The organism is Candidatus Binataceae bacterium (assembly GCA_035294265.1).
Classification (GTDB): Bacteria; Desulfobacterota; Binatia; order Binatales; family Binataceae; genus DATGLK01.
Map to the genome: position 1 here is coordinate 1 of DATGLK010000047.1, position 57507 is coordinate 57507.

At 62.0% G+C, this 57507-nt stretch carries 54 protein-coding genes, 2 tRNA genes and 1 other RNA gene (1 of these 57 only partly in view); 26 read left to right on the top strand and 31 right to left on the bottom strand.

Annotated elements, in window-relative coordinates; genetic code table 11:
- Positions 1 to 180: 180 nt before the first annotated feature.
- Positions 181 to 1038: a hypothetical protein gene (locus VKV28_08480; protein HLH76824.1), complete on the top strand. Its 858-nt coding sequence runs from the start codon at positions 181 to 183 to the stop codon at positions 1036 to 1038.
- Here the strand turns inward: VKV28_08480 and VKV28_08485 are convergent.
- The 9 genes from VKV28_08485 to VKV28_08525 all read right to left on the bottom strand — a co-directional run bounded on the left by VKV28_08485 (position 1035) and on the right by VKV28_08525 (position 8348).
- A complete protein-coding gene (locus VKV28_08485) occupies positions 1035 to 1256 on the bottom strand; it encodes a helix-turn-helix domain-containing protein (GenBank protein ID HLH76825.1) in 222 nt (73 codons plus the stop codon). The two genes, VKV28_08480 and VKV28_08485, sit on opposite strands and share 4 nt — an antisense overlap.
- Before the next feature lie 290 nt (positions 1257 to 1546).
- Positions 1547 to 2308 carry an NDP-sugar synthase gene (locus VKV28_08490; protein ID HLH76826.1) on the bottom strand — a complete coding sequence of 254 codons (762 nt, stop codon included), beginning with the start codon at positions 2306 to 2308 and terminating at the stop codon, positions 1547 to 1549.
- On the bottom strand, positions 2305 to 3471 hold the full coding sequence (locus tag VKV28_08495; protein HLH76827.1) for a phosphotransferase: 1167 nt from the start codon (positions 3469 to 3471) through the stop codon (positions 2305 to 2307). The genes VKV28_08490 and VKV28_08495 overlap by 4 nt, the downstream gene beginning before the upstream one ends.
- A gap of 62 nt (positions 3472 to 3533) precedes the next feature.
- On the bottom strand, positions 3534 to 4787 hold the full coding sequence (locus VKV28_08500; GenBank protein ID HLH76828.1) for an MFS transporter: 1254 nt from the start codon (positions 4785 to 4787) through the stop codon (positions 3534 to 3536).
- Between the two features lie 173 nt (positions 4788 to 4960).
- Positions 4961 to 5350 (bottom strand): RidA family protein, encoded by a 390-nt coding sequence (locus VKV28_08505; GenBank protein ID HLH76829.1) that lies wholly within the window; start codon positions 5348 to 5350, stop codon positions 4961 to 4963.
- Positions 5351 to 5396: 46 nt separating this feature from the next.
- Entirely contained in the window at positions 5397 to 6032 is a 636-nt protein-coding gene (locus VKV28_08510) for an isochorismatase family cysteine hydrolase (GenBank protein HLH76830.1), read from the bottom strand.
- 129 nt (positions 6033 to 6161) lie between these two features.
- Entirely contained in the window at positions 6162 to 6872 is a 711-nt protein-coding gene (locus VKV28_08515; protein HLH76831.1) for a molybdopterin-dependent oxidoreductase, read from the bottom strand.
- Complete coding sequence (locus VKV28_08520) at positions 6865 to 7524, bottom strand: cytochrome b/b6 domain-containing protein (GenBank protein HLH76832.1); 660 nt, start codon at positions 7522 to 7524, stop codon at positions 6865 to 6867. Before VKV28_08520 ends, VKV28_08515 begins: the two co-directional genes overlap by 8 nt.
- 83 nt (positions 7525 to 7607) lie before the next feature.
- Positions 7608 to 8348, bottom strand: a complete 741-nt coding sequence (locus VKV28_08525; protein ID HLH76833.1) for a glucose 1-dehydrogenase — start codon at positions 8346 to 8348, stop codon at positions 7608 to 7610.
- A gap of 193 nt (positions 8349 to 8541) precedes the next feature.
- Between VKV28_08525 and VKV28_08530 the strand changes: the two genes are divergently transcribed.
- On the top strand, positions 8542 to 10452 hold the full coding sequence (locus VKV28_08530; protein ID HLH76834.1) for a hypothetical protein: 1911 nt from the start codon (positions 8542 to 8544) through the stop codon (positions 10450 to 10452).
- A 201-nt stretch (positions 10453 to 10653) separates the two neighbouring features.
- Here VKV28_08530 and VKV28_08535 read toward each other — a convergent pair whose 3' ends face one another.
- The 4 genes from VKV28_08535 to VKV28_08550 all read right to left on the bottom strand — a co-directional run bounded on the left by VKV28_08535 (position 10654) and on the right by VKV28_08550 (position 15045).
- The gene (locus VKV28_08535; GenBank protein ID HLH76835.1) at positions 10654 to 11739 is read right to left on the bottom strand and encodes a hypothetical protein; all 1086 of its coding nucleotides are present in this window, start codon (positions 11737 to 11739) and stop codon (positions 10654 to 10656) included.
- A gap of 184 nt (positions 11740 to 11923) precedes the next feature.
- Positions 11924 to 12838 (bottom strand): hypothetical protein, encoded by a 915-nt coding sequence (locus VKV28_08540; GenBank protein HLH76836.1) that lies wholly within the window; start codon positions 12836 to 12838, stop codon positions 11924 to 11926.
- A 33-nt stretch (positions 12839 to 12871) separates the two neighbouring features.
- Entirely contained in the window at positions 12872 to 14101 is a 1230-nt protein-coding gene (locus VKV28_08545) for a hypothetical protein (protein ID HLH76837.1), read from the bottom strand.
- A 182-nt stretch (positions 14102 to 14283) separates the two neighbouring features.
- A complete protein-coding gene (locus tag VKV28_08550; GenBank protein ID HLH76838.1) occupies positions 14284 to 15045 on the bottom strand; it encodes a hypothetical protein in 762 nt (253 codons plus the stop codon).
- A gap of 151 nt (positions 15046 to 15196) precedes the next feature.
- Between VKV28_08550 and argC the strand changes: the two genes are divergently transcribed.
- Positions 15197 to 16252, top strand: a complete 1056-nt coding sequence (argC, locus tag VKV28_08555) for an N-acetyl-gamma-glutamyl-phosphate reductase (GenBank protein ID HLH76839.1) — start codon at positions 15197 to 15199, stop codon at positions 16250 to 16252.
- Between the two features lie 192 nt (positions 16253 to 16444).
- Here argC and VKV28_08560 read toward each other — a convergent pair whose 3' ends face one another.
- Positions 16445 to 17128 (bottom strand): OmpA family protein, encoded by a 684-nt coding sequence (locus VKV28_08560; GenBank protein ID HLH76840.1) that lies wholly within the window; start codon positions 17126 to 17128, stop codon positions 16445 to 16447.
- Between the two features lie 319 nt (positions 17129 to 17447).
- Between VKV28_08560 and VKV28_08565 the strand changes: the two genes are divergently transcribed.
- The 6 genes from VKV28_08565 to VKV28_08590 all read left to right on the top strand — a co-directional run bounded on the left by VKV28_08565 (position 17448) and on the right by VKV28_08590 (position 25257).
- Complete coding sequence (locus VKV28_08565; GenBank protein HLH76841.1) at positions 17448 to 18287, top strand: biotin--[acetyl-CoA-carboxylase] ligase; 840 nt, start codon at positions 17448 to 17450, stop codon at positions 18285 to 18287.
- Positions 18288 to 18412: 125 nt separating this feature from the next.
- Entirely contained in the window at positions 18413 to 20506 is a 2094-nt protein-coding gene (fusA, locus tag VKV28_08570) for an elongation factor G (GenBank protein HLH76842.1), read from the top strand.
- A gap of 232 nt (positions 20507 to 20738) precedes the next feature.
- Entirely contained in the window at positions 20739 to 20942 is a 204-nt protein-coding gene (locus VKV28_08575) for a DUF2905 domain-containing protein (protein ID HLH76843.1), read from the top strand.
- Between the two features lie 28 nt (positions 20943 to 20970).
- The gene (locus VKV28_08580; protein ID HLH76844.1) at positions 20971 to 23181 is read left to right on the top strand and encodes an ATP-binding protein; all 2211 of its coding nucleotides are present in this window, start codon (positions 20971 to 20973) and stop codon (positions 23179 to 23181) included.
- Positions 23182 to 23229: 48 nt separating this feature from the next.
- On the top strand, positions 23230 to 24492 hold the full coding sequence (lpxC, locus tag VKV28_08585; GenBank protein ID HLH76845.1) for a UDP-3-O-acyl-N-acetylglucosamine deacetylase: 1263 nt from the start codon (positions 23230 to 23232) through the stop codon (positions 24490 to 24492).
- Between the two features lie 30 nt (positions 24493 to 24522).
- Positions 24523 to 25257: an SDR family oxidoreductase gene (locus VKV28_08590; GenBank protein ID HLH76846.1), complete on the top strand. Its 735-nt coding sequence runs from the start codon at positions 24523 to 24525 to the stop codon at positions 25255 to 25257.
- On the opposite strand, the gene VKV28_08595 is transcribed toward VKV28_08590, so the two are convergent.
- From VKV28_08595 to VKV28_08625, 7 genes are all read right to left on the bottom strand, one after another.
- A complete protein-coding gene (locus VKV28_08595) occupies positions 25254 to 26051 on the bottom strand; it encodes an NRDE family protein (GenBank protein HLH76847.1) in 798 nt (265 codons plus the stop codon). The two genes, VKV28_08590 and VKV28_08595, sit on opposite strands and share 4 nt — an antisense overlap.
- A gap of 120 nt (positions 26052 to 26171) precedes the next feature.
- Entirely contained in the window at positions 26172 to 27587 is a 1416-nt protein-coding gene (locus tag VKV28_08600) for a hypothetical protein (GenBank protein ID HLH76848.1), read from the bottom strand.
- A gap of 231 nt (positions 27588 to 27818) precedes the next feature.
- Complete coding sequence (locus VKV28_08605) at positions 27819 to 28046, bottom strand: zinc ribbon domain-containing protein (protein HLH76849.1); 228 nt, start codon at positions 28044 to 28046, stop codon at positions 27819 to 27821.
- Between the two features lie 4 nt (positions 28047 to 28050).
- Entirely contained in the window at positions 28051 to 28488 is a 438-nt protein-coding gene (gene mce, locus VKV28_08610) for a methylmalonyl-CoA epimerase (GenBank protein ID HLH76850.1), read from the bottom strand.
- Positions 28485 to 29243, bottom strand: coding sequence for an HAD-IA family hydrolase (locus tag VKV28_08615; protein HLH76851.1), 759 nt, complete (start codon positions 29241 to 29243; stop codon positions 28485 to 28487). Before VKV28_08615 ends, mce begins: the two co-directional genes overlap by 4 nt.
- Positions 29244 to 29249: 6 nt before the next feature.
- A complete protein-coding gene (locus VKV28_08620; GenBank protein HLH76852.1) occupies positions 29250 to 29375 on the bottom strand; it encodes a hypothetical protein in 126 nt (41 codons plus the stop codon).
- Positions 29376 to 29385: 10 nt separating this feature from the next.
- Positions 29386 to 30042, bottom strand: coding sequence for a metallophosphoesterase (locus tag VKV28_08625; GenBank protein ID HLH76853.1), 657 nt, complete (start codon positions 30040 to 30042; stop codon positions 29386 to 29388).
- 74 nt (positions 30043 to 30116) lie between these two features.
- Here VKV28_08625 and VKV28_08630 point away from each other — a divergent pair, with 74 nt between their 5' ends.
- The 3 genes from VKV28_08630 (at position 30117) to VKV28_08640 (ending at position 35143) form a co-directional block, all read left to right on the top strand.
- Positions 30117 to 30881, top strand: coding sequence for an RNA methyltransferase (locus tag VKV28_08630; protein HLH76854.1), 765 nt, complete (start codon positions 30117 to 30119; stop codon positions 30879 to 30881).
- 25 nt (positions 30882 to 30906) lie between these two features.
- Entirely contained in the window at positions 30907 to 31128 is a 222-nt protein-coding gene (locus VKV28_08635; GenBank protein HLH76855.1) for a hypothetical protein, read from the top strand.
- A gap of 472 nt (positions 31129 to 31600) precedes the next feature.
- Entirely contained in the window at positions 31601 to 35143 is a 3543-nt protein-coding gene (locus VKV28_08640; GenBank protein HLH76856.1) for a hypothetical protein, read from the top strand.
- Here VKV28_08640 and VKV28_08645 read toward each other — a convergent pair.
- Together VKV28_08645 and VKV28_08650 are read right to left on the bottom strand one after the other, a co-directional pair.
- The gene (locus VKV28_08645; protein ID HLH76857.1) at positions 35041 to 35697 is read right to left on the bottom strand and encodes a MarR family transcriptional regulator; all 657 of its coding nucleotides are present in this window, start codon (positions 35695 to 35697) and stop codon (positions 35041 to 35043) included. The two genes, VKV28_08640 and VKV28_08645, sit on opposite strands and share 103 nt — an antisense overlap.
- Positions 35698 to 35700: 3 nt before the next feature.
- Positions 35701 to 36753, bottom strand: coding sequence for an LLM class flavin-dependent oxidoreductase (locus VKV28_08650; GenBank protein ID HLH76858.1), 1053 nt, complete (start codon positions 36751 to 36753; stop codon positions 35701 to 35703).
- A gap of 425 nt (positions 36754 to 37178) precedes the next feature.
- Here VKV28_08650 and VKV28_08655 point away from each other — a divergent pair, with 425 nt between their 5' ends.
- Entirely contained in the window at positions 37179 to 38120 is a 942-nt protein-coding gene (locus tag VKV28_08655; GenBank protein HLH76859.1) for a UDP-glucuronic acid decarboxylase family protein, read from the top strand.
- A gap of 7 nt (positions 38121 to 38127) precedes the next feature.
- Here VKV28_08655 and VKV28_08660 read toward each other — a convergent pair whose 3' ends face one another.
- Together VKV28_08660 and VKV28_08665 are read right to left on the bottom strand one after the other, a co-directional pair.
- Positions 38128 to 38379, bottom strand: a complete 252-nt coding sequence (locus tag VKV28_08660; protein HLH76860.1) for an acyl-CoA dehydrogenase family protein — start codon at positions 38377 to 38379, stop codon at positions 38128 to 38130.
- Positions 38333 to 39271, bottom strand: coding sequence for an acyl-CoA dehydrogenase family protein (locus VKV28_08665; GenBank protein ID HLH76861.1), 939 nt, complete (start codon positions 39269 to 39271; stop codon positions 38333 to 38335). Before VKV28_08665 ends, VKV28_08660 begins: the two co-directional genes overlap by 47 nt.
- Positions 39272 to 39928: 657 nt before the next feature.
- Here VKV28_08665 and VKV28_08670 point away from each other — a divergent pair.
- Positions 39929 to 40435 carry a VWA domain-containing protein gene (locus tag VKV28_08670; protein ID HLH76862.1) on the top strand — a complete coding sequence of 169 codons (507 nt, stop codon included), beginning with the start codon at positions 39929 to 39931 and terminating at the stop codon, positions 40433 to 40435.
- A gap of 26 nt (positions 40436 to 40461) precedes the next feature.
- Here the strand turns inward: VKV28_08670 and VKV28_08675 are convergent, their stop codons facing one another.
- From VKV28_08675 to VKV28_08695, 5 genes are all read right to left on the bottom strand, one after another.
- Positions 40462 to 40866, bottom strand: a complete 405-nt coding sequence (locus VKV28_08675) for a DUF1634 domain-containing protein (GenBank protein ID HLH76863.1) — start codon at positions 40864 to 40866, stop codon at positions 40462 to 40464.
- Between the two features lie 2 nt (positions 40867 to 40868).
- The gene (locus VKV28_08680) at positions 40869 to 41693 is read right to left on the bottom strand and encodes a sulfite exporter TauE/SafE family protein (GenBank protein ID HLH76864.1); all 825 of its coding nucleotides are present in this window, start codon (positions 41691 to 41693) and stop codon (positions 40869 to 40871) included.
- Positions 41694 to 41835: 142 nt separating this feature from the next.
- Positions 41836 to 42810 (bottom strand): glutathione synthase, encoded by a 975-nt coding sequence (gene gshB / locus VKV28_08685; protein ID HLH76865.1) that lies wholly within the window; start codon positions 42808 to 42810, stop codon positions 41836 to 41838.
- Positions 42807 to 43547, bottom strand: coding sequence for a 16S rRNA (uracil(1498)-N(3))-methyltransferase (locus VKV28_08690; protein ID HLH76866.1), 741 nt, complete (start codon positions 43545 to 43547; stop codon positions 42807 to 42809). Before VKV28_08690 ends, gshB begins: the two co-directional genes overlap by 4 nt.
- 21 nt (positions 43548 to 43568) lie before the next feature.
- Positions 43569 to 44534, bottom strand: a complete 966-nt coding sequence (locus tag VKV28_08695; GenBank protein HLH76867.1) for a 50S ribosomal protein L11 methyltransferase — start codon at positions 44532 to 44534, stop codon at positions 43569 to 43571.
- A gap of 212 nt (positions 44535 to 44746) precedes the next feature.
- On the opposite strand from VKV28_08695, the gene VKV28_08700 reads away from it, so the two are divergent.
- From VKV28_08700 to VKV28_08725, 6 genes are all read left to right on the top strand, one after another.
- Entirely contained in the window at positions 44747 to 45457 is a 711-nt protein-coding gene (locus VKV28_08700; protein HLH76868.1) for a glycerophosphodiester phosphodiesterase family protein, read from the top strand.
- The gene (gene dnaG, locus VKV28_08705) at positions 45457 to 47208 is read left to right on the top strand and encodes a DNA primase (GenBank protein HLH76869.1); all 1752 of its coding nucleotides are present in this window, start codon (positions 45457 to 45459) and stop codon (positions 47206 to 47208) included. The genes VKV28_08700 and dnaG overlap by 1 nt, the downstream gene beginning before the upstream one ends.
- Before the next feature lie 62 nt (positions 47209 to 47270).
- Positions 47271 to 47346, top strand: a tRNA-Ile gene (locus tag VKV28_08710).
- Between the two features lie 77 nt (positions 47347 to 47423).
- On the top strand, positions 47424 to 48128 hold the full coding sequence (locus tag VKV28_08715; GenBank protein ID HLH76870.1) for a C4-type zinc ribbon domain-containing protein: 705 nt from the start codon (positions 47424 to 47426) through the stop codon (positions 48126 to 48128).
- Between the two features lie 62 nt (positions 48129 to 48190).
- An RNA gene (gene rnpB, locus VKV28_08720) (RNase P RNA component class A) lies at positions 48191 to 48537 on the top strand.
- 473 nt (positions 48538 to 49010) lie between these two features.
- A complete protein-coding gene (locus VKV28_08725) occupies positions 49011 to 49259 on the top strand; it encodes a hypothetical protein (protein ID HLH76871.1) in 249 nt (82 codons plus the stop codon).
- Positions 49260 to 49802: 543 nt separating this feature from the next.
- On the opposite strand, the gene VKV28_08730 is transcribed toward VKV28_08725, so the two are convergent.
- Positions 49803 to 50966 (bottom strand): GNAT family N-acetyltransferase, encoded by a 1164-nt coding sequence (locus VKV28_08730; GenBank protein HLH76872.1) that lies wholly within the window; start codon positions 50964 to 50966, stop codon positions 49803 to 49805.
- Positions 50967 to 51043: 77 nt separating this feature from the next.
- On the opposite strand from VKV28_08730, the gene clpS reads away from it, so the two are divergent.
- The 6 genes from clpS to VKV28_08760 form a co-directional block, all read left to right on the top strand.
- Positions 51044 to 51382 carry an ATP-dependent Clp protease adapter ClpS gene (clpS, locus tag VKV28_08735; protein ID HLH76873.1) on the top strand — a complete coding sequence of 113 codons (339 nt, stop codon included), beginning with the start codon at positions 51044 to 51046 and terminating at the stop codon, positions 51380 to 51382.
- A gap of 18 nt (positions 51383 to 51400) precedes the next feature.
- Positions 51401 to 53758: an ATP-dependent Clp protease ATP-binding subunit ClpA gene (gene clpA / locus VKV28_08740; protein HLH76874.1), complete on the top strand. Its 2358-nt coding sequence runs from the start codon at positions 51401 to 51403 to the stop codon at positions 53756 to 53758.
- A gap of 126 nt (positions 53759 to 53884) precedes the next feature.
- The gene (gene pgsA / locus VKV28_08745; GenBank protein HLH76875.1) at positions 53885 to 54475 is read left to right on the top strand and encodes a CDP-diacylglycerol--glycerol-3-phosphate 3-phosphatidyltransferase; all 591 of its coding nucleotides are present in this window, start codon (positions 53885 to 53887) and stop codon (positions 54473 to 54475) included.
- Between the two features lie 22 nt (positions 54476 to 54497).
- Positions 54498 to 54573 (top strand) — tRNA-Gly (locus VKV28_08750).
- 640 nt (positions 54574 to 55213) lie between these two features.
- Positions 55214 to 56437: a cobalamin-independent methionine synthase II family protein gene (locus VKV28_08755; GenBank protein ID HLH76876.1), complete on the top strand. Its 1224-nt coding sequence runs from the start codon at positions 55214 to 55216 to the stop codon at positions 56435 to 56437.
- Between the two features lie 44 nt (positions 56438 to 56481).
- A protein-coding gene (locus VKV28_08760) for an MFS transporter (protein HLH76877.1) crosses the window boundary here: on the top strand, positions 56482 to 57507 show its 5' portion. It continues 225 nt past the right edge of the window; only the first 1026 of its 1251 coding nucleotides appear in the window; its start codon is at positions 56482 to 56484; its stop codon lies off the right edge, out of view.

Sequence of the window (57507 nt, forward strand, 5' to 3'; positions counted from 1 at the left end):
GCATGACGCTGTTCGGTGGCACTACCCCGATGATCGCCACGGTTCTGATTGCCCGCAGCACGGTCATGGCGCCCGCGCTTTATCTGATCGTGGCCGCCTTAGTCTCGGCCGGTGCTGTGCTTCGGTTGCCCGAAACCGCCCACGCCTCCCTGGCCTCCTAACAGTGCGGTTCCAGTGGGAATGAATAAGACGCCGGATGGATGCTTGGTCGAGGAAATCAAGCCGCTGCCGCGTGCGGTGTTGGGAATCGACGTTGGTGAGGATTTTTTGGACTTGGCCGTGCTGTCGGGCAGCCGATTGCGACGGGCCCGAATCGTGCTAAGCGATCTCGATGCCGCGCCGATAGCCCGGCTGCGAGGCCGTCTGCGTGAGGCCTGCCCCGACCTTGGACCGGGCTGGCTGGTGGCGGTGGATTCTCCGCGTCTACCGCGCGATCTGAGCTTGGCTCAGCCGTGGCCGGCACGGCGCGCTCAGCTACCCCCAAGTCGGTTACTGGATCAAACCCTACGTAAACTGGTGCGCCGGCTTAACCCGCCGCTGCGGTTGAGTCTGTATCCAACGCCCGTTCTGCACGATTTTGCGCACCAAATGTCGGTTTGCGACAAGCCGCATCTGCGAGCGGCTTTTGCCGCGTTGTTTCCTGGCGTCCCTACCGTCGCTGGCAGCTCGGGCCTCGCGCTTTTCACCCGCTTCATGCTAGCGGGCTTTCTTACCTTTGCTGCCGTGCAAACGGCGGGCGCCTGCGCGCTCGAGGCCTATCCTCATCTGCAATGGCAGCTCTGGAGCCCGCTCGCATTGGCCCCTAAGCGCAACTCGGGGAAGGCCCTCCGTGAGCGAGCCAGCGTGTTGCACGACCTGCGCCGATGGCTGCGAGTACAGGCCGACCTCGAACCGGCGACGCTGGATCAAGCCGATGCCGAAATTCTGGCTGCGAGCACATTCCTTTCGCTTCGCCAAGGCTGGTTAGGGTGCCTCCGCCAGCGCGACGAAGGCTCTTTTCTATTAGCTATCCCAGGCCAGCCTGGCCTGAACGGTTAAATCTCATGAACGTTCCGTTTGCGGCCCATTTGGGGTTCCACCGGCGGCGGATTGGTGTCGCCTAGCCGCCAGCGATCGATGTCCTCGACATTGAATCGCCAGTCACTGCCCACGCGAAAAGCTGGAAGCTGCTTTTTTTTCAGCAGGCGATATATCGTCGAGGTATGGATTCGCAAGTAGTCCGCAGCCTCTTTTACAGTCAGCACTTTGGTGGGCATCGCTAACTTCTCCCTTCCGTCGCGCTGCCCTGTGGTGGCAGCCGTGGATTAGGCTTTGAATGTCGTGCCTTTTCGCAAGATTGATTCGAGTCGGGATTTTATCCTAAGTGAGGCAGCTTTAAGTGTTGGCGATCGCACATTTTGTGTGATCCTATGCTTCCTTACTTGCGGCGAAAGCTATTACTTCCGGTCAAAACCGTTCAACCCGCTAAAGCGGTTAGCCGCTATGGGACGAAATTCGCTGACAAATACGGCGGTCGAGTTATGCATGCATCAGTTTTTTCATACAGTTACAGTGGCGGCGGGCGCTCGGCGAATTGTCGGCGCAGAGCCTCATACCCCGCCAGATCGTCGACCGTGACAAAGAAGCCTCGATGCAGGTAGCCGTACAAGGGTAGGTCGCGCGCCAACATCGGCGCGAACAGATGCTCGATGCTGCTGAAGGGGGCAGCCGGCATCGGGCCTGCTAGCGCTTGGGGCGCACACACGTAGACGCCACAATACATGTATGCGCGCAGCGCGGGCTCGAGCTTAGGATCGATCTTGGCCGGAACGTCCTCCAAAAAACCGCCGCGGCGCAAGAAACGTATGCGGCGCAAGCGCGCGGTGGCGTCTAGCTCCAGGCGACTGTAGGCACCTAGCTTGTCCGAGGCGCGCACGGCGAAAGTGACCAGGGCGCGACGCTCGCGGTGAGCCGCGATCATAGCCGCCAGATCGAGGTCGAGGAGGGTGTCGGCGTTGGCGACTACGAAGCTGTCCTCGCCAAAGAAGGAGCGCAGCCCAAGCAGCGGCCCGCCCGTGCCAAGCAATGTGGTTTCGGGCGCATAGAAAAGTTTCAGTCCCAAGGCAGCCCCGTCCCCCAACGCAAGCTGAATCTGCTGCGCGAGGTGGTGAACATTGACCGCGATCTCGGTGATTCCCGCCCGCCGTAGCATCATTAGCGGATAATGGATCAAGGGGCGTCCGCCCAACTCCAGTAGCGGTTTGGGAATTTGATCGGTAAGCGGGCGCAGTCGCTCGCCCAGTCCGGCTGCCAGCACTAGGGCTCTCATGATTGCTCCAACGCTTGAGCCAGGGCGGGAAAATCAGCCAACACCGCCGAAGCGCGGCGGGCCTGTGCACGCGCGGCGGGCAGCAGGGCGGCATAATCCAATTTGCCCTGGCTGCCCAAATGACTGAACAGGCCGATTACTTTGAGCGCATGCTGCAGCACGCATAGCCAATAGCCGCGCGCGAAGTCGGGTTCGGGTAGCAGCGCCATTGCGAGCTGATGCGCCCGGGCGCGGTAATATGCGAGCAGCTCCTCCTCCAGCGCAGGAGTAATCACGGAGCCGCTGTCGCGCGTGGTGAGCAGTACTGCCAGATCCTGGACCGCTGGCGCCATCAACGCGTCCTGGTAGTCGATCACTCGCAGGCGCGGCCCGTGCGCGCTCTCCTGCACCATCAGGTTGTTGAAATGGTAATCGCGATGGGACAGCACGCGTGGCAGGGAGCCCAATTCCAGCGCGATCCGGTCCAATTCACCGCCCAACTGGGTCGTTTGCGTCAAGTTCTGCGCCAGTCCGTGACGAAGAAATTGCTCCATCTCCCATCGGAACAGCCGGGTGTCGTAGAAAAGCCCGAGCGCGTAGTAGCTGTCGGCCGATGAGATGTCGCGCGCGCCGTGCAGTTTTAGCAGTTCGTCGATCGCCAGGCGGAAAAGTGGGCGGACCTGGTCGGGCTGCCGGGTTACCGTCTGACGCAGTGAGCGATTGCCGAGATCCTCAAGCAGGAGCTTGCGTGCGTGTGGCGCTGCCAGATAGATCGCCGGCACCGCGACCCCCAGCAGACTCATCAGGCGGTGGGCGTTAAGCACCAAGTTTTCGCGCAATGGCTCTGAGAGTAGGTTTAGTTCGCGCGCATAGCGCGGCAAATCGTGCGGACCGAGATCTGCCATCACCACGCTGCGCGGTGCAGCCGCAGTCGCAGATTCAAGGTAGCCGCGCCAGTATCGGCGCATCGAGACGTCGCCCTGCAGCTGCTCTACGCGACTGACCCGAGCGCCGGGCCAGCAGGTTAAAACCGCTTGATGGATCCAATCCTCGGGCGAGATCAGCGGCGCAGACGGCACGCACGGTATCTTACCGGGGGCGGGCCGCAGGGTCCATGCCGTAGCGGGTCGGCGTTGGGGCGGTCCCTTCCGCGGCCGCTTGTCATTGGCAGCGTTGAGCGCCACCTTGGGCCTTCCTTTTCAGCGCGCCGGTGGGGGGAGGCCATTTCGCTCCAGGAAGTCGGCGGCTATGCCACCATCTCTTCGCGATTGCCCTGGGAGGCGACACCTCGCGCGGGGTAAACCATCGCGGTCAGGACCGCGCTAAGCAAGAAGAAAGCCGCGGCCAGCTCGAAGGGTACGGTATAAGTGTGGGTGCGGTCGAACAGGCCCCCGGCGATGAGCGGGCCGAAGCCCTCGCCGAAAAACCAGAACATGGTCACGATTCCCATGAAGGTGGAGAAGCGACGCATACCCAGGCTGTTGGCGACCAGCGGCGCCAGCGCCGACATGTTGCCCATGTTGACACCCCACACAATGATGAAACCGGTAACCGCCCACATCGCCCAGTGCGGATCGCTGGCTCCAATCAACATCATGACCGAGGCTGCGAGCAGAACAAACGTGGTCAGTAGGACTGGCCGAGGTCCGAAATAGTCAGCGAGTATGCCGAAGCCGACCGAGCCGACGGAGACCAGCAGGGCCTGTGCTCCCATGATCATCGAAGCCTGCTCGGGACTGTAACCGATCAACATCAGGTAGGGCACCATGTGATAGAGAATCGAGCCGACGCCGAGCTGGGAAAACAAGCACAAGCCCAGGAGTAGCCAGAACGCCGAGGTTAGCATTCCAACTCCAAGCTCCACGCCGTGATCACCGGTCGCGCCGACATGGCCATGGGCGGAAACCATTGCTCCGGCCGGTGCCTCTGCGGGGCGGGTGCGGACCATGATGAAGGCTGCGGGGGCGCTCAGCAGGACCATCGGCAGTCCTAAGGCAATCATCCCCATGCGCCAGCCGTGAGTTACGATAACGTGCATCACCAGTGGCGGCGCCGCCGCCATCCCCAGCGACAGGCCCAGCAGGGTAATGGCGACCGCGGTACCGCGCCGATGGGGATACCAATTGGCCGCGACCACGGTGGCTGGGGTGACGCCGCCCAAAGCCACGCCTGCGCCCACCAGCACATAGCTGGCAAACAAACCACCCAGCGAGTGGATACTGGCGGCGCAGAACATGCCAACACCGGCGACTACCGCCCCTACCGACATTACCCAACGCGCATCGATGGCTTCCAACAGCCCGCCCGAGATGAGGCATCCGATCCCCAGCATCACGGAATAGGCCACCGCGATCGAGGACACCGCCTCGCGGCTCCAGCCGAAGGTGCGAACCAGCGAGGGGATGAAAACTCCGATGGTGCCGGCGGTAGGCCCGAACATGAAGAGCTGGGTGAACAGCAGGCTGACTAGCAGTACCCAACCTCGGCGATGCGATGCCATCTTGAATTCCTCCAACCGTCGGACCGGGCGGTCCGACCCCCATTGTTCAGATTCTCACCCACCCCTCTGGCAGGTATAGAGACCTGCCGCTGGTCGGACGTTGTGCGTCCCCCGACGCATCGTCGGCCAGGAAAAGGTGCGCCGGGAACAAAATTCTCGGCGCACCAGAAGGCTTACTTCTTAAGCACCGCGGTCACTTCGCACTGGCAAATCATGTTGCCACCCAACTCGCCAAAATTGGTTTTGCGCGCGGGCCGGCTTTCGGCATCGGGAAACATTTCGCTCCACGGGCCGTTGATCAGGTTGCGATCGACCTTTGGGCTCAGATTGACCGTTATTTTGACGATATCCTCCAGCGTGCCCCCCGCCTTGTCCATCATCCGGCGGATATTATTGAACATGTTGTGCACCTGCTCGGTCGGATCAGCCGGGACTTTGCCGTCGGCCCCGTGTCCGTTGATCCCGCCCGACATCAGGATATTGTCCACCACCGAGGCGTAGGGAATCGGATTGGTGCCGTGGGAGAAGCCCTCAAGGTGGATACTCTTGCGTCTGCTGGCCATCGCTAACTCCTAAGTTTTGCTGTCGTTGGATTATCGGGCGCCGCGCTCAGGCCGCGTTACGCCCTCGGTTAAGCGCCCCTATGGCGGCTACCGCTTGCGCGCTGTCCACCACCCAAGCGAACATACGGTCCATGATTCGCAGTGCGGCCTCGTGCTCGGCCTGGTCGATTTCCGCCACCGCATCGGAGACCACAAAGACGCGATAATTGTGCTGGCAGGCGTCGCGCACGTTGCTTTCCACGCACACCGCGGTGGTCACCCCGCATACGATGAGATTCTTGACTTGAAGCGCGCCCAACATCACGCCCAGACCGGCGGAGACAAAGGCGCTGTAGCGCACCTTGTCGATGACATACTCGCCGGCTAGCGGGCGAAGCTCATCGAGCACCTCGTAGTCCCAAGTGCCCTTTACCACGAAGCCCTCGCGGATCTGGCCGGCCAGTCGGGGCTGATCGCGCATCTTGAGGGTGGTATCCGAAAAGTCCGCCTCGTGATAGGCGCGAGTAAAGATTACAGGTATGGCGGCTTGGCGCGCGGCCTGCAGCAGGCGAAGGCATCCCGGGGTGGCGCTATTGAGCCGCGCCGCCGCCATCCCTAGACGTGCGTAGGAGCCTCGGGGATGGCAAAATCCGTTTTGCATATCGACGATCAGCAGCGCGCTGCGTTCGCCCTTGAGATCCATCGCGCACCTCTCGCTATCGACTAATTATCGCTAGGCTCTAACATGGCCGGCGCTGTCGCGTCAAAGTCTGCTCTCCCCTGGAACCGGGAATCTGCCCCGGCTCGAACCCAAAGCCTCGTTGTAAGCGGCTCAGACCCCGGCGAACCAGTCGTAGCCCTGGTCTTCCCAGTAACCACCGCTGGGCGCCGGCATAAAGTTGATCGCGCTCAAATACTTGACCATTTTGTAACCCAGCTTGACCGCCGAGTAGAGCCGCACTGGGGCGCCATGCTCGGCGCTCAGCGGATGACCGTTCATTGCATAGGCCAGGATCGTCTGCGGATGAAAGGCACTGGCGCGGTCCCACGATGACCAGTAGTTGGAGTCAAAACTGCGGAACTCGACATAGCGGGCGCTGGGCTGAGCATCCACCAGCCGCGCGAGGTCGACCATCCGCACTCCGCGCCACGATGCCACCGCCGACCAACCCTCCACGCAGTGATGTTGCACACGCATCTCCACCGCCGTCATCTCCTGCAATTGCGCCAGCGTCAGCACCATCGGGCGGCGGACCAGGCCGCCGATACTCAAAGTCCAGTTGGGAGGAGGCTGGGGCAGGAAATCGGAGATGTAGTAGACCGGGATCGCGGCTTCGGGAGTCTGCGCCGTGGCGGGAAGCTGGGGTGCCAGGCGATTTGCCGAGTAGAGCCAAGCCTGGAAGCCGCCATTCCAGCTCTGCATCGCTCTAAGAAAGGCGCTTACCGGCCGGCTTTGGCATCCGCCCAGCAGCGCACCCGCGCTGGCACCTAGGATAAATCTGCGCCGGCTCACCCCCGCAACGCTCGCCCTGGCGCTACTCATGCTGTCCTCCCGTGATCATCTTGACCAATTTGCGGGGATGACACAGGACCAGCACCAGGTGGAGTGCGGCGAATAGCGCAATCATCCCCAAGCCGGCCAGATGAACCGCGCGTGCGCCGTCGTAGCCGCCAAAGAGAGTGGTGAGAAGGTGAAGTTGAACCGGCTCATAGATCGCCAAGCCCGACAGCACCATGACGGCGGCCACGCCGATTACGCCGCTGTAGGCTAGCCGCTGCAGGCCATCGTAAAAATCGGAGGGCGGCGGCGATTTGATGAGATGCAGGTAGAAGGCCACCTGGCGAAATGCCGCGCGCCCGTCGCGCCGGGGCAGAAACAGGCGCCGATACCATTCCCCGCTGCCCCAACAGTAGGCTAGGTAGACCACGCCGTTCATCACGAACAGCCAAGCGATAGCGAAATGCCAATGCCGTCCGCCCGCCAGCCATCCACCCAATTGTAGCGCCGGCGGTGGCGCGACGCCCTGAAAAGGATACCAACGATAAAGCGCGCCACGCGGTCCCAATGCCGGATAAGCGGCCAGGATTTGCAAGCCGCTTCCTGCCATCAAGACGACAAACAGGACGTTGCACCAATGGGTTAGGCGAATCGGCCAGGGCTGCGGGCGACGCTTGCGTACAGGGGGGCAGGGCATAACTTCCGTATGTTTTACGTGTGCCTATTAACCCATGGACCAAGGGTTAAGGTCCACCGCCGGATGTGCCGTTCGCAGGCACCTCAGTCGGCGCCGCCGGTGGCGCGGATATGTTGGCCCGTAATCCAGCGCCCGCCCTCGCTCGCCAAAAAAACCACCACCTCGGCGATATCTTCGGGTTGCCCCAGGCGCCCCAATGGCGAGAGGCTGACCGCCTGTGCGCGGTTTTCGGGCGCCACCGCTTGGTAGAACATATCGGTTTCGGTGAAGCCCGCCGAAACGGTATTGACGGTGATTTGCCGTCTGCCCAATTCCTTGGCCGCGGCTTTGGTGAATTCTTCCACCGCGCCCTTGCTGCCGCCGTATACACTGCCTCCCGCGCTCCCGTGGATCGTAATTCCCGAGGAGAGGTTGATAATCCGCCCACCGTCGCTAAGCCGGCGCGCGGCCTCCTGCATCGCGAAGAAGACCCCCTTGACGTTGACCGCGAAAATCTGGTCGAAGGTGCCTTCGCTCACCTCGGCCAGCGGCTGGAAGCAAGCTACCGCGGCGTTGTTGACCACGATATCGAGACGGCCGAAATGGTCGAGCGTGGCTTCGAACAACCCGCGCACCTCGTCCAGTCTGGCCAAGTCGGCTTGGATCGCCAGGGCGCGCCCGCCGCAGGCTTCGATCTCTCTGACCACGCCGCGCGCGCGCTCGCCGTCGTTGCGATAATTAATCGCCACGGCCGCGCCCGCGCGGGCCAGCCGTAGGGCGATCGCACGGCCAATCCCGCGCGAGGCGCCGGTTACCAACCCAACCCTACCCTGCAACGTTTCCATCGATCTGAGTCACACAATACCTAACTTGAGACGACCTCTGCCATCGCTCCGATAGCGGTTCGAAAACGCTATTTTTGGAGCGTTCAATTGAACGAGCATTAGCCGCTCTGTTTAACAACGTCCGGTCATAAAAACTTATCAGACTTGCGCTAAGCCTAAAACTGATGACAAGCTTCTCAGACAGAAGAAAAACTTGCTGGCTGCCAGCTGGCGTGGCGATAGTTGCTGGGCGTTTGTGCTCAACTACCTGATAGCTGTTATATGCGCGGCGTTGACCGCAATCGTGATCACCCCGATCGTGAGCCAACTGGCTCGTCGCTGGGGGGTCATCGATCTACCCGGCGGGCGCAAGGTGCACGAGGTCGCTACGCCACGGTTGGGCGGGGTGGCGGTTTATTTGGCCACAATCACGGGAGTGGCGGCTTCGATCGTGACCCATTGGGTGTCAGCTGCCGTGCCGGCCCCTTTTCATGGCCCCGGTGGGTTGCCCAGTTGGCGCCATTTGCTGGTGGCCGGCGCCGCCACGTCGTTGGCGGCCCTGGGCGCCGCCGACGACGCCTGGGACCTGCGGCCGCGCATCAAGCTTGGAGTGGAGATCGTCGCGGCGCTGGCGGTCATCGCGTCGGGCTACCAGATCAGGGAACTGTTCGGTTTTTCGTTGGGCTGGATAAGCCTACCGGCCACGCTGATCTGGATCGTGCTGGTGGTCAACGCCATCAACCTGATCGACGGGTTGGACGGATTGGCGGCGGGAGTAGGTTTAATCAGTGCGGCCACGATGCTGGCAATCTTCATTCATTTGAAAAGCGCCTCTGAGGCGACTGTGACCGCGGGACTGTGCGGCGCCCTGCTGGGCTTCCTATCCTACAATTTTTATCCGGCAACGATTTTTCTAGGGGATTCCGGCAGTCTGCTGCTGGGCTTTCTGCTCGCGGTGTTCAGCCTGGCCACTACCACCAAAGCCGCCACCTTGTCTGCCATCGCCGCGCCCTTGGCGGTGCTCGGATTGCCGCTGGCCGAGGTCGCCTTGACCACCATCCGGCGGGCACTGCGTGGTTTGGGCGTAATTCGGCTTGACGGCCAGCGCGAGCGCTACGGTTTCGTCAAGAAAAATCCCTCGGCGTTCTTTACCGCCGATCGCGAGCATATTCACCATCGTCTGCTTGCCCTGGGGATGACCCAGCGGCGCGCGGTCCTGGTTATGTGGGCGGTGACCGCGCTGTGTGGCATGGCCGGTTTCGCCCTGGCCGTGCTGGATAATCGCCAACAGGCGCTGCTGCTGGCGCTGGCGATCGCGATGGGGATTGTCGCCCTGCGCGCGATGCATTATCCGGAGCTCCATCCGCTGGGCGGCGGTCTGTTTCTTCCGCTATTCGATCTGCCTTTCGTGCGCCATCGCGCCTTTTCGATCGTGGCCGATGCTGCCCTGGCGGTGTTGGCATTGGGATTGGCCGTGCTCCTTGCGGGTGAGCGCCTCGACAGCCGGCCGGCGAGCTGGATGGTCGCGCTGCTGGGGGTGCAGATAGTGGGGCTGTGGTGGGGTGGGCTGTATGCCCGCGATTTTCGCTATCCCAGCTTGGAGGATGGGCTGGCCACGGTGCGCGCCGCGTTTATGGCACTGGGATTGGGCTGGGCCACGGCTTATTTGCTGGATGCCCCGCTGCAAGGGCTGCTTCTGCCCATCACCGACGGTTATCTGCTGATCAGCTTGATCCTTTCCTCGCGCCTGACCTATTGCCTCTTCGACCGCTTCTTCAAGATTCAGCAGCCGCGCTCTCGACGGGTGATCATTTTTGGCGCTGGATTGGGCGGGATCGCGGCCCTGCGTGAAATCGAGCTTAACCCCCATCTGGGTTTGCGGTTCCTCGCCTTTGCCGACGACGACATCTACAAATGGCGACGGTTAGTGCGCGGCTTTCCGGTGCTGGACCTAAGCGAATTCCAGCGCCGGGTAGCAGCGAGGGAGTTCGAAGAGCTGATTATCTCCACGGTTAAGCTCCCCCGCCACCGAGTCGAGGAGATCGTAGCAATGTGCCACAGCGCGGATATCGCGGTCTCCCGCTTCCATGTCGGCTTTGAAGAATTGCTTCCCCGGTCGGTCTAAAGACTCAGGTCCGCTTCGCGCCTGCTTGGCCTGGGCATGTGTATGAAACTTTCCGCCCAATATCGCCTGTTCTTGCGATGACGAAGCAGACTCACCAGTGTCACACCCGCCGCTCAATATTCTCCCTGCCCGGCGAGAAGATCGAGACGTGAGGGCGTACAGCCGAGGAGCCGAGCGTTGAGTTGAAATCGCCGCTGCGCGCTAAGCGGCCTGGACCAGGGGACGATAATGGGCGCCCTTGGAAATCGGCGCTAGCCCTTGCGCGATCAGCCGCCAGCTCTCGCCGCTGTCCTGACTCGCATAGACCTCGCCGGCGGTGGTGGCCGCGTACAGCGCGATCGCCTTGCCGCACTCCTCCAGGCACATCGCTTCGATCGAGGCTTGCCATTTATCGGGTGCGGGCAAGCCGTTGGTCAAAATCTCCCAGTTGTGGCCGCCGTCGCGAGTGCGCAGGATGCGCGCTCCGGCGAAGCGCTCCTTGAGCCACCGGCTGGGTTTGGTCTTAGTCCCCGACAGGAACATAAGCTCGGGTCGCGTGGGGGAGAAGACCAGTTGGTCAGGGTAATCGCCCACTGCCGAAGAGCTGCCATCGCGCGTGCGCTGCTGCCAACTCTCGCCGCGGTCTTCGCTGATGAAAATCCCGAATCCGGTTACCATCATCAGACGATTGGGATGATAGGGATGAATCAACATCCGATGGACGTCGTCGTGAAAGCCGCTAAGTACGCTCCAACTCTCTCCACCATCTTGGCTGCGTGCCATTCCGCCCTGTTCCACGCAAGCGTACACGGTGGCGGGATCGTCGGGTGCCACCGAGATGAATTTGACATGGGCGATATGAGGTGGTGCTGGAAAGGTCCATTTCTCGGTCCCAGGCACTTGGCGCAGAGCCGGTGCCTCGCGCCAGTTCTGTCCGAGATCATCGCTGATGAAGAAGGCCGCCGGCTCAGTCCCGGCGTAAAGCCGCAAGTGCCCGCCCAGGCGGGTGGCGGCCAAACTGTACACGTCGTTTAGCGACAGTCCGTGATCGCGCCGCTCCCAGGTACGGCCGTCGTCGCGGCTAGCCACGATCCCACCCTTGAAAATTCCGGCCAGCATCAGGTCCGGTTCGGGCATGATAAGGGAGCTTACGTGCGCACCCTCAAGTGCGCGCTGTGCGATGCTCCAGGCGCCGGCGCGATCGCGCTTCAAACGCACCAATCCGTCGAGGGTCGCGACCAGGACCTCATCGGCGGGGGTGGGGTTGGTAAAGATCGTGGAACCACCATGCGACAATCCAAGCACCATGGAACTCTACCTCCTTGGTAGCTCACCCACCATCGTAGGCGGCTCCGTGAGCCCCGTTCGCCAGTCCCGGCTGCCTCAATATAGTCCGCTGACGGTCAATTTGAAAAGCGTCGCCTGGCGCTTAAGTGCAACCTGCCACCGAGGGCCGGCGCGGGGTTACTCGTCCGCGCCGGCCAGCTCAGTCTCAGTCTTGCTTGGGAGTGAAGAAGTCGGGGACCAGGAAACCGAAGGTCGCGTTGTGCACCGCGTCGGTTACGTACACCTCGCCATCCTTCGGATCGATGGCGATTCCCGAGAGGGCGGCAAACTGCGAGGCCGGCCCGTGGATAACATAGTGAGGCCCGACGTCGCCATTCTGAGTATCGTCCCAGACCCCAATGAAGACATTTTGGCTACCCAGGCCCAGCGGATCGGGCGGCGGCCCAGTGCAATCCTTGCGTGGCGCATAACCACCCAGGTCATAGGCCGAGTGGTAATATACCGCATTCGGGGTATTCATGAAAATTAACCCCTTGTACATCTGGATATTGCCCGGTCCCTGAATCCCCGTATGAGGTCCCATGATGACCCGGAAGGGCGCCACATTACCATTGTCGGTACGATGGAAGATCAGGATCCCGCCATGGCGTTTGGCTTGAAAATCGGCCGGAAAAGCCGCTTTCTGCGCCGCATTGAGCGGTATCTGCTGGGAGACCGCGATCAGCAGGTCTCGCTGGTCGTCGACACCCACGCCGTAGGTTTGGAACAGCAAGGTCTTGGGACCATGAATCACCCGCTTGGGCGCCACGTCACCATTGGCGTCGATCGGATAGGTCAACACCGAACCTTGCACATTGTCTCCCACTACCAGCTCATGGTGGGCATCATCGGGGAAGACATACCAGGGCCGAAACAGCCGGGTATGCGGTCCCTGGATCACGCGGATCGGCGTGGCATCGCCGTTGGCGCCGCCTTTGAGCACGACAATGGCGCCCGCTAGCGCCTCGCTAGAAAAGATCTCGTCGCGCACCGCGTCATAAGCGATGCCATGACCCGTACGGGTCAGCTTGGTGTGCTGGCCGTGAATGATTCTGACCGGAGCGCTTGCTCCACTCGCCATCCTGGCGAAGACCCCGATGCGGGGGTCAGTGTTTCAATTGCGGACCAGGAGCTCGTCGCGCCTGGAATCGTACGCCATTGTGAAGGGATTGCTGATTCCTACCGTGGCGGCGCCAGCCGGGGCCGAGCGGATTACCCGCACGGGCGCGGCGTCGCCCTGCGCGCCGCGATCGTAAATCAGCGCTTCGTGGCCGTAATTGACCACCCATAATTGATTATGGACGGTATCGTAGGCGACCCCGATCGGATACATCAGCCCGGTATGAGGTCCCTTGATTACCCGCACCGGGGCCACGTTGCCCTGCGCGGTGCGCTTGAAGACCAGCACCGAATTGCCGCCTAGATTGGCTACCGCAATCTCGTTGTGGACTGGGTCCAACGCAATCTGGAAGGGCCAGTTGAGCTGAGTGCGCGAACCCTGAATCACGCGCAGAGGCTTGACATCGCCCTTGCCGCTGTCGGCAAAGGCCTCCAGCGAGGGCGGCTGATAATGGCCGCCGCCATTCCAATCGCGATCCCAATAGCCGCGATTCCACGCCCCTTGATTGGCGATTAGGATCTCGTGATTGGTATCGTCCCATACCAGCCCGCGCGGGTCCGCCATCTGGGTGTGGGGCCCGCGGATCTCGCGCAAGGGATGCTCGGCACCGCTGGCGCCAATCCGGAAGAACATGATCAGCGGCTGATCTTCCTCGCTGACCGCGAACTGATGGTAAGTCTGACTGAGCCCGATCCCGTAGGCGCCCACCGGCACCGCCACCGACTGCGCCGGATAATTGCCGCGCGCACCGTAGGGGAAGTTGCCGATACTCTCGCCGATATCGTTATCAGCAACGTAGAAGCGCTTGGCGACCGGATCCACCGCTACTCCGGCGGGCGAGGCAATATGAGTAGCGAAGCCGCGAATCTGATACAGGTAGGGCGTAATCGCCGTTTTACTGAAGCTCTCGCCCGCGTTGATATCGTAGATAAGCGCGCTCTTGAGCGCGTTGTCGCTTATCACCGCAATGTGGTTCTTGGGATCCAAGGCCACGCTGTTGAAGGCCGGATACGGATCGGCAATCGAGCGGCAGGGCGAAATCGGGCCGCCGCCCGCGGCCGCAAATACCGAGGCGAAATCCAGCCCCGGCCGCATATCGTCCGTCGCCGCGGCCTCGTTGTCGGTGGCCGCTAGCACGCTGGCGCGATGTCCGTGGACAGCTAACCAGAAAAGGGCAGCAACCACTCCCAGGATTGAGGGAATTATCCATCGCCTATGCTTCATGAGCTTTACCTTTCTTCCGCATCGTTCAGCCCGCGATCGCGAAAGCCGTCAAGGGAGCATCGGCGCAAAATAGCGCCTGCTCCAGACCTACCCCACCTTGGCGATACTTCGATCAAACTCGGCTATCATGTCACCTTGTAATCGGCAACCTTGGATTAAGTTTAAGCTTTTCATCCGCTTCCTCAACTCCGGCCACCCCACAGCAAGGGGAGCAGGTACTGCAGGGTCTGCAGGATAGAGCCGATCAGAACTAGGAAAGCGCCGTAAGCGCCCAAGCGACGGGGCGGCAGTTGCTGGGCCCACCATTCGACGCTGGGGCCCAGGGTCCCGGCCAGTGCACTGACGACCGCCACCACGATTCCGACCCGGATTCCCAAGGCGACCGCGCGTGGCTCCTTGAGCAAGGTCGCGCTGAGCGTCGCGGCGAGCCCCAACGCCAGGCCGCGCGAGCTGCCGCTGAAGATTACCCGGCCGCTGAGCTTGGGACGCAAAAAGATCCGCACCTGCTCGCCCGCTGCGCCGCTTATCTGGTAAGCGCCGAACAGCAACAGGGTGCCTAAACAAGCGAAGCCTAAGCCGAAGCGCAGATTCAGGCTGAGCCAGCCAGCGACGCCCAAACTGCAAGCCCGGCACGCCGCATAAATGATCTTTTCCCAGGCCGGTTCCGGTTGGCCGCTTTGGTGGCGCCAATGTTCGGTGGCAAGAGCGGGACCCGAGACCACCAACCCCATCAATCCAAACCAGCCGCCCAGCAGTAGGCCGTAACCGGCCAGGAAGACCACGCCATAGGTGATGCAGGTCGTGAGAAAGCGTAGCAGGCCGCGCTCGGCCCCGAACAGATCGTAGGCCAGATAAAGTCCGCCCAAGCCGTCGAGCACTACCCCGCTCAGGCTGACCAAGTAAATCAAGCGCGCGCCAACCATCACCTTATTACCCGCGGCCAACCCTATATAGCTCGGTGGGCTGGATCATCAAGGCGTCGAGGCGCCAGAGGGGATTGAACCTCTGCTCTGCGGCTGCCGGGCTGGCTGGTTTAAGCCGCGATTTCATGGTGTAATCCGCCCAGCTTACTTGGGTGGGTCACGAACTAAACGCATGGCTATGCAGGGTAAAGCCAATGTCGCGATCCTAGGTGCCAGCGGATACTCGGGTATCGAGACCGTGCGGCTACTGGCCAGCCATCCTGGGGTCGAGCTGACCCTGCTCACTTCGGAACATTACGCCGGCCGTGCCGTTGCTCAGGTCCATCGCCATCTTGCCGGCCTGGAGCTGCCAGCCTTCGAGCCGATGCAGCTGGAAATCGTCGCGGAGCGGGCGCAAATCGTGCTTTCCTGTCTGCCCGAACGGGTCGGGGCCAAGCTGATAGGGGAGCTTTTGCGGCGTGGCCTGCGCGTGATCGATCTTTCCGCCGACTACCGGCTCACGCAGCCGGCCAGCTACGCCGCCACCTACGGAGTTGAGCATCCGGCTCCCGCGCTGCTTACCGAGGCAGTTTACGGCCTGACCGAATTCCATCGCGCCGAGATCGCACGGGCCCGCCTGATTGCCAACCCCGGATGCTATCCCACCGGCGCGCTGTTGGGCGCGCTGCCGCTGCTCCAGCAGGGGCTGGTTGATCCCGCGTCGCTTCTGATCGACGCCAAATCGGGTACAACTGGCGCCCGTCGCGCCGCCGCTCTGGATCAACTATTTGCCGAGGTTAACGAGAGCTTGCGTCCCTACCGGGTGGGCAACCATCGCCACGTCCCCGAGATGGAGCAGGAGATGGCGCGTACCGTAGGTGGCGAGGTAGCGCTGCTGTTCGTGCCTCATCTGTTGCCTGTCAATCGCGGTATCCTGACCTCCATTTTTATGCGCCCTCGGCTTGGAGTGACGGCGGCGGATATTGGGGCCGCCTTCGAGGGTTGTTACTCCGGCTCGCCCTTCGTCCGCCTGTTGGACGAGGGCGAGTTGCCCGAGTTGCGCAATGTGCGGGCCACCAACAAGTGCGAAATCGCTTTCGTGCTGGCGCCGCGCGCGCAGGCCCTGGTAGTGATCACGGCGATCGACAACCTTGGCAAGGGCGCTGCCGGGCAGGCGATTCAGAATCTCAACACGATGCTGGGAATTGACGAAGCCACCGGCCTGCGCAGCTACGCCCCTGTGCCTTGACCCTGCTATCCAGTGCTCATCACGGCCTCCATGTCTAGGGCGACAGGTCGCGTGGCGGTGCGGGTTATTTGAGCAATATCGGCATTCGCTCAGACCGGGAGCGCCTCGCCTTGGGCTAAGACGAGGCACTCCCGGTTGAGGGGCGTCGCCGCGCCTGGCTATGGGGGCGACGCCGCACTGTGGCCCGAGCGTTTACTGATTGCTCGGCACCAACTCCACGCGCCGGTTCTGGGCGCGTCCTTCGGCCGTGTTGTTGGGCGCGACAAAATCGGTCTTGCCAAAGCCCTGCGCGGTTACCCGGCTGGCCTGGATGCCGTGGCTTTCTAGGTAGTCGGCGACCGCGTTGGCGCGCCGCTGCGACAGGCGCAGATTGTAAGCCGCCGAACCGATCGCGTCGCAATAGCCGTTGACCTGGACATCGACATTGGGATGCTGCTTCAGGATGTCGATCGCTTCATCCAGGATCGGAACTGCATCTGGACGAATATTGGCGCGATTGAAGTCGAAGTGCACTCCGCGAAGGATGATCCGCTCATGAACCGGGGCCGGTGCAGGAGGCGGCGGTGGTGGTGGGGGTGGGACCGGTGCAGCGGGGGGAGCCGGCGGCTGCTTGTAGGTCAGATAACCATACGCGCCACCGATAATCGCCCCTAGCCCAACGCCGGTCGGGCAGCCGATTTCGTAGGCTTCGGCCCGATTGGAGTTGTTCAAGGCTGCCGTGCCGGCCGCTCCGCCGCAGCCGATTACGCCACCGGCCGCCGCGCCTATTGCTGCGTCTTTCCACATTGCCTGTGTGCGATCGGACGCTGCGCAGCCGCACAGCATCGCCATCGTGATGGCAATTGCCATCAACCCACTTCGTCGCTTCAACATCATCGACTCCCTTCTCCAGGCCTGTGGCAAGTAAGAACGATCCGCCGCGGATCATTGGCGCATCCCACAGGGTTACTTATGCTAAAGAGTAAATACTCAAGCGTGCGCCACGCTCGACACGGCGATCTTAGATGTCTTTCAAAGACCAAGCAGCACTTTGTGGTTTTTATTATGAATTAGACCGTCTGACGCTATTCTAAAGTTTCAAAAACGGTCTTATACGTGGCAATTTTTAACTTGAAGGCGCCACTCGCTAGCCTGTATTGCAAAAGAAGCGGCGGCAAGCGGTCTACGATCGAGTACTGGCTGCTTGCTCGCATCGATGGCGGAGGTAGCTGAAGACTTGGGAGAAATCGTCAGTTTTGCCCTACCTCGGCCTTGCGCCCACCATCCCTACCGTGCTCTAGAGCGCGGCCAGGCGGGTGACCTAGGCTGGCGAATCTTATATTTTCCTCGGCTTGATTCGACACAGCGCATTGCTGCTGAGCTGGCCCGCCAGAGTCAGCCGGCCGGAACGTTGGTGATCGCCGAGAGCCAAAGCTCGGGACGAGGCCGCTCTGGCCATCATTGGTTCTCTCCGCCCGGGGTAAATCTCTACTTGACCGCGATTTTGCGCCCGCAACTCGATGGCTCGCGCTTGCCGTCGCTAAGCCTGGCGGCGGGTTTGGCGATGGCACAAGCGCTGGCCGAGGTGGTTTCGGTTTCGCCACGGCTTAAGTGGCCCAACGACCTGTGGTTTGGCGAGCGCAAGGCGGGAGGATTACTGGCGGAGGTGATCGGCCACGATACCGGCGCGCCCTGTGTTCTGCTGGGACTTGGCCTCAACGTCAATCTGAGACGCGAGCAGCTCCCGCCCGCTCTGCTACCGATTGCCACCTCGCTGCGCATCGAAACCGGTCGCGAATGGGATCGCGCGGCTATCCTGGGCGGCTTGATACGCCATCTTTCAAGCTGCTTGGCCGAATGGGAGCGAGACGGCTTCGCACCAATGGCAGCGCGTTGGCGCACCTATTCGGTTTTGACCGGACGGCGGGTCAGCCTACGCGAAGGGGCGGCATCGATCCAAGGGCAGGTGATGGGGATCGACGACAGAGGAGCCTTGCTCGTGGATACTGGCAGCGAGGTTAGAGCGGTGATGGCGGGCGAGGTTATGCTGGAATAGCATTGCGGCGCGCCTGCTAGCTGGCCGGCCAGGAGGAGGGGGGAAGGAAAGGCTGGCGCATCGCGTCACAAAGTTGTAATCGAGAATTCTCAAGCCCGTGTTCCACATAGCGAAGAGAGGCACCTATGGAGGAAATTGGCCGTTTGAGAACTATCGCTCTGGTCGGTCAGGGTGGGGCGGGAAAAACCCAGTTGGCGGAAGCTGCGCTCTTCACCGCAGGTGCGCTCACCCGCTTGGGCCGGCCCGACGATGGCACCGCGGTGATGGACTTCGAAGCCGAAGAACTGGCCCATCATGTCTCCATCTATTCCGCCTTCCATCACTTGGAATGGAAAAAAACCGCCGTCATCGTGGCCGACACCCCTGGCTACGCCCCCTTTTTGGTTGAGACCACCAACACCCTGTCGGCCGTCGATGGGGTAGTGATGGTGGTTAGTCCCAGTGGCGACCTGAAGGTGGAGGCGGAGAAGATCTGGGCTGCGGCCACTGCCGCGGGCTTGCCGGCGCTGGCCTTTGTCTCCCGGCTTGACAAGGAGAACAGCAGCCTTGAGCGAGCCTTGGAAGATCTCTCCGGGATGGGCATCAAGGCGGTCGCCTTGACCTTGCCCATTGGCGCCGACAACACGCTAGGCGGCGTAATCGACCTTTTGGCGATGCGCGCGCTGCGCTATTTCGACAGCGGCGGCAAGCCGCGTGAAGAGGAACTGAGCGGCCCGCTTTTGGCGGCCGCCGAAGCAGCCCGCACCCGGCTGTGCGAAGCGGTGGCGGAGACCGACGACGAGTTGCTGGAACAGTACCTTGAGCAGGGGCAGATTGAGGACGGGGCCTTACGCAGCGCGCTTCGCCAGGCCGTGTTGGCCCGCAAGCTGGTCCCCGTGCTGTGCGGCTCGGGCAGCCGCAACCTGGGGCTGGGGCCGTTGCTCGACGCTATTGTCGAATTGCTGCCCTCGCCGATTCAGGCCGCGCCGCGCCAGGGGCGCGACCCGAACACTGGCGAGCCGCTTACGCGTGCGGCAGATCCCAATGCGCCCTTCGCTGCCCAGGTGTTCAAGACCGTGCTCGATCCGTTCGCGGGCAAACTTTCGATTTTCCGGGTAATCTCGGGTCAGGCTCACTCCGATAGCGCGGTGCTCAATTCCAGCCGCCAGAGCAAGGAGCGGCTGGGACAGCTTCTGCGCTTGGAGGGCAAGCGACAAACGCCACTGGCCAGCGCGGTCGCGGGCGAGATCGTGGCGGTGGCCAAACTCAAGGAGACCACCACCGGCGACACCCTGTGCGAAGAAAAGGCGCCAATTGTGTTTGCCCCACCCGAGCATCCTCATCCAGTGATTTCTTTCGCTATCCGCCCCAAAAGCAAGGCCGACGAGGAAAAGGCCAGCCAGGCCTTGGCGCGGCTACTCGAAGAAGATCCCGCCTTGGAGATGCATCGCGACGCCCAGACCCACGAGATCATCCTGTCGGGTACCGGCCAGCTCCATATCGAGGTTGCGGTCGAGCGAATTAAGCGCAAGTACAATGTCGAGGTAGAGTTACAGGCGCCCAAAGTGCCCTACAAGGAGACAATTCGCGGTAAGGCCGAAGCCCAGGGTAAATACAAACGCCAATCGGGCGGGCGCGGCCAGTACGGCGACTGCTGGTTGAAGGTCGAGCCGCTGGCGCGCGGGGCAGGTTTCGAGTTCGTCGATGCGGTGGTGGGCGGCGCAGTGCCGCGCCAATTCATCCCCTCGATTGAAAAAGGGGTGCGCAACACTCTGCCCGAGGGTTTTCTAGCCGGCAATCCGCTGGTCGATCTTAAAGTGACAGTTTATGACGGCTCTTCGCATCCGGTCGACTCTTCGGACATGTCCTTCCAGATCGCGGCCTCGATGGGACTTAAAGCGGCACTTGAAAAAGCCCATCCGGTCCTGCTCGAGCCGATCATGGCCCTGGAGGTGAGCTGCCCTGACGAATGCCTGGGCGATGTGATCGGCGATCTCAACGCGCGGCGCGGCAAGGTGCTAGGAATGGAAAGCAAGGGCCATTCGGAACTAATCAAAGCGCTGGTGCCGATGGCGGAAATTCTGAAGTACGCTCCCGATCTACGTTCGATTACCTCTGGGCGCGGCTCGTTTGAGTCGCAGTTCTCGCACTACGAGGAAGTGCCCGCGCCAATCGCGGAGAAGTTAATCAAAGAAAGCCGCGAAGCCAAGGAGGTGGCCAAGAGTCACGCTCACGTCTAGCATCGGCGCCGGCAGGGGGCGCCGTACCGCTCATCCGAACCTGCTGTGCGAACGACGCGGACAAGAACGTCTTTGCTCGCGCTGACCTCCATGGGCGGCGGGTGCCGCCGCGGATGAGGGGATTGTCAGGCTAAACTTCCGAGTTGGGGATGGATCGGCACGTGTGGGGCCGGCTATTTATTAAAGTTCTAGATGAAATTTTCGGCATGAGACGATCGCGATGTTGCCATCGATGGGAAAATGGCTGATGCTCGTGGGTGGCGTATTGCTGCTCGGCGGGGCGATGCTATGGGGTGTGGGTCAGATTCCGGGGCTGGGGCGATTGCCTGGGGATATCTACATCCAGCGCTCGGGCTTCACGTTTTATTTCCCCTTGGGGACCTGTATCCTGATTAGCGTTCTGCTCTCCCTGCTATGGATGCTCTTTGGGCGCTAGCCTCGGGAGGAAAAAGCACTTTTCGACCATGGCACTGGCTCCCGCTCAACTCCTACGCGAGGCCGACCACAAGCGGCGGCGGCGTGAACTACTGGTGGTCGCGATCGCCACCGCCCTGCTGGTGGTGTTCGTGCTGGCACAGACCCGCCTGCCAGCTTTGACCAGCCGAGCCTCCTTGCCCTCCAACCTAGTGGTCATTGTTCTGTTCGACTTCAGCTTCCTGCTCCTAGGGTTGCTGATGTTTTTGGTCGGGCGCAACATCGCCAAGGTTTTCTTCGAGCGCCGCCGCGGCCTGATCGGTTCCAAGCTGCAGGCGCGCCTGGTAGTGGGTTTCATCGCGGTGGCAATGCTGCCCAGTGGCTTCCTGCTCTACGTCTCGGGGGCGTTTTTGCGCACCGACATCAACAGTTGGTTCAACCCCGAGTACTCTCGAGTGTTGGACAATTCGCTGGACATCGCCAAGACCTATTATCTGGATTCGGCGAACAACGCGCTTCATTACGCCCGCGAACTGGCCCAGCAAATCAGCGCGCGCGGTCTGCTGGCGCCGGCCCAGCGCCAAGCCCTCGCCCAGTTTGTCAACGCCAAGCAGCAGGAATACAACCTGGGGACGGTGGAAGTTTTTTCGCCGGGGCGCCAGCTCCTGGTGATTTCCTTCAGCTCGCGTATACCCACCGGAATCGGGGTCTCGCCCGATTCCCCATTGTTGACTAGAACTCTGGCCGGTAACGCGGTCAGCCGCACGGACACCTTCGGCCGCTCCGACGTGATCCGCGGGACCGCGCCGATCTATGTTTCCCCCGAGGCCGACAAGGTGCTGGGCGCGGTAGTGGTGGATTACTACATCCCGCGCAGCTTGGCTAAGCGGGTCGCGGCGGTCTCCAACAGCTTCGAGGATTTTGTCCAGCTGCGAGCTTTGAAACAGCCCATTCTACGCAACTACCTGCTCGCCCTGGCGATGATCGGGCTGGTGGTGGTGCTACTCGCGAGTTGGTTTGGAATTTACCTGGCGCGCGGCATCACCGTCCCGATCAAGCTTTTGGCCGAGGGCACTCACGCCGTCGCCGCCGGCGACCTCTACTACGAAATCGCGGCGGTATCCGACGACGAAATCGGGCAATTGGTGCGTTCCTTCAATCAAATGACCACCGATCTGCGCGCCTCCAGAGCCGAGCTGGAACGGCGCCGGCTCTATACCGAAACCTTGCTGCGCAATGTCTCCGCCGGGGTGGTGGCGCTCGACCACGAAGGGCGGGTCACCACCATCAATCCCTGTGCCGAGGGCTTGCTTGAGGTCGACGCTCATGCCGTGGTCGGACGACCTTACGCCCAGGTCTTTGCCCCCTCCCTGGTGCGCGAGCTCTCGCAATTGCTGGGGCAGTTGCCTGCCCGCGGCGGCCCGCGCGCGGTCACCTTGGAGGAGCAGGGTGGGCGCGAGCTGATGGTCACCGCCAGCGCGCTGGGCGAGGAGGGTGACCAACGCCTGAGCGCAGTACTATTTTTCGAAGACGTAAGTCAGATCGCCAAGGTAGAACGCATGGAGGCTTGGCGCGAAGTAGCCCGGCGCATTGCCCACGAGATCAAGAACCCGCTTACACCGATCCAGCTCTCCGCCGAGCGCATCCGCCGCCAGCTCGCTACCGGCTTGAGTGCCGCGCTGGTGGAGGAGTGCACCCGCACGATCATCAGCGAGGTAGAGGATCTGAAGCGCCTGGTGAACGAATTCTCCGCCTTTGCCCGCATGCCGCAGCTCAATCCTGTGCCCGGGGACCTCAATGCCCTGGCGGAGGAAGTGGTGCACAACTTTCGCGAGGCCTGGCCCGAGGTAGAATTCGTCAGCCGCCTGGAGCCCGCCGTGCCCTCGATTCTTATCGATCGCGAGGCACTCAAGCGCGCGTTGGTCAACCTGCTCGACAACGCGGTGGCGGCCGTGAGCGAGCAGCGCAACGGCGAGCCCCCCCGCATCGAGGTCAGCACTGCGCTGGAGCCTGCCAGCGGAATCGTGACCATGGAGGTGGCCGACAACGGGCCGGGCATCGCTCCCGCGTTCGCGGCGCGAATTTTCGAGCCCTACTTTTCCACCAAGCTGGGTGGTACCGGCCTGGGACTGGCGATTGTGTCGGCGATTGTCTCGGATCATCATGGCTTTGTCCGCGTGCGCGGGCGCCATCCTCACGGAAGTAGATTCATCCTGGAATTTGCGGTAAAAGAACAGCAGTTTGCGCGCTTGGTAGGTTAGTAAAGCGACGCGCAACTGGCCTGCCGGACCGGTAAGGGCTTGCCTAACGTGGAAACTGTTTTGGTGGTGGACGACGAAGAGCGAATCCGCTCTTCGCTGCGCGGCATTCTGTCCGACGAAGGCTTCCGGGTGCTGGATACCGGCAGCGCGCTGGCCGTGATGGACATCGTCGCGCGCGAGCATCCCCGGCTAATCCTGCTGGACATCTGGATGCCCGATCTGGACGGAATCGAGTTGCTGCGCCGAATCAAGGCGTGCGCGCCGGCCACCGACGTGATCATGATTTCAGGCCACGGCAACATTACCAGCGCCGTGGCCGCCACCAAGCTGGGAGCGGCGGATTTTATCGAAAAGCCATTTTCCTTGAGCGGCTTGCTGGCCTCGGTTGGGCGGGTCCTGGGCGGCGAAGGAGCGCCGCTTCCCAGCGAGGGAGAGGGGGCAGTCTTAACTCGGCCGGCGCGCATGGGGCGGCTGGCGCGGGGCGCGATTGCGCAGCGCACGGTGGCCAGTTCGATGGTGGTCGGCGGACAGGGCTTGCACAGCGGGCTTAAGACCGGCGTCATTCTTTATCCAGCCGAGCCCAATAGCGGTATCGCCTTTACCTCGCTCTCGGGCGACGTCACCATTCCAGCCCGCCTGGAGCACGTCAGCGACACCGGCTACAACACCACCCTGTCGCGCGGTGATTTCGTGGTTCGCACCATCGAGCATCTGATGTCGGCTCTGCACGGGCTGGGGATCACCAATCTACTGGTCAAGGCCCAGGGCGAAGTCCCTGCTCTGGATGGGTCGGCGCAGGAATTTTGCCGCTTGTTGGGCGAAGCTGGCATCAAGGAACAGGCCGCCGCGGTCGAGCCTATCGCGGTCAAACGGCCGATTACGGTGGGGCGCGAGGGGGTGGGCCAAGAATATATCCGGCTGGAGCCCGCCGACCATCTGATCGTCGATTACACCCTGGTCTATCCAGCGCCGGTGGGTACGCAACACGCGCACTTCGAACTGCACGAGCCTCAGGATTACCTACGCGAGGTTGCGCCCGCGCGGACCTTCGGCTTTGTGGCCGAGATGCGCAAGCTGTCGGCGATGGGACTAGCTAACGGCGGGCGACTGGATAACGTGATCCTGGTTGATGACGAACGGGTGGTAAATACTGAGCTGCGTTTTCCCGATGAATTCGCCCGCCACAAGGTACTCGATCTTATTGGTGATCTCTATCTTCTGGGGCGGCCGATCCTCGGTCACGTAATCGCCAGCAAGACCGGCCATTCAGATAATCTCGCCCTGCTGCGCCGTCTGCAGGAAACGCTCTGAGGAAAACGCGTGTAGGCGCGACCGGTGGCTATGGATCTCAAGGGCAAAGTCGCGCTGGTTACCGGCGGCGGGCGCCGCCTGGGCAAGGAGATCGCGTTGGCGCTGGCCGCGCGCGGTGCCCAATTGGCCGTACATTACAATCACTCGGCGGCACAGGCAGAAGCCACGGTGGCGACCATCAATGGCGCGGGTGGGCGGGCGCTGGCGCTGCACGCCGACCTGGAGCGGGTCGCGGAGATCCGAGCGATGGTCGCGCGGATCGACGCCGAGTTGGGCGGCCTCGACCTGCTGATCAATTCGGCTTCGGTCTTCAGCCGCAAGCCGATGAACGAGATCAGCGAGCGCGATTGGGATAGCAACTTCAACGTCAACCTAAAGGCGCCCTTTTTCATCGCTCAGTTTGCCGCTCCGCTGATGCGCCGGGCGGGCGCGGGCAAAATCGTCAATCTGGGCGATTTGGCCGCAGTTCGCCCCTTTACCGACTATTTTGCCTACAGTGTGTCCAAGAGCGGGCTGGTCGGTTTGACTCGTGCCCTGGCCAAGGCGTTGGCGCCTCAGGTTCAGGTCAATTGCCTCGCCTTGGGCCCGGTCTTGCCGCCCGAAGATTATCCACCGCCAGTCCTGACTCGCTTGGCCGCGGGCACCTTGGTAAAGCGGCTGGGCACACCCCAGGACGTGGTCAACGGCGTGCTGTTATTTTGCGAGGGCAGCGACTTTGTTACCGGTGCCACCCTGACCGTGGACGGTGGCATGCTGTTGGCCTAAGCGGCCTCGGAGGAAGCAAGCGCCGGTAGTTCATGGATTAAGACGCGAGTGTGGACGTTCACGCAGGGGGGGCCGGGGGCAAAATAATGCTCGCTGGCGCCTGACGCACCGATCGAGATGATGCTGGAGGAGCGGGTACCGTATTTATCACCGTGAAGGCACAGCGCGTTGGGTCGATTGGAGCGCGGATCGAGCTGGGTGGAATGATCGGCTAGCAAAGTGGCCAAGCGCGCGCGCAATTCGGCGCCGCGATCGCCCAGGGCGGGCTCCTGGCATAGCGCACGAAAGCGCTCAAAGGCGGCGCTTATCCGTGGACATTCGAAGTCATCCACGTCCAGGTTGGTCAGCAGATGCATCCCCGGCGCAAGCCGCGTCGCCCGTATCCGCCCGCCGCGATTATCGGCTACCACCGCGACGCGCGGCGAGGCCACTAGCAGGTTGAAGGGATTGTAGGCGTTCGGATCCTGGCGCGTAACATAGGCGATGGCCTGTTCCACGTCGGCATGGTGCAGCGCCTGCAAGCAGAGTTGGCCGCGCGAGCGCAGGCTTGGATCGGCGGCAGTAGAAGAGCGCCGATTGAGCAGACCTGCCACCATCCCGAACTGATTTATCGCCAGCCATGTTCCGCCGGCCTTTAAATCCTTACCGCCGGCGATGACCGGCGCCTGGTTGAGAACGGTGGGCGCCAGCGCGGGGCGGTCCAGAAACTCGTCGCGATTGGCGGCTACTACCACCGGGCGGGTCGGAAAAACCTGAAAATAAATCGCCAGGGTGCACATTTCCGTGGATTTCACCCTGACAGCGCCGATGCCCTGGCGCAAGCTAGACTAATCGCCGTTGCCATTTGTCCCCGTTCGCGCGGTAATGCCGTGACCTCGGTCAGGCGCGCACGGAGCCCTCTCCGCGTCGGCAAGCTAACGCGAGTGGGGCCTATGACCACCGGGATTGCCCTGATGATTGTCCCGCTGGTGGCCACGCGCGGGAGCGCCTCGAAACTGACGGTCAAAGTTGGCTACCTGCGCTGCGTGCTGGCGCTCCAGATTGTGAACCTGCGCGACATGCTGACGCTGCAAAGCTTCGCGCTCGGCCTGGTTTCGTCGCATCGCCTGTTCTTGACGCTGCATTTGCTGGCGCTCGGCGTTCTGCATCCGGGCCTGGTATTGATGCTGCAAACCGGCAACCTGGTGTTCGTGTTGGTACTCGGTGCTAAGTGCAGCCGCGCCGCGGATCGCGCCGCGCGCGTGCCGTTCCTCCAAGGACTTCATCTCGCCCGCTCGCTGATTCTGTAGGCGAGCAATCTGGACCTGTCCCTGGCGCTCAAGCAATCGTTGCTGGTTGGCGCCCGCCAGCTCGCTGAGGTTGACCTGTGCCGTTCCTAACCGCGAGAGCATCGTCTGACGCTGGGCGTGGATTTGTTCCAGCGAGCGTGCCATGGCCTGGCGCCATTCGGGATGATGCTGGGCGGCCCAAGCTGGATCTCGCTGCGCCCACCAATTGATATCGCGCCAGACGTGATTGCGGTCGAAATCCCCCTGCCACTCGGGATGGTGAGCCGCGGCCCACTGCGGATCGTGCGCGAACCACCAGCTATCGGAACGCCAGATGCGATCGCGGTCGAAGTCGCCCCACCATTCAGGATGGTTGGCCTGGACCCAATCGGGATGGAAGCGCCACCACCATGCGGCGGGATGCCAGATGTGGTCGTCGTCGAAGTCACCCCACCAATCAGGATGGTTCTGCCACACCCAATCAGGGTGGTACTGCCACCACCAGCCCGCTGGATACCACACTCCGCCGGAGGGATAGCCCCACCAGTCGGGATGGTTAGCGAGCATCGCGGCGCGCTGAAATAGCCACCACCAACCCGCCGGGTACCACGTCCCTTGGTACGGTGCGCACCACCATCCGGGATGGTTCAGACGCACCCAGTCGGGTTGATACTGCCACCACCAAGTTGCCGGATACCACGCGTGGTTGTAAAAATCACCCCACCACTCGGGATGATGCAGGCGAGCCCAATCGGGCTGATTGTCCCACCACCAGGTGGCGGGATGCCACAGGTGGTCGTCGTCAAAATCGCCCCACCATTCCGGATGGTGAGCGCGGACCCAGGCGGGCCGATGCTGCCACCACCAACCAGCATCGCGCCAGACTTGATGCTCGTCGGCTGCACCCCAAACCGGGGCAGGGGGCAGCGGACTGGGCCAGGGCCGAAATTGCGCCGCCGCCGGCGTCGCGATGGCCAGGAGCAGGAGGCCAAGGGCGATCGAACGGCGGGCCGATTTTGTCCAGCAGTTGGTGTCCTCACTCGCCGGGCTCGTAAATCTCACGGGCAGGAAGCTCCTTTTGCCGAGCCTTTTATAAGAAAAGCTGGCGGGGGTGTGGGCTTTCAGCATGTCTTGCTGTTCCGTTGCGGGCCAGAATGCGCGAGAAGGAAATTGCTCACACGGGATTTGGACGGCTTGTCGCAGCGCTTCGTTTACCACGTGAGGTTAAAGTCCGGGCGCAGGGCGCCACCCAGCGCGCCGCAATTTCGTAGTGGGAGTCGCGCGGGCGGTGACTTAATGGCCGCAGCCGCAGGCGCCCCCGCAGCATCCGCCGCCGCCCACTGGGCCGCTGCCCTCATAGCTGCCGCTGCTGCTCTGTTCGGCATGCGAAGCGAAGGAGGACAACTCGCGCGTCAGTTGCTCGCTGCCGCAATCGGGACAGGCCGCCGCCGGGGCGCTGGCCATTACGAAAATTTCGAATTCGTGCTCACAATCGCGGCACCGGTACTCGTAGATTGGCATAATCTCACTCCTCCACGTATTCGATTAGCACGCCATGAGTGGCGCTGGGATGTAGGAAACAGATCCGGCCGGCCAACCCCTGGCGCGGACTCGAATCAAGCAAGGGTAGTTCAAGTTTGCGCGCTCGCGCCATCGCGCCCTCGATGTCTCCGGTCTCAAAGCATATATGATGCAACCCACCGCCGCGGGCAAGAAAGCGAGCCACTGCGCCCGAGTTCGAGCGTGGCTGAAGCAGCTCTATCCGACTGCTTCCCAGGCGCAACAGTGCCGCCCTGACGTCCTGCTCCTCAAGGACCGCTTCGCGCATCAGCTCCAGCCCTAGCGCGTCGCGCCAGAAGCGATAGGCCTGCTCCAGATCGGCGACGGCCAAGCCTACGTGATGGATACGCTTAATGGCGGCGGGATCGGAATCCGCCGTCGTGAGGCGCGATTGGCCCTTCATGATGCGGTCTGCCCTCCGAAGCGAATTTCGCGGTCGCGCCGGCGCACATATTCCGCCACTTCCGGCAACGCCCGGACCTGAATGTCGGGTCGATATCGACTCAGTCGTGCGGCGCTGTGGCCCGCGTCCGGCGCGAACAAGATTGCTTCTAGCCCGGCGGCCTTGGCGCCCACGATATCCAGCGCCGACGAATCACCAACGTGCATGGCCTGGTCTGGGGCGGCCTGATGGAGCGCCAGCGCGGCCCGAAATATCTCGGGGTCGGGCTTGGCCGCGCCGGTGGCTGACGAGATGGTCATGGAGTGAAAATACTCGGCCAAGCCAAGTCCCTCCAGGATCGTATACAGACGCGAATCGAAGTTTGACACCACGCCCAATTCCAAACCTTGCTCGCGCAAGGCGCGCAAAGTTTCGAACGCGCCTGGGTGAACCATCCAGTTGCGATAATCAGCGAAGTAGGCGAAGAGGCACGCAAAGTAGGCTTCAAAATTACTAAATTGACCTAGGCCGGCGAAAGTCTCGCTCACCCGCTCGTGCCACCATTGACGCTCCAGCTCGCGTAGCCGAGCGGGCGAATGGTGGGGACCGAAGCTCAGGGGTGGCGCCTGGGCGAAGACCTTGCGGAAAGCCGCGCTGACCTCGCGCCCACTGGCTTGGACGCCGAACTCGCGCGCGATCGCGGCGTAACTTTCGCCCACCGCCCGGCGAGCGTCGAACAGAGTCCCAGCGGCGTCGAAGAAAACCACCTTGAGCATCTTCAGTTACTTTCCCTCGGTGCGGCGCAGGATGAAGCGGCGGGTCAGCGGCCACAGACTGCGTATGATGAACCAGCGCCCATGCCGGATCTTGCCCGCGTAAACCTGGATCGATTGCTGCGCCAGCGACACCGCCGGCACCTTAAAGGAACTCCAGGCGGGCGTCCAGCCGGCCGTCGGCAGCTTCCACCACGATATATCCGCCACCCTTGAAAGGGCCGGCGTTGAGCACCTTGGTGGCGCCGATGTAATCCACTCCGGCCGATTCGTGGATATGGCCGGAGATGCAAACTTCGGGCTGAAACTCCTCGATAAAGTGGCGCGCGGCGCTGCTACCGACCGGGGTGCCGTTGCTCAACCGATCGCACTTGGTTGCGTAGGGCGGGGTGTGGCAAACCATCAAAGCGGGCCGATAATTCCGCAGCTCCTTCCAGCCGCGCATCAAGGTGTCGTAAATTTCCTCCTCGCTCAGCTCGGTAGGGGTGTGAAAAGGGGTAAGGTTGGAGCCGCCACAACCGAAGATCCCCACCCCGTCAATTATTTGTCCATGCCCATGCAGCGCCACCCCCTGCTGCTCGAGATAAGAGATGACCTCGGGCCGATCCAGGTTGCCGGGCAGGGCGAGCAAGTGCGGACAGGCGCGGCGGGCAACCTGCAATACGCTGGCGGCTTCCGTGGGACCGCCGAAATTGGTCAGATCGCCGGAGATTACGATCAGCTCGGTGTCGGCCATCTGGGCATCCATCCGAGCCAGGTTGCGGGTCGCCATGTGGATATCGCCGAAGGAGATTATTTTCATCGCGCCTGTGCTTCTCGCTCCCTGCAAGGACGGGTCGCTCTCAACCCGCCTGCGATGGATATATAATAGCTGCAATGGCCCAAGCAGAGCAGATGGCCTTTGTCCTGGTGCGGACCAAAAGCGCCGGCAATATCGGCGCCGCTGCCCGGGCGCTCAAGAACATGGGGTTTGCCGATCTGCGCTTAGTGGCCCCGGCGGCCGGCGAGGACCGGGTGGCCTCCGAGATGGCGGTTCACGGCCGCGATATTCTACAGCGCGCGCGGCGCTACCCGGATCTGGCGGCGGCGCTAGAAGACCGCACTCTGGCGCTGGGCACGACCTGCCGTTTCGGAGGTGACCGCGCCCCGGCCCAGCCGCTGCGCCAAGTCGCGGCCGAGTTAAGCGTGCTTGCCGAGCGGGTCGCGGTCGTATTCGGTCCCGAGGATCATGGCCTAAGCAATTACGAACTTAGCTTTTGCCAGCGCTTGATCGTGATTCCAACTGCGCCCGAATATCCCTCGCTCAATTTGGCGCAGGCCGTGATGGTCACCGCCTGGGAGCTGTTCATGGCGCGCCGCGACACGGACCCACCACAGGCGCGATCCGCGAGGTTGGCGCCCTGGCCCGACAGCGCCGCGATGCTGGCGCGGCTGGAGCGGGCGCTGATCGCGATCGGCTTCCTGCCCGCTGACCATCCCGAGCACATCATGGCCAGTTTGCGCGCGCTGTTCGGGCGCGCCGGGCTGAGTTCGCGCGAGGTCGATATCCTGTCGGGGATAGCTCGTCAAATTAATTGGTTTGCGCAGGGCGGCCGCGAGACGATCGAGCGCAAGCAGCGCACTGGCCGCGCTATTCGCTAAGCGCGGTTGGGATTCGAGGCGAGCGATGGGCAAGCTAATCGATTTGGCGGAAGTTCGCCGTGCCCGCCGGCGCCACGCCGCAGAGCAAAAGCGGCAGGCTCTGACGCGCGCGGTCGAGCTTATTGAGATCAATCTAGAGCTTGCTCAAGTCCAAATGGCGCAGGCTCGCGGCCCCCGGCGACTCGAATTGATCGGTCGTGCTCAAAAGTTGAAGGAAGTCCTCGCTTACGCCCGCGGCATGCTCTAATAAAAACCCCCTGCCTATTCTTTCTCTAAGAGTTCGCTGATCAGGGAAGCGTGGTTGGCCAAGCAGGCTGGGCGGTCACCTGAGCATTTGGAACTTCGCGAACGGTTCCCTCGACATTTGATTCGTACCGCGGGATGTCTCCCGAATATATCGGTTCCTGCTACATGCGTCGGATTTTGCAGAACGGATCGCCTAACGTGCGCCGAGAAGCGATAACTGACGAGGGTCATCCTTATCCTTATCACTCACGTCGCTTGGCGTGTGGTTGCGATCCTCGCTTCCACTGCTGCGAGTTTGGGTTAATCACTGACAAACCAGCTTGTCGTTGGGGGCTGACTCGCAACCGGCGCCTGGAGGCTCATGAGCGTCACTAAAGGCCCACCAGAAGATAAATTTTTTACTTTCCTGAATGCGCCAAACCCATACCTGTAGCTGAGTTAAGCCGCGCGTTCGCACGGCGGCGTTATTCGGCGTGACCAGCTCCGGGAAGAAACTGCTGCGGGAATACGCGCTGGTGACGTTGACGGCCCTAGCCTTTGCTGCATTCTTTAGCCACGAACTTTTGGGCCGTCTGTTCATACCGGGCGCCGCTTTCGATTGGGACTTCTTTCTTGAGCTGCATTGGGTGCCCTACTACGAGGTACTTCATTTTCATCAATTCCCGCTGTGGAACCCGTACAAATGCGGCGGTATGCCGATGCTGGGCAACCCGCAGTCGGGCTTTCTGACTCCCTTCTTCCTGCTTCAGCTACTAGTCGGGCCGGTCGCCGGTTTGCACCTGGAAATTCCACTGCACATCGCCGTGGCCTGGGTGGGCGGCTATTTCCTGGCTCGCACCTTGGGCCTAGGCTGGTTGGCGGCGATTACGCTTGGCTCGGCTTTCCCTGCCAGTTCATGGCTCTATCTCCATTTGTCTGAAGGGCATGTCGTCTTTTTGCCTGCCGCCTATTTTCCCTGGGTGATGGCCTGTGCTTGGCGCTCCGCGCGCACCGATCGGCTGACTCCGGCGATGGTCGCCGGAGCGCTGTGTGCCTTGATTCTGGGCGAAGGGGGCATCTATTCGCTCAGCCAGGCGGGCGTGATGGTAGGAGTGATGCTGCTTGCGATGGCACTGGTGGAGCGGCGGCTGATACCGCTGCTCTCACTGCTCGCGATCGGGTTGTTTACAACCGGGTTTGCCTCGATCAAGTTACTGCCTGCCGCGCACACCATGCTCGGCCATCCGCGCCCTTGGGAGTCCTATGACGTCAACCACATACGGACTCTGCTAACCGCGCTCTTTTCCCGCAATCAGGATAATTACCGGCCATGGGCCGCACCCTGGGGCTTTCACGAATACGGTGCCTATGTGAGCGTATTTCCGTTCCTGGCGCTGGCCAGTGTGGCGGCTTGGCGCCAGCGCGGAGTAAAGATCTGGTGGTTTGTCGCGCTAATCGTATTCCTTCTGATGCTGGGCGATTTCGTCCCATACTCGCCCTGGAGTCTGCTTCATCGCTTGCCGATTTACTCTTCCGAGCGCGTCCCCTCGCGCTTCGCGATGCCGTTCACGCTGGCGATCGCCGCGCTGGCTGCCTACGGCGTGGAGTGGCTCGCACGTTGGCGCGCCGGTCGCCTGTTGTCCGCCTGTCTCATCGTCGTTGGAATCGTCGACGCCTGGGTGGTGGCGTCACCCGATCTGGCTCATATCTTCGACGCTCAAGACCCACCGATTAAGGCCTCCCCAATCTTTCGCCAATATCAGGCCTCGACTTACAGCATGTTCCCGATTGGCCGTGCCAACCTGGGTGCGGTGAGCTGCTACGAATACACTTGGTTCACCACTCAAGCACTGGGTTTCAACCAACAAAACTATCGCGGCGAACAGTACCTGCTGGGCCCCGGGCAGGTGCGATTGCTGCGTTGGAGTCCCAACGTGCTCAGCTATCAGGTCAACGCGCTGGGCCACGCCATCCTGGTGATCAACCAAAACTATGACGGCGGCTGGCGGCTATGGCAGGGGCAGGGGAGGTTGCGCAGTTTGCAAGGCTTGTTGGCGATCGAAATGACCCGTGGCCGCCATACCATCGTGTTGCGCTACCTTGGCTCCGACTTCCTGCTCGGAAGTGCGATTACCCTCCTGACCGTTGTACTGGCCTGGGCGCTGTGGAGGGTGGAAGACCCAGCGTTACCAGTGCGCGAGCACGGACCGTCCGAACCGCTCGACAATGCCAATGCTTTACTCGCTGACCTGCGCGCGGTGTTTGCTTATTGCGGCACTCTTGTCGATCGCGCAGTGGCTTGGAGCTCACCGCTGCGTAGCCGTTATCCTCGCGGCTGGGAAATTCTGTCGGTTGGCGCCGGCAGTCTCTTGTTCGCCGCCTTTTATTGCCATCCGTTGTGGGGGCGGCTCAATCAGGTGAGTTTGACCCTGGATTGGGACCGTTTTCTTGAGCAGCATTGGGCTATCTATCAGGCGCTGGCCAAATACCATCAGTTTCCTTTTTGGACGCCCTACAAATGCGGTGGGATGCCGCTTTTAGGCAATCCAGAGTCGACCTTCCTGACCCCTTTTATCGTCCTCGATCTGCTTTTCGGTCCGGTTGCGGGCGCCTACCTGGCGATTCCACTGCATCTGGCCATTGCGATGGCGGGCGCCTACGTGCTGGCTCGGGTTTATGGACTGGGGGTATGGGGTGGTACTAGCGCCGCTCTGGCGTACGCCGGTAGCTCATGGTTCGCGCTTCACTTGGCGGCCGGCCATGTGGTCTTTCTGCCCTTCGCCTATCTGCCCTGGGTGCTGGCGGTTTTGTGGTTTGCCTGCGCGCAGGAACGCCCTGCCGGAGCCATCGCGGGCGCTTTGCTGCTGGCGTTGATGCTCGGCGAAGGCGGGGTTCACCCGCTCACGTTTACGGTGGTAACCGCGGGCCTGATGACGTCGGCCGCCGTGTTGACCATGCGCAGCGTGAAACCGCTGGGATTTTTTTGCTTGATGCTGCTGTTTGCTTGCCTGTTTGCCGCCCCCAAACTGCTGCCCGCCATCGATCTGATGGTGCGCCATCCCCGTCCGCCGATCGGAAGCGAGGTCTATTCTCCTTATCTGCTCCTGAGCGCAATGTTTTCTCGCAACCAGGATTTATATCGCCCGGCGCCAGGCTGGGGCTTTCACGAGTATGGCGCTTATGTCGGCCTGCCCGCGCTGATCCTGTTTATCGTCGGCGTTGTCGGCGCCTGGCGGCGCAGCGTCGCGTGGTTGGCGATAACAATCGTTTTGTTCAGTCTGGCGATGGGGGCCTTCGGCCGCTGGGCGCCATGGGTGCTTATCCACTACTTGCCGGCACTGTCTTCCGAAATGGTGGCGCCACGTTTTTTAATTCCGCTCACCCTGGCGCTCGGGATGGTAGTCGGATGCGGCGCGCAGCGGTTGGTGAGCGGCAGCGCGCGCGGGCTGCTGCCGCTGCTGCTGATTGTGATGACGGTGGACGACTGCCATGTCAGCAGCGTCAACTTCTTTCACATTTTTGATCGTTCGGCCCCTGCCCCGGCGGCCGCGATCGGCGCGCAATTCCGCCAAGCTTTGGCGCCATCCTCCCAACTGATGCTGCCGTTTAATTGGGCCAATCTGGGCGTGGCCAATTGCTACGAATACACGGTATTCCCTTCGCACGTTACCGCTTATAACCAGGTCGGATACGACGGCGAATACCAATTGACCGGCCGCGGTGGTAGCTTGCGCCTGCTGCGCTGGTCGCCTGATGCCTTGACTTTTGTCGTCAACCCCACCGGCTCCGAACGGCTGCTCATCAACCAAAACTACTACCCGGGATGGCGTCTTGCGCGTGGTCGCGGTGAAATCGTGGAAGTCGGTGGTCTGCTCGGAGTGCAGCTTCAACCCGGCGGGCAAACCGTGGAACTGGTCTATCGCAGTCCGGGATTCTACCTCGGTCTGCTGATAGAGTTGGTAGGCATGGTGACCGCCGTCGGCCTGCTGCTGGAATGGCCGCGTGCCCGCGCCAGGCAGGATTTAGATTCTGAGTAGGAGTTCAACCCGGCTTGCTGAGCACGGCGGCGCCGCGGGCGGCTGAGGGCGCCATTTTCGGCCGCTAATTCGTCACGATGGCGCGATAGTTCGCCCGAGCTGCCCGCGCAGGCCGGCAGACGCTCCAGGGAACGGCTGATGTTGACCACGCGCCCCAACATCTCAAGGAACAGCTCGCATTCCGAGGGAGACAGCGCGGCCAGCAGACGCTGTTGAATTCGAGGGGTCTGCTGGCGCAGCTTGCGCAGCATTGCGGCTCCGGCGGGAGTTAGGCTCAGCAGGCGAGTACGGCGGTCGCGAAGGCCGATGGTGCGGCGCACCAAACGCTTGCTCTCCAAGCGGTCGATAAGCCCGCCAATAGTGGAACGATCGTAGGCGATAAGTTCGGATAGGGTGCCCTGTTCCAGGCCCGGAAACTCGGCGATCGCCAGCAGCGCGGCATATTGGGGCGAGGTGATATCAAAGCGCGCTACCACCTCGCCGAAGATCGTGTCGTGAGCCTGATGGGCACGGCGAATCAGATGGCCGGCCGAGCGATACAGGGCCTCGATCATCGCTTAAGCCAGCGCTGGAATCACGTCCTTGGCGAAGAGCTCCAATGAGCGCATCGCGTCGGCGGCGGGCAGGGTGTGAAAGTTGATTTGCAGCGAAGCGTGTTCGAAGCCCCCAACATTTTCATTGAACCGCGCGATGGTATCGCGGACCTCCGCTGGCGAGCCTATGAAAAGGTTGCCAGATTCCACCATCGATTCGAAACTCTGGGTACGCATGCGCTGCGATTTTTCGCCGTAGCCGCGATAATCCTTGGAGCTGAAGCCCTCGCTCCATTTGCGGGTGGCGTCGTAGATACCCTCGAAGTAGGCCTCGACGTGGGGCTTAGCGATCTGGCGGGCACGCGCGCCGTCGCGGTCGACGAACATGTGAAAGGCCAGCATCACTTCGCCGTTGCCGGCATGGCCTGCCTCGCGCCAGGCTTGGCGGTAGATGCCGATCAGCTCGCGCATCGTTTGCCCCGCGGCCGGATTTGACATCAGCGAATAGCCCATCTTTCCGGCCCATTGAAAGGATTCCGGGGTGGTGGTGGCGGCGACGAAAAACTTGGGGCGCGGACGTTGGGTGGGGCGAGGCAGCACGGTCACGTTGTCGAAGCTATAAAAACGGCCGTGATGGGTGACGTTCTCCTCGCGCAGCAGCAAATCCACCTGTTCCATCCCTTCGCGAAAGCGAGCGATGGAATCGTCGGGAGAGATGCCGAAGGCGGTGAATTCGTGCGGCAGGAAGGCGCGGGCGAAACCCACCTCCAGACGCCCGCCCGAGATCCCATCCAGCATCGCAATTTCGCCCGCCATTTTGAGCGGGTGATTCCAGGCCGGAATGATCGCCCCGGTAATCAGGCGTGCCTGTTTGGTGCGCTGCGAAGCGGCGGCCAGAAAGACGACAGGATTGGGGCTGTAACCGCCATAGAAATGCAGATGATGTTCCACCGTGCGCACGTGGGTGTAACCCAGCGGTTCGGCGGCTTCCACGATAGCCAGCGACTCGCGAAAATAATCGGCCGCCGATTTCTCTTGCGGCTTGACGTCGGGGAAAAACTGCACGCCGAATTTCATCTTATCCTCCTGCGCTTCCGAACAATGCTCAGCCTACGGATCTTCAGCATACTGCCAATATTTGGGTGGTGGCGCAAAGCTCTCCATAGCCTGCTATCTTCTTCTTCGGGTGAGGGAGAAGAACATTGAGGGAGCAAGCCATGATTTGGGCCGTGGCTTCAAGCAGCGCGTGACTTCGGCATTTCGTCGCCACGCGCCCCTAACATCTGTGTGCCCGTCTTCTTGAAAACTGGTTGTTGCTGCTCTGCCTATCATAACCGGGCCGGCGGCAAGAGAGTGCAAGGATGGCTTTGGCCAGTTGCTCCAGAGCTGGGCAACGCGATAACTTGCCGCTGCCGCCAGCCATATCTTATACTTCGCCGCAGTTGAGGTCGGAGCGCCCTTCAAGCTCTAACAATTCAGGGCTACGAAAACGGGGAAAGATCGTGCGGATTTTGGTAACAGGGGGTGCGGGTTTCATCGGCTCCCATCTATGCGAGCGCTTACTGGAGATGGGCAACGAGGTTATCTGCCTGGACAATTTTTACAGCGGTAGCCGGGCTAACCTTGCCCGTCTGCACGATAATTCTAGGTTTGAGTTGATCCGCCACGACGTGGTCGAGCCGATTCTGCTGGAAGTCGATCGCATCTTTCACCTGGCCTGCCCAGCCTCGCCGGTGCATTATCAGTACAACCCGGTCAAGACGACCAAGACCAACGTCATGGGGACGATCAATATGCTGGGGCTGGCTAAGCGGGTCAAAGCACGTATCCTGCTGGCCTCCACCAGCGAAGTGTATGGCGATCCAGAGGTCCATCCGCAACGCGAGGACTATTGGGGTCACGTCAATCCGATCGGAGTGCGCTCGTGCTACGACGAGGGTAAGCGTGTGGCCGAGTGTCTGATGATGGATTACCATCGGCAAAACCAGGTCGACGTTCGCATCGTGCGGATTTTCAACACTTATGGGCCCCGGATGGCGATAGATGACGGGCGGGTGATCTCCAATTTCTGCATTGCCGCCTTACGTGGGCGCGACTTGGTGGTTTACGGCGATGGTCGCCAGACCCGTTCCTTCGCTTACGTCGATGATTTGATCGAGGGTCTGGTTCGCATGATGGACTGTGAAAGCACGATCGGTCCCGTCAATCTGGGCAACCCCAACGAATTCACGATGTTGGAATTGGCGGCGTTGACCATCGAGTTGGCACGCAGCTCCTCGCGGGTGCAATTTCAGCCGCCGCGGCCCGACGACCCTAGCCGCCGCCAGCCCGATATTAGCTTGGCCCGCCACCATTTGGGATGGGAACCGACAATTGCGCTGCGCGAGGGATTGAGCCGCACGGTCGAGCATTTTCGCGACCAATTGCGGCTGCTCGCGGCTTGAGAGCGCTTCAGGTCCGCATTAGGTCGCGCGCGATCACCACTCGCTGCACCTGCGAAGTGCCCTCGTAAATCTGCAAAAGCTTGGCATCGCGCATCAGCTTTTCCACCGGGTAGGCCTTCATATAGCCGTAGCCGCCGAAGATCTGGACCGCATCGGTGGTGATCTTCATGCAAGCGTCGGCGGCGAAGGCTTTGGCGTAGCTGGCGATCGGATTACGGCCGCGCCCCCGGTCTACCCACCAGGCCGCCTTGTAAGTTATAAAGTCTCATCGCTTCCAGCGCGATCGCCATATCGGCCAACATGAACTGGATGGCCTGAAACTGAGCGATCGGCCGGCCAAAGGCGCTGCGCTCGCTGGCGTAGCGCAGGGCCTCGTCCAGGGCCCGCTGACTGATACCCGCGGCAATTGCGCCGATATGGGGTCGAGAGCGATCGAAACTGCGCATCGCATACTCGAAACCGCGCCCTTCCTCGCCCACCAGCGCGTCGGCGGGCAGGTGGACATCATCGAACACGATCTCGGCGGTGTCGGCGGCCCTTTGTCCCAGCTTGCCATGCATCCGGGCGCGCGAGATTCCGGGCAGGTCGGCAGGCAGCACGAAGCAGGAAAGGCCGCGATGGCGCAGACTGCGATCCGCACTGGCAAAGGTCACAAGCCACTTCGCGTAGGAACCATTGGAGATGAAGTGTTTGGTGCCGTTTAGTACGAAACCGTCGCCTTGGCGCCGATAAGTGCTGGCAATTCCCGCCACGTCCGAGCCGGCGCCGGGCTCGGTCAGGGCAAAGGCGCAAAAGGTGAGCTCCCGGGTCAAAGCGGAGAGATAGACTTGCTGCTGCGCATCGTTGCCCGCGATCAGCAGCGGAAGCGCCGCCAAACTATTGGTGCCAATACCGTTACTGATTCCCGCGCAGCCGTAATTGAGCTCTTCGCTCACCAGGCAGACCTCCACACAGCCCAGGCCGGGACCACCCAAAGCCTCCGGAATCTCCAAATTCATCAGTCCAGCCTGAAAGGCGCGCACATACAGATCAGTGGCAAACAGTTCCCGCTCGTCGCACTCGCTGGCTCGCGGGATTATCTCCTCGCGCGCAAAGCGTCGGGCCAATTCCTTGATCGCTAGCTGTTCGGCGCTGAACTCGAAATCGAGCATGATGGTGCGACCTCCGGTTTGCCCTTAACCATCGCTGCCCGCGGTGCGAAGCGCAAGACGCTAGAGCATCGCTCCAAAGTTACGAGCTCACTGGCTCGGGTTTCGTCGACGGCGCCCAACGATGCCCGGGTTATTTAACGCCGCCCTAATCGGCGTGCGCCAACCAGCCGGCACAATCGGCGTGAAATCGCTGTCACACGCGTGTTGCATGGATCCAGGAGGGGCGTGGAATGAAAAGGACGTCCAGGCTCAGCCGAGGTAATCGATGCAGATTCGAGGTTCGATTGTCGAGCTTCTTAAGCTGCTTGCCCTGAGTTTTGCGCTTGCCATACCGAGCCAAAGCGATACGGCGCGGGCGGGCAGTTGGCCAGCGACAATTGTTCGCAGTCAGTTGCAGAGTAAGCAGACCTCCACGCTGGAGATTTCGAGCCGGCCGCGGCTGGCGCGCGATCAGGCGATGGAGATCCGCAGTCAGGGGCGCTACGCCCAGGTGACGATTACGGTTACCGGTCCCAGCGGCGGTTACATTAGCAACCTCACTCAGCGCCAACTACGAGTGTTCGAGGACGGTACTGCGCGGCCGATAATCGACTGCCAGCAAGATGCGCACACACTGGCGACGGTGGGAATCATTATCGATGTCTGGACCATCGCGCCGTGCTCGCCCTCCTTGACCGGTTGCAGCCCGAGGCCTCAACCGCCTTGTTCGACGCCATTGGGCAAGGGCTGCGGCTGGTCAAGCAGGGACGCTACGCCAAAAAGACCCTGCTGGTAGTTACCGACGGAATCGACAACATGAGCCAGAGCACGCGGACGCAGGTCGTTGAACAGGCGCGCCGCCAAGGCGTGCTGGTATACTCGATCGGAGTTGGGCATACCGATGCGCGCGAGGTTGATGTCGATACCTTGCGCAGCCTGTCGGGCGAAAGCGGGGCGCGCGCTTTTATCGTACCCGAGGTCGGCGACGGCAGCTTGCTTAGCCGCGACGCGCTGGCGATTAGCGGTGAGCTGCGCCGTCAGTACAGGGTGACCTTTCTGGCCACCGGCGCAGGCGGTTTGGAGCGACGCGGATGGCGGTCGCCGATCATCCCGACTGCCGAGTGCGGGTGCGGCCCAGTCTGGGGACTCCTGGGTCAGCCCCGTAAAGATAGCTTTATTTGTTAACTCTCCTGTCTACAAAGGACGGCCGGTTAATGAAGCATCAGGCTGTAAGTGAGTACACTCAGGACGAACAACGTGAAGACGGTGTACTTCAGGTTTCGTTCTTCGAATAGAAAATACAGCATCGAGGCCAACACCCGGATATAGGGGGTTATCATGAGCACGGCGATGCCGCTGCTGATCAGGATGCGCGGGCGGAGCGCGCCGTGGAACAGGTTGTGCACTTCGGCGATCACGAACGCGAGCAGGTTGGTGCCCGCCAAGCGAAAGTTATCGGTCAGAGTGCCGGTGGCGAAACGATGCCACAAGGCGCCGCATAGCAGCAAAGTTAGGCTCAGCAGTACCCCTGCCAGCAAAATCCAGCCCACCAGGAGATCCATGTTCAACCCGGCCGAGGCAGCGGGTGCCGGATGGGAAGAAGGATGAGATGCCATAGCTATAGTCCTCTGATGCCTTTGTACAGCATTTCAATCGCGAGGATTGCCAGGATAAAGAGAAAAAATTGATGGATGGTGCGATTGTGCAAGCGCACCAGAATCCGGGTGCCCAAAAAGGCGCCAGCCACGATGCCGATGATGATCGGCGTGGCCAGCTCGGGATGGATCAGGCCGGCCGCCAGATAGACGCTGGCGCCCGCCAGCCCGGTGACCCCGATTATCAGGTTGCTGGTGGTGGTTGAAACCTTGGCCGGCAGGCCCATTACCAGATCCATTACCAGCACCTTGAGCGCGCCCGCGCCGATGCCCAGCAAGCCGGCGATCAGCCCGGCGCCGAACATCATCGGGCCACCCAGGTAGGCGCGCCGGGCCGAATACTCGATGGTCTTGCCGGCCGCCTGATCGTAATAGCTGCCGTGCAGCTCTAGCCAGCGCGAAAAGCGGTCCGGAATCGTTTCGGGCACAAATTCCCCGTGATTGAACCACATCACGATCCAAGAGATGAGCAGGACCAGGCCGAACATGATGTAGAGATAGCGCTGGCGGGTGACGACCGTGATCATGGCCCCGATGATCGCCCCGCTCATCGTGAACATCTCCAAGAACATTCCGACCTTAAGGTTGGTGATATGGTCGCGCACATAGGCCGAAGCGGCGCCGCTGGAGGTGGCAATGACCGAGACTATGCTGATCGCGATGACCTCCTTAATTGGCAGGCCGAAGAAGGTCAGCACCGGAACCAGGACTACGCCCCCACCCATGCCCGCCATCGCGCCGATAAAGCCGGCGACTACCGAAATCAAAAACAGCGCTGCGAATGACACTTTTAGCTAACCCTTTTCAGACTACGCCGGCGGCAAAAAGCGGGCGCGTCCCTCCCTCCCTGCATACTCGCCCCACCGCGAGTTCAGGCTCGTTTAGCACGCCCCTCGCCCTTATTCTGGCGACGGCAATGCGTGCGCCGGTTCAATGCGTATGGCGCGGCAAGGCCGCGACCCTGGCTTCGACGAAGTCCACCACCTGCCGCTCCAACTCGACCCCGTCCAGACGATCGATCTCCTGCACTCCGGTGGGACTGGTCACGTTGACCTCGGTGAGATAGTCGCCGATTATGTCTAGCCCCACGAAATAAAGCCCGTCGCGCTGCAGCCAGGGCTTGAGGATGCGACAAATCTCGCGGTCGCGCGCCGTCACCGCGGCCTGTACGCAGGTCCCACCGACGTGGATGTTGCCGCGGTTCTCGTCTGCCAGCGGGACCCGCAGCGTGGCGCCTAGCGGCTCGCCGTCCAGCACGATCAGCCGCTTGTCGCCGGCGCGGATCTCGGGCAGATAGCGCTGCGCCATCACCGGTCGCCGTTCGCCATCGGTCGCGGCTTCCAGGATGGCGTTAAGGTTACGATCAGCACGGCTGAGCACAAATACGCCCGCGCCGCCGTGCCCGTCCAGGGGTTTGACGACCATCTCACCCCCTTGTTCCTCCATGAACACTTTGAGCCGCGCAATTTGATAACTGACCAGCGTCGGCGGAATTGCGGCGGGAAAATTCAAGGCGTAGAGCTTCTCATTGGCGGTGCGCAGACCCTCGGGCCGATTGAGCACGAAGGTGCGGCTACTATCCACCAGGCTCAGCAGCATGGTGGCATACAGGTAGTTGGCGTCGGCGGGCGGATCCTTGCGCATCAAGATGGCGTCGAAATGTTCCAGCGGGTTCTCTTGCCCCTGGTCCAGATATCGGTAATGAGGTGTGGCGCGCATCACTTCGCATCGCCGCGCCCGACCCCATGCCCGCGGCCCGCGAGCGAACAGATCGGCCAGCCCCATCACGGCCAAGCGATGGCCGCGACGCTGGGCCTCGAGCATGAAGACGAAAGTAGTGTCCTTATCCACCAGCACCTGCTCCAGCGGATCCATGATAAACGCCAAATTCAGGTTCACGCTCATGCCCTTTCTCTCTGATCCAGCGCCGCCGCGGCTAAGCTGAGCGCGGCCAGCGCCGCGGTCTCGCTGCGCAAGCGATGGGGTCCCAAGCGAGCGGCGACAAAACCGTCAGCCAGCGCGGCGGCGCGCTCGCGGGGTGTAAAATCTCCTTCGGGCCCGATCGCCACGATTACCCCAGCGGCGCCGGCGGCCTGGAGCAGCGTGCCCGCCGAGATACCGTCGGGCTGACAGATCAGAGCCACCATCTCACGCGGGCGCGCGGCAAGGAAGGCTGTCAAAGCCGTCGGTGCTCGCACCACCGCCGCCACCCCTCCGCTTTGCTTGAGGGCCGCTGTCGCCAGTCGCCGCCAGCGGGACAGGCGAGTTGGGCCGGGATAATCGCTCACGGAGCGCTCGGTCAGCAGGGGCCAGATCTCGCTGGCACCCAGTTCGCTGGCCTTTTCCACCAGGAAATCCATCCGCGGAGCTTTGATTAAACCGATGGCAAGGATCAGGGGTGGCGTGCAGGGCGCTGCCAGTTCGGCGAGGATTCGGGCCCATGCGCGAGTGGAATGGAGCGACTCGAGCACGGCGCTCAAGCGCCGTCCGCCGCTTTCGATCAGAGTCAAATGATCGCCCGGGCGCAGGCGCAAGACGTCGCGCAAGTGATGAAGCTCGGCACCGTTCAGGCAGGCGCGGTCGCCACTAACGGCGGCGGCATCCAGAGTGAAGGTTGGCCCAATGTGCGATGGCTGGGGCAAAATCCCAATCCTGCGGAAAATTCATATATGTGTGTGGGCGGTGCGAAACAAGCTCGACCCTCGATAAGTTTCGCGCGCCGCGCGGTGGCCGGCCGCCGCACCCAGGGTCAATGTAACCCAGCCGCGCTCGCGATAGGAGCGACGCAAGCGCAACTGAGGTCGATAGCGCGCCAGGACCCTAGGCGCCTCGCGCTCCAGGATGCCGGAGAGAATGAGCCGGCCCCCCGGCGCCAGCCGCTGGATCAGTATGGGTGCCAGCTCGATCAGGGTCGAGGCTAGGATATTGGCCGCGATCAGACCAAAGCGCGTGCCCGGCTTCAGTTCGGCTGCAAACCGCAGATCGCGACTTAAGCGGTTGAGGCTGGCGTTGTGGCGAGCGTTGGCCCGCGCCGCCGGATCGATTTCTACCGCGCAAACCTCGTCCACACCCAGCCGTCGCATCGCAATCGCCAGTACCCCTGACCCGCTGCCCAGATCCAGCGCTGGGCCGTCGACGCCACGCCCCACTTCATGCTCGATCGCGAGCAAGGTACCGCGGGTACTGGGATGGTGCCCGGTGCCAAAACCCTGTCCCGGATCGATGATTATCTCCAGCCGCTTACCGTCACTTCGGCCTGCCTCCCAGGGCGGAAGCAGGAGTAAGTGACGGCCGATGGGCAGCGGCTTGAAGCGCTCTTTCCACATCGCAGCCCAGCCCGGATCCACAATCAGCTCGGGGGGCGCCACCAGTTGCTTCCGCGCGATCAGCCCGGCCTGTTTCAAACCGCTCACAATCGCCTTCCAACGCGCCGCCGACAAGCGCTGAAAGTAGCTTTCGAGGGTCACGATTTTGTGGCCCGCTCGCGGCATTCGGCGGGCCCATTTGGCCGCGCTGCCCATGGCGCCTAAGCCGATTAGAACGCCGCCTAGTTCGTCGGCGTCGGCGGCTGAAACCTGAAGCGCGACTCGGTAATAGGTGGGTGATGGAAGTTTCCGCGCGGCTGACATAGGTCCCGCTAGCATACGACAAGCGCGATGGATCGATAAGCGCGGTCCTCGGAGATAAAGTTGCGCTGCTGGTCCAGCACAAGCTGTGCACAAACAGGCCCCTTACGCACTTGCCAGCGCGCGCCTCCGAAGCGCTAAAATCGATGGCCGCCACGAATTGTTCGGTGGCCGAGGATGCGGAGGAGCGGGATGTGCGCCCGCCAGTATCGTAGTTGCTGATTATCGCTCACCGCGGCGCCAGCGGCGATTTTCCCGAAAACACTCTACCCGCGTTTGCCGGCGCAATCGCGGCCGGAGCCGCGATGTGCGAACTGGACGTGCATTTGAGCCGTGACGGCGTGCCTATCGTCATCCACGACGACCGCGTGGATCGCACCACCGACGGTTGCGGCGCGGTCAGCGAGCTGACCCTGGCCGAGATTCGCACCCTTGACGCCGGCGTGCGCTTTGCCCCGGGCTTTGCCGGGACGCGCGTGCCCAGCCTGGAGGAGGTAATTGAACTGTGCGCCGGGCGCTGCGCCCTCAACGTCGAATTAAAGGACGCCGCCGCGGTGGACGCGACCTGCGCCGCGATGCGTGCCGGTGGTATGCTGGAACAGGGGCTGATCTCCAGTTTCCAGTGGCCCGTGTTGCACGCCGTGCGCCGGCTGCAACCCGCGATCGGAATCGGGGTGTTGGCCGATCGCGCGCCGGCGGCAATGCTGGCGCAGGCGCTCAGCTTAGGTGCCGTTGCGATCCATCCCAGCTATCCGCTGGCCGATGCCGCGCTATGCGCGCGGGCTCATGCCCACGGTCTGAGAGTGTATGCCTGGACGGTGGACTCGCCCGCGCTGGCCGAGCGGTTGCAAGCGCGTGGCGTCGATGGCGTCATGACCAACTATCCCGCCCGCATGGCGGCGCTGGGTGTACCCGCTGAGGACTAATGTTCGACGACAGCCAATTGGAGGAAATTCGCGCACGCGCCGATTTGGTCGAGGTCATCGGTGCGCACGTGCGGCTGCGTCAGGCGGGCCGCAACTATATCGGCCTGTGTCCGTTCCATAACGAAAAGACACCTTCCTTCACAGTCAGTCGCGAGCGCGGTTTCTTTCATTGCTTTGGCTGCGGCGCCGGTGGCACGGTCTTCAATTTTCTGATGCGGATAGAAGGTTTGAGCTTCCCCGAAGCGGTGCAAACCCTGGCCACTCGCTACGGTGTCACGTTGCGCGAGCATGGAGGTGGTCCGCGCGCCGATCCTTCGGCGCGCGAAGCCGCGGTGCGCGCGGCGCAGACCGCGGCCGAGTTTTATGCCCATGTGCTTTGGCACACTCCTACGGGCGGGCGCGCGCGCGATTACTTGGAGCGGCGCGGGATCACGCGGGAGAGCGCACAAACCTTCAAGCTGGGCTTTGCCCCCGTCGATCCTTCTTCGCTGGAGCGAGCGTTGGAGCGACGGGGGCTACGCGCGGGGGCGGTTGCGATCGGACTACTGCGACAAGGCGGCTCGCAACTGCGCGACCTCTTCGGCGGACGGCTCATTTTTCCCATCCGCGACAGTGCCGGCCGGGTCGTCGGGTTTGGCGGGCGTGTCCTCGATCAGCGGCTGCCCAAGTACATCAATTCGCCCGAATCGACGCTGTACTCCAAGGCGCGGGCGGTTTATGGGTTATACGAGGCACGCGCGGCAATCGGTCAGCGCGAACGCGCCATCGTGGTGGAGGGCTATTTGGACGCGATCGCACTGGCACAGGCAGGCTTCAAGGAGACGGTCGCGACCCTGGGCACTTCCTTGACCGTAGAGCAGCTGCGGCTGCTGGCGCGTTACACCCCCAATATCTTGGCCTGCTTCGATGGCGATAGCGCCGGTCAGCGCGCCTCGCTGCGCGCCTTGCGTATCTTTCTGGAGGCCCAATTGCTGGGGCGCGCGATCTTCATGCCGCCCGGCCATGATCCGGATACATTCGTGCGCGAGCGCGGCGCGCCGGCTTTTGCCCAGCTTATCGAGCAAGCCCAATGGCTAGTGGAGTACTATGTGCGGCGCGAGGGCGCGCAGGCTGCCGCTAACGGTCCCGGCGGCCAAGCCCAAGCAGCAGAGCGGGTGGCGCAAACTTTGGGCTTGATCGCAAATCCGTTCGAGTTCGATCTGCTAACTCGGCGCGCGGCTGAAATTTTGGGGGTGCGCGAAGAGCTGTTGCGCCAGCAGGCGCGCCACGGGCGTTCCGCGACGGCGCGCACCGCCACCCAGGCGCAGGTCCAGGCAGCGCCGCGCCAGGAAGCGGCCGAGGATATGCGCAGCACGGCGCAATGGGCATTATTGGCACTGGCGACCAGCTATCCACAGTTGCGCGGGGAAATCGGCGAGGGGTTGGAGGGGCTTGAGATGGGCGATTCCAAGAGTGCCCGTTTCTTGATGGATTTATGCGCTAGCGCGTTGAGCCAAGCTCAAGCCGAAGCCTACCTAACTCAACATCTGGATAACGCGGAGCAGGGACGCCTGAGCCAGCACATGATTGAACTGGGGGCGGTTGATCTGGCCGCTGCCCGCCGCTTGATGCAAGAATATCTGCGGGCATTGGCGCGTTGGGAAGGGCAACAGCGCTTGCGCCGGCTGCGCCGGGAAGCCCGGGAGGATCCCAATCCGGCCGCGGCCCAAGCGATAATCCTGCATCGGCGGGGTGAAGGGAAACCTACCTGAGCGCTGAGGTTGGCGTCTTAAAAAGTAGGTGCAGAGCTGGTACACTCAATGGTCGAGGACGGGGGCCCATAGCTCAGTTCGGTCCAGAGCTGCCGGCTCATAACCGGCTGGTCCCAGGTTCAAATCCTGGTGGGCCCATATTGCAAGCGCCCGTGTGGGCAAATGAAGATCGACACGTCGCCTTTTAATTCCATGTTTCCCAGCGGAGGAGTGCATTGCTTGAGGAGATAAGCCGGCTGGCCAGCCTGCAGGCGCTGGACCAGCAGTTGCGTGCGCAGGAGCAGGCATTGAGCAAAATTACCGCGCGCGTGGACGAGCTGCGCGCGCGCAACCAGCAGTCCGCCATCGAGCTGGAACGCCTTCGCGCCGATGAACAGCAGGCCGAGTTGTCACGCCGCGAGTTGGAGCGAGCGCTGGCTGCCGGCGAAGTCGAAATCCGCAACAAGCGCATGCGGCTCAGCCAGATCCAAAACGAACGCGAGTTGCAGGCGCTGGGGCATGAAGTCGAGAGCCTCAAGGAAGGCAACCAGCGCTTGGAGGCTGAGTTGCTGGCCAAGTTGGAGATGGCCGATGGACGTCCGCGGCTCATCAGCGAGCTGGCCGAAAGCCTGGAGCGCGGCCTGGCCGAGCTGCAGGAGGCCGAGCGCGCGGTAGCCGGGCAGATCGAGGAGCAGCGCGAGGCTATCGGGCGCCGGCGCCGCGAGCGTGAGCGACTGTTGGCACAAATCGAGCCCTCGCTGGTGCAGCGCTATGAGATGCTCTTCGAACGGCGCGGGGGACAGGCGGTGGTGGCGGCCAAGGCGGGCACCTGTCAGGGTTGCCGGATGAGGCTGCCGCCTCAACTCTTCAATGAGATCCAGCGCCACGAGGTGATCTATTACTGTCCCAACTGCCAGCGTGTCCTATACTACGAACCCTAAGCCAGGCTTAAACGCCGGAGCCGCTCTGTTGGTGGCGCGATCCGCGCTATAGTTCTGGGGCCGGAGTCGGCCGGGCGGTCGCTTCGTGGTTGGACACGGGGAGGAAAGTCCGGGCTCCACAGGGCAGGATGGCCGTTAATGGCGGCGCGGAGCGATCCGCGGAAAGTGGCACAGAAAACAAACCGCCCGCATGGGTAAGGGTGAAATGGTGGGGTAAGAGCCCACCGGCGCGCGAGTGATCGCGCGCGCATGCTAAACCCCATCCGGAGCAAGACCAAATAGGAGGGTAGGTGGCCCGCCTCGACCCTCGGGTACGGTCGCTAGAGCCGGCGTGCAAGCGCAGGCCCAGAGGAATGACCGCCCCCCGCGGCAGTGGGGACAGAACCCGGCTTACAGGCTGGCTCCGGCTTGTGTCGCGCGCGCCCGCCGGGCGAGTTGAACCAATCGTAGCCGCGGCCCCGCCAGATACTCGGCAACCCGCGCGACTTGGCGTAGACCACGCACTTCAGGCCAGATTTCGGGCACCGCGACCACTGGTAGCGAGGGCGGCAGGTGATGAGCCCAGCGCGCTACTCGTTCTAACTCGCCATGGCGAGCCAGCCGATAGCTCTCCAGTGCGCGCACCAACGCCTCCAGCCCGGGCGCGCGCGCCAAGCTGCTGGCCAGCGCCGCCCGCAAGCTGGAGATCGCCTCCAGCCACGGCGCCATCGGTGCACCATGTTCGCTCATCAGATGTTCCCACAGCCGCGCATCGCCGAAACGATTGATAACCAGCGCGGCGGGTACTAACCCTTCGGCCTTCATCTCGTCGATTAGCTGGCGGGTCTGGCGCAACCGCTCCTCCTCGGCGGTGGTGACCAGCACGAAGCTGACTGCGCCCGAATGGAGCAAGGCTTCGGTCTTGTGCATCTGCTCGGTGATCTGCTCGAGCGTGCGCTGAGCGGCGACGAAAAAATCGGAGACGGCGGCCAGTGCCCCGGCACCGGCGAAGTGCTCCAACTCGCGCAATACGAAGCGCGCGGCCCGACTGATCACCCCCATCGCCAGTCGGCTGGCCGACATCGGTGGGGTAAACAGCCAGCGCGCGGCGCGCAGATCGAGCAGGCGGCTCAGGCGAGCGGGGGCGCGTAGGAAATCGAATGCGTCGGCGGCCGGCGGCGTATCGACGATGAGTGCTTCGAATTCCTTGCTGTCATGCAAGTCATAGAGCGTCGCCAGGGCTGCATAGGTTTCCGCGCCAGCGAATTGCTCGGTAAGTTGGCGGTAGAAGCGATTGTTTAGGATACGCTCGCGTGCCGGCGGGGTAGCGAAGCGGACGATCAATTCATCCCAGGCCGCACTGACATCGAGCATCATTGCCGCTAGGCGCAGTTTGTGGTCCAAACCGGCGGCCCGCAACCGTTGGTGTCCCAGATAAGTGGGTTTGCCGCCCAGATTGGCTAGTCCCAGGGCGTCGCGCAGGCGAGGGGCTGGATCAACCGTGATCAGCGCAGTGGTCAGGTGGGCCCGCGCCGCTGCCACCCCCAGAGCGGCCGCGATGGTTGTTTTACCGACCCCTCCCGGTCCCAGGGTCATCACCACGCAATCGCGTTGGAGCAGCTCAGTCATATCCAGCCTGTACTCCCGGGCCTTGTCACCTGATCAGTGGAGAACGGAAGGGTACGCGCGCGAGAATCAGCGAGGTTCGAGGTTGGAAGGCGGCGGAGCTTTCTTGGCGCCTTGCTGTTGCCCGACGGTTATCCAGCTTTCGACCTCGTGCCGTTCGCGGCGCAAAAAGTCGCCAACCGCGCGGGCCAGCCCTGGATGGGCCAGGTAATGGACGCTGCGAGTGAGGGCGGGATCGAAGCCGCGCAGCCATTTGTACTCGCCGCCGGCGCCGGGCTCGAAGCGGCGCAAGCCGGTTTGGATGCAATACTCGATGGCGGCGTAGTAACAGACGTTGAAATGTAGGAAGTTGCGTTCGCGAAAGCAGCCCCAGTACCGTCCGTACATCACCCCGGCGTGCTGAAGGTTGAAAGTACCGGCGATAAGCTCATCGTTTTCGTAGGCGCACACCAGGACCAGGTTGCGCTTGAAGTCACGCATCAGTTTGAAAAAGGCAAGGTTGAGGTATTGTCGGCCCCAGTACAGCTTGTCAATCGTGCTTCGATAAATCTCGAACATGGTACACAGCAGGTCGTCGTCGATTTGGGCGCCGGCCAAGATCCGAATGTCGATAGCCTGCGCGCGCAACTCGGCTTGCTCCTTGCGGATAGCATGGCGCCGTTTGTGCTTGAGCGCGCCCAGGTAATCCTCGAAGCTGCGGAAGTCCTCGTTGTGCCAATGGTACTGGTAGCCCAGCCGCTCCAAAAAGCCCATCTCCACCAGTAGTTGGGCTTCTCGCGGCAGGCAGAAATTGACATGAATCGAGGACAACCGGTTGCGCTCGCGCAGGGTCAGCAGAGCCCGAGCCAGTAGGCGACCAACCTCTTCGGAATCAGCTCCCGCGCGCACCAGCAAGCGCCGCCCGGTGTGCGGGGTGAAGGGCACGCCGACCAGCAGCTTGGGGAAATATTCCAGGCCGGCTTGCGCAGCCGCCTGCGCCCAACCGTGATCGAAGACGAATTCCCCCATGCTGTGGGTCTTGAGATAGAGCGGACAGGCGCCGACCAATTCGCCGCCGCTGGCCCGAATCAGGATATGATGGGGAGCCCAGCCGGTTTCGGCACTGGCACAGCCCGACTTTTCCAGCGCATAGAGCCAATCCCAGTCTAGAAATGGTGAATCCTCGGGCTCTAGCAACCCGTTCCATTGGCTGCGTGTAACGGCTGAGATGGCGGTAACCAGTTCGCTTTTCACCGTGATCGCGCTGATCTACAGCCTGCGGGGATCATCTGCTATTGTTGGATCCATCCGAAGTGGAGAGCGAGGTTCCAATGGCACGGGGACAGCGCACCAAGGTCGATGGGGGTGCGGGGCAGGGCGAGATTCTGACCCAGCGAGAGACCGAAACCCGCACGCGTAAGCCTTCGATGTACAAGGTCATCCTGCTCAACGACGACTACACTCCGATGGAGTTCGTGGTCGAATTGCTCAAGGTAGTGTTCCATAAGCCACATCCGGAAGCGACCCGTATCATGCTGCACGTGCATCAGAATGGGATGGGAGTGGCGGGGGTTTATCCCTTCGAGGTTGCCGAGACCAAGGTCAAGACCGTCGAGGAATTGTCACGCGAGCATCAGTTCCCGCTCAAATGCGTGATGGAAAAGGAGTAGGCCCGCGGCCAAGTAGCTATGCCAGCGTCGGGTATGATGATCAGCCGTGAGTTGCAGGTCACGCTGCAGCTCGCCATCTCCGAAGCCGCCAATCGGCGTCACGAGTACGTCTGTGTGGAGCATTTGCTCTACGCCATGTTGCATGACGCCACCGCCAGCAATGTGCTCCATCATTGCGGTGCCGACCTGCAGCGCCTGCGCAAGCGACTGGAGCGCTATCTGGACGAGAAGATCGAACGGCTGCCGGCGGGGGCGGAGACCACCCCACATTACGCGGTCGGGGTCCAGCGCGTGCTCCAGCGCGCGGCCGCTCACGTGCAGTCGGCTGGGCGGCGCGAAATTACCGGCGGTAACGTACTGGTAGCGTTGTTCGCGGAACAGAATTCCTACGCCTTGTTTTTTCTGCAAGAAGAGCAGGTGACGCGCTTCGACGTCGTCAACTTCATCTCGCACGGAGTCTCCAAGACCGGGGTCGATCCGGCCGAACACAGCGCTGCCGGCCCGCATCAACCAGAAGAGGAGGAAGAAGAGGAGGGCGAAGAGGGCGAGCCCAAAAAGATAGTGCCGGCGCGGGCACTACGCAACTACGCCACTAATCTAACCGAAAAGGCCGCCAAGGGTCTGATCGATCCGCTGGTCGGCCGCCAGCCCGAGCTGGAGCGGGCCATCCATGTCCTCCTGCGCCGACGCAAGAACAATCCGCTGTTCGTGGGCGAAGCCGGGGTGGGCAAGACCGCGATCGTCGAGGGGCTGGCGCTAGCGGTCCATCGCGGCGAGGTGCCGCCTGCGCTACGGGCTGCAGAAATTTTCGCCTTGGACATGGGCGCGCTGCTGGCCGGCACCCGGTTTCGCGGCGACTTCGAGCAGCGTCTCAAGGGCGTGCTCAAAGCGGTAGTGGGAGATCCTCGCAAGATCTTGTTCATCGACGAAATTCATACCGTGGTTGGGGCTGGTGCCGCTTCGGGCAGCACCATGGACGCTTCCAACCTGCTTAAGCCCGCGCTTGCTTCGGGCGAGTTACGCTGCATCGGCTCGACCACTTATCAGGAGTACAAACGCTCTTTCGAGCGCGACAAGGCGCTGGCTCGCCGCTTTCAGCGTATCGAGGTGCTGGAGCCCAGCCGCGAGGAGGCCCGTCAGATTCTGGCCGGTATCAAGGGCTACTACGAGAAGCATCACAATGTCAGCTACGGTGACGAGGCCCTGGGCTTGGCCGTGGACCTGGCGGCCCGCTACATCAACGACCGCTTCCTGCCCGACAAGGCGATCGATGTGATGGACGAGGCGGGAGTAGCTGCGCGTCTGGCCGCCGCCGAAGGCGAGACTGCCGCGGTGGGCGTGCGCGAGGTCGAGCGAGTGGTGGCTCGCATGGCTAAGATTCCCGAGCGTACGGTATCGGCCAATGATCGGGTCAAGCTGGAAAACCTCGAAGCTGATTTGCGCCAGGTCGTTTATGGCCAGGATCACGCCATCGCGATGGTGGCGCGAGCCATCCGCCTGGCCCGCAGCGGCCTGGGCCATCCCGACCGGCCGGTAGGGGCCTTCATGTTCGCGGGCCCGACCGGGGTGGGCAAGACCGAGGTCGCCCGTCAATTGGCGCGTGTCCTGGGGGTGGAGTTCCTGCGTTTCGACATGAGCGAATACATGGAGCGCCACACCGTCTCACGGCTCATCGGAGCGCCGCCGGGCTACGTCGGCTTTGACCAGGGCGGCCTGCTTACTGACGCTATCAATCGCACCCCCCATTGCGTCTTGCTCCTGGATGAGATCGAAAAGGCTCATCCCGACCTCTTCAACATCCTGCTCCAGGTGATGGACCACGCCAGCCTCACCGATAATAACGGGCGCAAGGCCGATTTCCGCAACGTCATCCTCGTGATGACCACCAACGCGGGGGCCGGCGAGTTGTCGCGCGCGCTGATTGGCTTTGGTACCGATTTTCGCGGCGGCGATCCCAAGGGGGCGATCGAACGGATGTTTAGTCCTGAATTTCGTAATCGTCTCTCTGCCATCGTCGAGTTCAACCAGCTCCCGCCCGCCGTGATGGAGCGGGTGGTCGACAAGTTCATCGCCGAGCTGGCCCAGCGGCTGACCGAGCAGAAAGTCGAAATTCACCTTACCCCGCAAGCGCGTCAATGGCTGGCTAGCAAAGGCTACGACCCGCGCTTCGGCGCGCGTCCGATGGCTCGGTTGATCGAGAGCGAAATAGCCCGTGTTCTGGCCGACGAGATCCTATTCGGCAAGCTCTACGGTGGCGGCCTGGTGGAGGTTGATGTGGACGAGGAGAAGCTGGAGTTCCGCTACGATCAGCTCCCGGCCGAGGTACCGATCCAGGGGCTGCCGGCGTCCGCGCCGAGCGAACCGACCCCCGATTGATCATGGCAATCGGAGATGCGAGGCAAGATTAGCTAAGTAGGAGTTAGTTTAGCTTATTTAGAGCCAGGACTCGTTGCTCCGTATTCATCACTGCCGTATGGTTGACGGGAGCTTCGGGAATCGGCGGTGACTTTGACCACCCCCAACGTACTGACGTTGTGCCGGATCGCGATGGTTCCGGTGCTGGTGTGGTTGCTTACTTTCAGCGGCCCAGTGGCCTCGGCCTGTGCTGGCGGCGCCTTCCTGCTTGCCACCCTCAGCGACTATCTCGACGGCTACATTGCGCGCAATTACGGCTCGGTCAGCCTGTTGGGTAAATTTCTCGATCCGATGGCGGATAAGCTTATCGTCTGCTCGGCTCTGATCATGCTGGTGGGATTAAGACGAGTGCCGGCCTGGATGGTGGTTGTGATCGTGGGGCGCGAGGTCGCGGTGACGGCATTGCGAGCGATGGCGGCGGTGCAAGGAGTGGTGCTGGCGGCCGAGGAGCTGGGCAAATACAAGATGACCTTGCAGGCGATGGCGGTGCAGGCGCTGCTTATTCATTACCGCTATCTTCATCTCGACTTTGCCGCTGCCGGAATGTTCCTGCTGTGGCTGGCCTTGATCGTAAGCTTGTGGTCCGGCTTGGATTATCTGCTGATTCTGCTCAGTGGGTTTCGCCTGTCGGCCGGCCTGAGCGGAAGCCGATTTGACAAGCGCGGCTTCGGCGGTTAAACGATATAACTCCGGACGCGGGGCGGGTGTAGCTCAGTTGGTAGAGCGTGTGCTTGCCAAGCACAAGGTCGTCGGTTCGAAACCGATCACCCGCTCCAAAAATCTCTAGGAAGCAGTTAGTTTTCTCGATCGCAGCTTCTCGGGGGCGGTGGTGATGGTTTGGCTATGTATGCGCTAAGCGGCGGTTGCATACATGAGCCGAGGCAGGGATCGGCTGTCTGGTCGGGTCCAAGGTGTGCGCGATAGCGATTCAGTATCGCTATCAGGGCCCGAGCACAGACCTCGACCAGCTTGAGCGCGATGGCCGGTTGGCGCGTTTGCCCGCGGACGCGCAGAGCTCTCGATGAAGCAGCCAGAATGGGCGGTATTTGGCGGCCTACGTCCGCGTCGCCGCTGGCCCGTTCCGAGGCGACCGATGCGACGTCGCGGAGACGGGGCCGCTGGTCTAGTAGCTCTCACAGGTGAACGCTGTCACAAGTTGACCAGAGTGCGCCGCACTTCGCGCGTTTCCGCGCGGCAGCAGATCTACAATTAGTATGAGGTACAAACACCCGGGCGCGGACAGGTTGCAGGCGATTTTCTGAGCTGGGTATCTTGGCTAGCAAGTGCGGCCTGCAAAATTGGCGTTTGCCAGTCGGCGGCATGCTAAGGGTGGTCGCAACTCGCGAGACGGCAGCGCTGGCGCTCGGAGGTTTGAAGGTGTAAAGCCTGCTCATTAGTCAGGCGGGAGGTCAGGTGATGAAGCGCAGCACAGACCGGATCATTACGACGCACGCTGGAAGTCTGTCGAGGCCGGCGGAGTTGATCGCATTGAACCAGGCGCGCGCCGCGGGCGAGCCGGTGGAGAGCGCGGCTTACCAGAAGTGTCTGTCCGCCGCGGTGGCCGAGGTGGTCAAGAAGCAGCGGGAAGCGGGGATCGACGTTGCCAATGACGGCGAATTCGGCAAGCCGATGACGGCCAACTACGATTACGGGGTGTGGTGGAATTACGCCTTCGGCCGTCTGGAGGGTTTTGTGCCTGCCGAGACGGTGGCGGAGTCGGCGCACAAAAAATCCAGTGTTGCCGACATTGCCTTGACCTCCATCGCCCAGCGGCGCGATTGGCAGAAGTTTCGCGATTTTTATCAGGACCCGGAGTCCAGTGGGACGCTCTTGGGCAGCGCCGCGCGTCGCCCAACCCGCCGGCCGGTATGTACCGCCCCAATCAAATACGTGGGGCAAGCCACCATTCGGCAAGACGTCGCCAATCTTAAGCAGGCCATGGCGGCGGCCGGGGTCGAGGAAGGCTTCATGACGTCGATTGCGCCCGGCAGCTTTGCCCGCGGCGAAAACCATTACTACAAGACCGAAGAGGAATTTGTCCTGGCTTCGGCCGAGGCGATGCGCGAGGAGTATCGCGCGATAATCGAGGGCGGGTTGGTGCTTCAGATCGACGATCCAAGCCTGTCCGACAACTGGGACATGATCGACCCCGAACCGCCGCTGGAGGAGTTCAAGAAGTTCGAGCTGGTGCGAATCGAGGCTCTTAACCACGCCCTGCGTGGGCTGCCAACAGATCGCATTCGCTACCATTTCTGTTGGGGCAGTTGGCATGGACCACACTCCACGGACATACCCTTGCGCGACATTGTCGATCTCGTCCTGCAGGTCAATGCCGGGGCCTACTCGGTGGAGGCCGGCAACGTGCGGCATGAACACGAATGGCGAGTGTGGCAAGCGGTCAAGCTGCCGGAGGGGAAGCTTTTGATTCCTGGGGTGGTTAGCCATGCCACTAATCTGATCGAGCACCCCCAGGTGGTGGCCGATCGAATCGTACGCTATGCGCGTATCGTCGGCCGGGAAAACGTGATCGCCGGGACAGACTGCGGGCTGGGCGGACGTATTCATCCGCAATTGGCGTGGGCGAAGCTGCAGACCCTGGCTTTGGGTGCGCAGCTCGCCACGGCCGAGCTCTGGAAATAAGAAATCGGCGGCTTGCGCGGCCCCTGTCGGGTCCGAGAAATCCAATGAAAATGCTGCAACCGCGTGCCTGGTCAGTGATGCTGGCGCTGTTTCTGACCGAAATCGTGGTCATTGGACCCAACTTGACCGTTCCCAACGTGTTTCTTACGCCGCTGATTCGAGCCTTTGGCTGGAGTCACGCCGAAGCCGCGCGGATAGCGTTTGCCACTTATATTGCGGGCGCGGTAGCGGCGCCGCTGGTGGGCTGGATCATGGACCGGCTCGACGCACGCTGGGTGATCGGCGCCGGCTTGGTAACAGTCGCGCTTGGTTACTACTGTGCCAGCCATGCCGACTCGATCTGGTCGATGATGGCGGCCTTCGCCCTGCTCGGCACGGGGGCGATGCTGGCGGGCATGTTGAGTAACATGGTAGTGGCGGTCAACTGGTTCGGCGACCATCGCGGATTTGCTGGCGGTCTGGTGACGACCGGCGCGTCGCTGGGCATTGGCATTGCGCCACCGCTGTTGACCTGGACTATCGCCCGCCAAGGCTGGCCGGCCGCGATGCGCTGGCTGGACGCTCCCATCCTGTTGCTGGTGCTGCCGCTGGTGCTGCTCGTGATGCGTACACGGCCGCCCATTCCCAAGGCGCAAACGACTTCGCAGGAGGTTGCTACCTTAGCGGGCCTGGAATTCCGGCCGGCACTTGCGACTTTGGCGTTCTGGTTGTGCATCGTGGCCGACTTCGTTTTCGAGCAGGGCGAGATCGGCCTCCTAACCCATTCGCTGACTTATATGATTGGCGTTGGTTTCAGCGCTGAGCACGCAGCCTGGATCTTCTCCGCGCAGACCCTGTTGTCCACCCTTTGGACGGTTCCGCTCGGCGTAATCGCCGATCGGTTTGGTGTGCGAATAGTATTGGCCTGTGCGCTGCTCGCCAAGGCGCTGGGGACTGCCGCCTTTTGCGGGATCGACAATCCGCACCTGGGGCCGCTATTCGTCGTCCTGTTCGTTATCTGCTGGGGCTCACCCTCTGGCACGGTGTTTTCTCTCTTTCCGGTGTTGTTGTCCGAAGCCACAGGGTTGCGT

Coding starts and splice junctions, on each gene's coding strand:
- VKV28_08480 (HLH76824.1), top strand. CDS start 181: ATGAATAAGACGCCGGATGGATGCTTGGTCGAGGAAATCAAGCCGCTG.
- VKV28_08485 (HLH76825.1), bottom strand. CDS start 1,256: ATGCCCACCAAAGTGCTGACTGTAAAAGAGGCTGCGGACTACTTGCGA.
- VKV28_08490 (HLH76826.1), bottom strand. CDS start 2,308: ATGAGAGCCCTAGTGCTGGCAGCCGGACTGGGCGAGCGACTGCGCCCG.
- VKV28_08500 (HLH76828.1), bottom strand. CDS start 4,787: ATGGCATCGCATCGCCGAGGTTGGGTACTGCTAGTCAGCCTGCTGTTC.
- VKV28_08505 (HLH76829.1), bottom strand. CDS start 5,350: ATGGCCAGCAGACGCAAGAGTATCCACCTTGAGGGCTTCTCCCACGGC.
- VKV28_08510 (HLH76830.1), bottom strand. CDS start 6,032: ATGGATCTCAAGGGCGAACGCAGCGCGCTGCTGATCGTCGATATGCAA.
- VKV28_08515 (HLH76831.1), bottom strand. CDS start 6,872: ATGAGTAGCGCCAGGGCGAGCGTTGCGGGGGTGAGCCGGCGCAGATTT.
- VKV28_08520 (HLH76832.1), bottom strand. CDS start 7,524: ATGCCCTGCCCCCCTGTACGCAAGCGTCGCCCGCAGCCCTGGCCGATT.
- VKV28_08525 (HLH76833.1), bottom strand. CDS start 8,348: ATGGAAACGTTGCAGGGTAGGGTTGGGTTGGTAACCGGCGCCTCGCGC.
- VKV28_08535 (HLH76835.1), bottom strand. CDS start 11,739: ATGGTGCTTGGATTGTCGCATGGTGGTTCCACGATCTTTACCAACCCC.
- VKV28_08540 (HLH76836.1), bottom strand. CDS start 12,838: ATGGCGAGTGGAGCAAGCGCTCCGGTCAGAATCATTCACGGCCAGCAC.
- VKV28_08545 (HLH76837.1), bottom strand. CDS start 14,101: ATGAAGCATAGGCGATGGATAATTCCCTCAATCCTGGGAGTGGTTGCT.
- argC (HLH76839.1), top strand. CDS start 15,197: ATGGCTATGCAGGGTAAAGCCAATGTCGCGATCCTAGGTGCCAGCGGA.
- VKV28_08560 (HLH76840.1), bottom strand. CDS start 17,128: ATGATGTTGAAGCGACGAAGTGGGTTGATGGCAATTGCCATCACGATG.
- VKV28_08565 (HLH76841.1), top strand. CDS start 17,448: ATGGCGGAGGTAGCTGAAGACTTGGGAGAAATCGTCAGTTTTGCCCTA.
- fusA (HLH76842.1), top strand. CDS start 18,413: ATGGAGGAAATTGGCCGTTTGAGAACTATCGCTCTGGTCGGTCAGGGT.
- VKV28_08575 (HLH76843.1), top strand. CDS start 20,739: ATGGGAAAATGGCTGATGCTCGTGGGTGGCGTATTGCTGCTCGGCGGG.
- VKV28_08580 (HLH76844.1), top strand. CDS start 20,971: ATGGCACTGGCTCCCGCTCAACTCCTACGCGAGGCCGACCACAAGCGG.
- VKV28_08590 (HLH76846.1), top strand. CDS start 24,523: ATGGATCTCAAGGGCAAAGTCGCGCTGGTTACCGGCGGCGGGCGCCGC.
- VKV28_08605 (HLH76849.1), bottom strand. CDS start 28,046: ATGCCAATCTACGAGTACCGGTGCCGCGATTGTGAGCACGAATTCGAA.
- mce (HLH76850.1), bottom strand. CDS start 28,488: ATGAAGGGCCAATCGCGCCTCACGACGGCGGATTCCGATCCCGCCGCC.
- VKV28_08615 (HLH76851.1), bottom strand. CDS start 29,243: ATGCTCAAGGTGGTTTTCTTCGACGCCGCTGGGACTCTGTTCGACGCT.
- VKV28_08625 (HLH76853.1), bottom strand. CDS start 30,042: ATGAAAATAATCTCCTTCGGCGATATCCACATGGCGACCCGCAACCTG.
- VKV28_08630 (HLH76854.1), top strand. CDS start 30,117: ATGGCCCAAGCAGAGCAGATGGCCTTTGTCCTGGTGCGGACCAAAAGC.
- VKV28_08635 (HLH76855.1), top strand. CDS start 30,907: ATGGGCAAGCTAATCGATTTGGCGGAAGTTCGCCGTGCCCGCCGGCGC.
- VKV28_08645 (HLH76857.1), bottom strand. CDS start 35,697: ATGATCGAGGCCCTGTATCGCTCGGCCGGCCATCTGATTCGCCGTGCC.
- VKV28_08650 (HLH76858.1), bottom strand. CDS start 36,753: ATGAAATTCGGCGTGCAGTTTTTCCCCGACGTCAAGCCGCAAGAGAAA.
- VKV28_08665 (HLH76861.1), bottom strand. CDS start 39,271: ATGCTCGATTTCGAGTTCAGCGCCGAACAGCTAGCGATCAAGGAATTG.
- VKV28_08675 (HLH76863.1), bottom strand. CDS start 40,866: ATGGCATCTCATCCTTCTTCCCATCCGGCACCCGCTGCCTCGGCCGGG.
- gshB (HLH76865.1), bottom strand. CDS start 42,810: ATGAGCGTGAACCTGAATTTGGCGTTTATCATGGATCCGCTGGAGCAG.
- VKV28_08695 (HLH76867.1), bottom strand. CDS start 44,534: ATGTCAGCCGCGCGGAAACTTCCATCACCCACCTATTACCGAGTCGCG.
- dnaG (HLH76869.1), top strand. CDS start 45,457: ATGTTCGACGACAGCCAATTGGAGGAAATTCGCGCACGCGCCGATTTG.
- VKV28_08725 (HLH76871.1), top strand. CDS start 49,011: ATGGAGCAAGGCTTCGGTCTTGTGCATCTGCTCGGTGATCTGCTCGAG.
- clpS (HLH76873.1), top strand. CDS start 51,044: ATGGCACGGGGACAGCGCACCAAGGTCGATGGGGGTGCGGGGCAGGGC.
- clpA (HLH76874.1), top strand. CDS start 51,401: ATGCCAGCGTCGGGTATGATGATCAGCCGTGAGTTGCAGGTCACGCTG.
- VKV28_08755 (HLH76876.1), top strand. CDS start 55,214: ATGAAGCGCAGCACAGACCGGATCATTACGACGCACGCTGGAAGTCTG.